The organism is Vibrio penaeicida (assembly GCF_019977755.1).
GTDB classification, from domain to species: domain Bacteria; phylum Pseudomonadota; class Gammaproteobacteria; order Enterobacterales; family Vibrionaceae; genus Vibrio; species Vibrio penaeicida.
Genome location: NZ_AP025145.1, coordinates 2,133,847 through 2,191,517 on the forward strand (window position 1 = coordinate 2,133,847; position 57,671 = coordinate 2,191,517).

The 57,671-nt window shown below is 43.6% G+C and carries 54 protein-coding genes and 1 pseudogene (2 of these 55 only partly in view); 39 read left to right on the forward strand and 16 right to left on the reverse strand.

The window, feature by feature from the left end:
- The 4 genes from LDO37_RS27750 to LDO37_RS27765 all read left to right on the forward strand — a co-directional run.
- Positions 1-322 carry the 3' portion of a xylulokinase gene (locus LDO37_RS27750; RefSeq protein ID WP_126606526.1) on the forward strand. The gene continues 1,214 nt to the left of window position 1, outside the view, so only the last 322 of its 1,536 coding nucleotides appear in the window; its start codon lies off the left edge, out of view; the stop codon is at positions 320-322.
- A 222-nt stretch (positions 323-544) separates the two neighbouring features.
- Complete coding sequence (locus tag LDO37_RS27755; RefSeq protein ID WP_126606527.1) at positions 545-1,207, forward strand: HAD family hydrolase; 663 nt, start codon at positions 545-547, stop codon at positions 1,205-1,207.
- A 212-nt stretch (positions 1,208-1,419) separates the two neighbouring features.
- Positions 1,420-1,839 carry a GNAT family N-acetyltransferase gene (locus LDO37_RS27760; RefSeq protein ID WP_126606528.1) on the forward strand — a complete coding sequence of 140 codons (420 nt, stop codon included), beginning with the start codon at positions 1,420-1,422 and terminating at the stop codon, positions 1,837-1,839.
- A gap of 81 nt (positions 1,840-1,920) precedes the next feature.
- Positions 1,921-2,679, forward strand: coding sequence for a DeoR/GlpR family transcriptional regulator (locus LDO37_RS27765; protein WP_101111686.1), 759 nt, complete (start codon positions 1,921-1,923; stop codon positions 2,677-2,679).
- A gap of 28 nt (positions 2,680-2,707) precedes the next feature.
- Here LDO37_RS27765 and rbsK read toward each other — a convergent pair whose 3' ends face one another.
- Together rbsK and LDO37_RS27775 are read right to left on the reverse strand one after the other, a co-directional pair.
- Positions 2,708-3,631 carry a ribokinase gene (gene rbsK / locus LDO37_RS27770; RefSeq protein WP_126606529.1) on the reverse strand — a complete coding sequence of 308 codons (924 nt, stop codon included), beginning with the start codon at positions 3,629-3,631 and terminating at the stop codon, positions 2,708-2,710.
- On the reverse strand, positions 3,628-4,470 hold the full coding sequence (locus LDO37_RS27775) for an AraC family transcriptional regulator (RefSeq protein WP_126606530.1): 843 nt from the start codon (positions 4,468-4,470) through the stop codon (positions 3,628-3,630). The genes rbsK and LDO37_RS27775 overlap by 4 nt, the downstream gene beginning before the upstream one ends.
- A 201-nt stretch (positions 4,471-4,671) precedes the next feature.
- Here LDO37_RS27775 and LDO37_RS27780 point away from each other — a divergent pair, with 201 nt between their 5' ends.
- The 6 genes from LDO37_RS27780 to LDO37_RS27805 all read left to right on the forward strand — a co-directional run bounded on the left by LDO37_RS27780 (position 4,672) and on the right by LDO37_RS27805 (position 10,300).
- Positions 4,672-5,094: a YHS domain-containing (seleno)protein gene (locus LDO37_RS27780; protein WP_224055947.1), complete on the forward strand. Its 423-nt coding sequence runs from the start codon at positions 4,672-4,674 to the stop codon at positions 5,092-5,094.
- Positions 5,095-5,389: 295 nt separating this feature from the next.
- On the forward strand, positions 5,390-6,721 hold the full coding sequence (locus LDO37_RS27785) for an MFS transporter (RefSeq protein ID WP_126606532.1): 1,332 nt from the start codon (positions 5,390-5,392) through the stop codon (positions 6,719-6,721).
- A 245-nt stretch (positions 6,722-6,966) separates the two neighbouring features.
- Complete coding sequence (locus tag LDO37_RS27790) at positions 6,967-8,028, forward strand: hypothetical protein (protein ID WP_126606533.1); 1,062 nt, start codon at positions 6,967-6,969, stop codon at positions 8,026-8,028.
- Positions 8,028-9,155 (forward strand): hypothetical protein, encoded by a 1,128-nt coding sequence (locus LDO37_RS27795; protein ID WP_126606534.1) that lies wholly within the window; start codon positions 8,028-8,030, stop codon positions 9,153-9,155. Before LDO37_RS27790 ends, LDO37_RS27795 begins: the two co-directional genes overlap by 1 nt.
- Positions 9,115-9,807 carry a hypothetical protein gene (locus LDO37_RS27800; protein ID WP_224055645.1) on the forward strand — a complete coding sequence of 231 codons (693 nt, stop codon included), beginning with the start codon at positions 9,115-9,117 and terminating at the stop codon, positions 9,805-9,807. Before LDO37_RS27795 ends, LDO37_RS27800 begins: the two co-directional genes overlap by 41 nt.
- Positions 9,808-9,862: 55 nt before the next feature.
- A complete protein-coding gene (locus tag LDO37_RS27805) occupies positions 9,863-10,300 on the forward strand; it encodes a GNAT family N-acetyltransferase (protein ID WP_126610149.1) in 438 nt (145 codons plus the stop codon).
- 614 nt (positions 10,301-10,914) lie between these two features.
- On the opposite strand, the gene LDO37_RS27810 is transcribed toward LDO37_RS27805, so the two are convergent.
- Complete coding sequence (locus LDO37_RS27810) at positions 10,915-11,997, reverse strand: acyltransferase family protein (RefSeq protein WP_126610150.1); 1,083 nt, start codon at positions 11,995-11,997, stop codon at positions 10,915-10,917.
- Between the two features lie 515 nt (positions 11,998-12,512).
- On the opposite strand from LDO37_RS27810, the pseudogene LDO37_RS27815 reads away from it, so the two are divergent.
- Together LDO37_RS27815 and LDO37_RS27820 are read left to right on the forward strand one after the other, a co-directional pair.
- Positions 12,513-12,779 (forward strand): annotated as a pseudogene (locus tag LDO37_RS27815) (DapH/DapD/GlmU-related protein); the annotation flags it as partial.
- 805 nt (positions 12,780-13,584) lie between these two features.
- Complete coding sequence (locus LDO37_RS27820) at positions 13,585-15,309, forward strand: glycosyl hydrolase family 18 protein (RefSeq protein WP_185829957.1); 1,725 nt, start codon at positions 13,585-13,587, stop codon at positions 15,307-15,309.
- Positions 15,310-15,450: 141 nt separating this feature from the next.
- Here LDO37_RS27820 and LDO37_RS27825 read toward each other — a convergent pair whose 3' ends face one another.
- The 9 genes from LDO37_RS27825 to LDO37_RS27860 all read right to left on the reverse strand — a co-directional run bounded on the left by LDO37_RS27825 (position 15,451) and on the right by LDO37_RS27860 (position 24,313).
- On the reverse strand, positions 15,451-16,452 hold the full coding sequence (locus LDO37_RS27825; RefSeq protein ID WP_126610229.1) for a metal-dependent hydrolase: 1,002 nt from the start codon (positions 16,450-16,452) through the stop codon (positions 15,451-15,453).
- A 229-nt stretch (positions 16,453-16,681) separates the two neighbouring features.
- Positions 16,682-16,813, reverse strand: coding sequence for a hypothetical protein (locus LDO37_RS30255; RefSeq protein WP_263422461.1), 132 nt, complete (start codon positions 16,811-16,813; stop codon positions 16,682-16,684).
- A 451-nt stretch (positions 16,814-17,264) separates the two neighbouring features.
- Positions 17,265-17,867, reverse strand: coding sequence for a LysE family translocator (locus tag LDO37_RS27830; protein ID WP_126607685.1), 603 nt, complete (start codon positions 17,865-17,867; stop codon positions 17,265-17,267).
- 49 nt (positions 17,868-17,916) lie between these two features.
- Positions 17,917-18,747 carry an AraC family transcriptional regulator gene (locus LDO37_RS27835; RefSeq protein ID WP_126607686.1) on the reverse strand — a complete coding sequence of 277 codons (831 nt, stop codon included), beginning with the start codon at positions 18,745-18,747 and terminating at the stop codon, positions 17,917-17,919.
- Between the two features lie 88 nt (positions 18,748-18,835).
- Entirely contained in the window at positions 18,836-19,126 is a 291-nt protein-coding gene (locus LDO37_RS27840; protein ID WP_126607687.1) for a hypothetical protein, read from the reverse strand.
- 177 nt (positions 19,127-19,303) lie between these two features.
- On the reverse strand, positions 19,304-20,752 hold the full coding sequence (gene gnd / locus LDO37_RS27845; RefSeq protein WP_126607688.1) for a decarboxylating NADP(+)-dependent phosphogluconate dehydrogenase: 1,449 nt from the start codon (positions 20,750-20,752) through the stop codon (positions 19,304-19,306).
- Positions 20,753-20,772: 20 nt separating this feature from the next.
- Complete coding sequence (gene pgl / locus LDO37_RS27850) at positions 20,773-21,489, reverse strand: 6-phosphogluconolactonase (protein ID WP_126607689.1); 717 nt, start codon at positions 21,487-21,489, stop codon at positions 20,773-20,775.
- Positions 21,486-22,988, reverse strand: coding sequence for a glucose-6-phosphate dehydrogenase (gene zwf / locus LDO37_RS27855; RefSeq protein WP_185829793.1), 1,503 nt, complete (start codon positions 22,986-22,988; stop codon positions 21,486-21,488). The genes pgl and zwf overlap by 4 nt, the downstream gene beginning before the upstream one ends.
- 428 nt (positions 22,989-23,416) lie before the next feature.
- Complete coding sequence (locus LDO37_RS27860; protein ID WP_126607675.1) at positions 23,417-24,313, reverse strand: phosphotransferase; 897 nt, start codon at positions 24,311-24,313, stop codon at positions 23,417-23,419.
- 365 nt (positions 24,314-24,678) lie between these two features.
- On the opposite strand from LDO37_RS27860, the gene LDO37_RS27865 reads away from it, so the two are divergent.
- A complete protein-coding gene (locus LDO37_RS27865; protein WP_126607674.1) occupies positions 24,679-25,422 on the forward strand; it encodes a flagellar brake protein in 744 nt (247 codons plus the stop codon).
- A 251-nt stretch (positions 25,423-25,673) separates the two neighbouring features.
- Here LDO37_RS27865 and cspE read toward each other — a convergent pair whose 3' ends face one another.
- Complete coding sequence (gene cspE, locus LDO37_RS27870) at positions 25,674-25,883, reverse strand: transcription antiterminator/RNA stability regulator CspE (RefSeq protein ID WP_004402847.1); 210 nt, start codon at positions 25,881-25,883, stop codon at positions 25,674-25,676.
- Between the two features lie 611 nt (positions 25,884-26,494).
- Here cspE and LDO37_RS27875 point away from each other — a divergent pair.
- The 4 genes from LDO37_RS27875 (at position 26,495) to LDO37_RS27890 (ending at position 31,058) form a co-directional block, all read left to right on the forward strand.
- Positions 26,495-28,567: a protein-disulfide reductase DsbD family protein gene (locus LDO37_RS27875; RefSeq protein WP_224055646.1), complete on the forward strand. Its 2,073-nt coding sequence runs from the start codon at positions 26,495-26,497 to the stop codon at positions 28,565-28,567.
- Positions 28,568-28,571: 4 nt separating this feature from the next.
- Positions 28,572-29,057, forward strand: a complete 486-nt coding sequence (locus tag LDO37_RS27880; protein WP_224055647.1) for a protein disulfide oxidoreductase — start codon at positions 28,572-28,574, stop codon at positions 29,055-29,057.
- A gap of 11 nt (positions 29,058-29,068) precedes the next feature.
- Positions 29,069-29,818, forward strand: a complete 750-nt coding sequence (locus LDO37_RS27885) for a DsbA family protein (RefSeq protein WP_224055648.1) — start codon at positions 29,069-29,071, stop codon at positions 29,816-29,818.
- Between the two features lie 304 nt (positions 29,819-30,122).
- Complete coding sequence (locus tag LDO37_RS27890) at positions 30,123-31,058, forward strand: DMT family transporter (RefSeq protein WP_224055649.1); 936 nt, start codon at positions 30,123-30,125, stop codon at positions 31,056-31,058.
- Here the strand turns inward: LDO37_RS27890 and LDO37_RS27895 are convergent.
- A complete protein-coding gene (locus LDO37_RS27895; protein ID WP_224055650.1) occupies positions 31,015-31,803 on the reverse strand; it encodes an EAL domain-containing protein in 789 nt (262 codons plus the stop codon). The genes LDO37_RS27890 and LDO37_RS27895 overlap by 44 nt on opposite strands.
- A gap of 515 nt (positions 31,804-32,318) precedes the next feature.
- Here LDO37_RS27895 and LDO37_RS27900 point away from each other — a divergent pair.
- The 8 genes from LDO37_RS27900 (at position 32,319) to LDO37_RS27935 (ending at position 40,365) form a co-directional block, all read left to right on the forward strand.
- On the forward strand, positions 32,319-33,260 hold the full coding sequence (locus tag LDO37_RS27900; protein ID WP_224055651.1) for a porin: 942 nt from the start codon (positions 32,319-32,321) through the stop codon (positions 33,258-33,260).
- Positions 33,261-33,663: 403 nt separating this feature from the next.
- Positions 33,664-33,897, forward strand: coding sequence for a microviridin/marinostatin family tricyclic proteinase inhibitor (locus LDO37_RS27905; RefSeq protein WP_224055652.1), 234 nt, complete (start codon positions 33,664-33,666; stop codon positions 33,895-33,897).
- Complete coding sequence (locus LDO37_RS27910; protein ID WP_101111713.1) at positions 33,869-34,150, forward strand: microviridin/marinostatin family tricyclic proteinase inhibitor; 282 nt, start codon at positions 33,869-33,871, stop codon at positions 34,148-34,150. The genes LDO37_RS27905 and LDO37_RS27910 overlap by 29 nt, the downstream gene beginning before the upstream one ends.
- Positions 34,151-34,542: 392 nt before the next feature.
- Positions 34,543-34,800 carry a microviridin/marinostatin family tricyclic proteinase inhibitor gene (locus LDO37_RS27915; protein ID WP_101111714.1) on the forward strand — a complete coding sequence of 86 codons (258 nt, stop codon included), beginning with the start codon at positions 34,543-34,545 and terminating at the stop codon, positions 34,798-34,800.
- 109 nt (positions 34,801-34,909) lie between these two features.
- Positions 34,910-35,944 (forward strand): MvdC/MvdD family ATP grasp protein, encoded by a 1,035-nt coding sequence (locus LDO37_RS27920; RefSeq protein ID WP_224055653.1) that lies wholly within the window; start codon positions 34,910-34,912, stop codon positions 35,942-35,944.
- Between the two features lie 21 nt (positions 35,945-35,965).
- Positions 35,966-36,952, forward strand: coding sequence for an MvdC/MvdD family ATP grasp protein (locus LDO37_RS27925; protein ID WP_224055654.1), 987 nt, complete (start codon positions 35,966-35,968; stop codon positions 36,950-36,952).
- A 67-nt stretch (positions 36,953-37,019) separates the two neighbouring features.
- Positions 37,020-38,258 carry an HlyD family secretion protein gene (locus LDO37_RS27930; protein WP_224055655.1) on the forward strand — a complete coding sequence of 413 codons (1,239 nt, stop codon included), beginning with the start codon at positions 37,020-37,022 and terminating at the stop codon, positions 38,256-38,258.
- Between the two features lies 1 nt (position 38,259).
- Positions 38,260-40,365: a peptidase domain-containing ABC transporter gene (locus LDO37_RS27935; RefSeq protein WP_224055656.1), complete on the forward strand. Its 2,106-nt coding sequence runs from the start codon at positions 38,260-38,262 to the stop codon at positions 40,363-40,365.
- Positions 40,366-40,390: 25 nt separating this feature from the next.
- Here the strand turns inward: LDO37_RS27935 and LDO37_RS27940 are convergent, their stop codons facing one another.
- A complete protein-coding gene (locus LDO37_RS27940; protein ID WP_224055657.1) occupies positions 40,391-41,275 on the reverse strand; it encodes a DMT family transporter in 885 nt (294 codons plus the stop codon).
- Between the two features lie 216 nt (positions 41,276-41,491).
- Between LDO37_RS27940 and LDO37_RS27945 the strand changes: the two genes are divergently transcribed.
- The 3 genes from LDO37_RS27945 to secF all read left to right on the forward strand — a co-directional run bounded on the left by LDO37_RS27945 (position 41,492) and on the right by secF (position 44,835).
- The gene (locus tag LDO37_RS27945) at positions 41,492-41,953 is read left to right on the forward strand and encodes a hypothetical protein (protein WP_224055658.1); all 462 of its coding nucleotides are present in this window, start codon (positions 41,492-41,494) and stop codon (positions 41,951-41,953) included.
- Between the two features lie 155 nt (positions 41,954-42,108).
- Positions 42,109-43,932: a protein translocase subunit SecD gene (gene secD, locus LDO37_RS27950; protein ID WP_224055659.1), complete on the forward strand. Its 1,824-nt coding sequence runs from the start codon at positions 42,109-42,111 to the stop codon at positions 43,930-43,932.
- 9 nt (positions 43,933-43,941) lie between these two features.
- The gene (gene secF / locus LDO37_RS27955) at positions 43,942-44,835 is read left to right on the forward strand and encodes a protein translocase subunit SecF (protein ID WP_224055660.1); all 894 of its coding nucleotides are present in this window, start codon (positions 43,942-43,944) and stop codon (positions 44,833-44,835) included.
- A 135-nt stretch (positions 44,836-44,970) separates the two neighbouring features.
- Here the strand turns inward: secF and LDO37_RS27960 are convergent, their stop codons facing one another.
- Positions 44,971-46,482, reverse strand: a complete 1,512-nt coding sequence (locus tag LDO37_RS27960; protein ID WP_167404695.1) for a PTS transporter subunit EIIC — start codon at positions 46,480-46,482, stop codon at positions 44,971-44,973.
- 222 nt (positions 46,483-46,704) lie between these two features.
- Between LDO37_RS27960 and LDO37_RS27965 the strand changes: the two genes are divergently transcribed.
- From LDO37_RS27965 to LDO37_RS28015, 11 genes are all read left to right on the forward strand, one after another.
- Positions 46,705-47,640 carry a LysR family transcriptional regulator gene (locus tag LDO37_RS27965; protein WP_224055661.1) on the forward strand — a complete coding sequence of 312 codons (936 nt, stop codon included), beginning with the start codon at positions 46,705-46,707 and terminating at the stop codon, positions 47,638-47,640.
- A gap of 96 nt (positions 47,641-47,736) precedes the next feature.
- A complete protein-coding gene (locus LDO37_RS27970; protein WP_101111724.1) occupies positions 47,737-48,558 on the forward strand; it encodes a putative hydro-lyase in 822 nt (273 codons plus the stop codon).
- Positions 48,559-48,613: 55 nt separating this feature from the next.
- Positions 48,614-49,585, forward strand: a complete 972-nt coding sequence (locus tag LDO37_RS27975) for a TRAP transporter substrate-binding protein (protein WP_224055662.1) — start codon at positions 48,614-48,616, stop codon at positions 49,583-49,585.
- Between the two features lie 117 nt (positions 49,586-49,702).
- On the forward strand, positions 49,703-50,182 hold the full coding sequence (locus tag LDO37_RS27980) for a TRAP transporter small permease (protein WP_104398663.1): 480 nt from the start codon (positions 49,703-49,705) through the stop codon (positions 50,180-50,182).
- Positions 50,183-50,194: 12 nt separating this feature from the next.
- Positions 50,195-51,502, forward strand: a complete 1,308-nt coding sequence (locus LDO37_RS27985) for a TRAP transporter large permease (protein WP_101111727.1) — start codon at positions 50,195-50,197, stop codon at positions 51,500-51,502.
- 42 nt (positions 51,503-51,544) lie between these two features.
- Positions 51,545-52,279 carry a 5-oxoprolinase subunit PxpA gene (locus LDO37_RS27990; RefSeq protein WP_101111728.1) on the forward strand — a complete coding sequence of 245 codons (735 nt, stop codon included), beginning with the start codon at positions 51,545-51,547 and terminating at the stop codon, positions 52,277-52,279.
- Positions 52,279-52,971 carry a 5-oxoprolinase subunit PxpB gene (gene pxpB, locus LDO37_RS27995; RefSeq protein WP_224055663.1) on the forward strand — a complete coding sequence of 231 codons (693 nt, stop codon included), beginning with the start codon at positions 52,279-52,281 and terminating at the stop codon, positions 52,969-52,971. The genes LDO37_RS27990 and pxpB overlap by 1 nt, the downstream gene beginning before the upstream one ends.
- Complete coding sequence (locus LDO37_RS28000; RefSeq protein WP_224055664.1) at positions 52,961-53,881, forward strand: 5-oxoprolinase subunit C family protein; 921 nt, start codon at positions 52,961-52,963, stop codon at positions 53,879-53,881. Before pxpB ends, LDO37_RS28000 begins: the two co-directional genes overlap by 11 nt.
- A gap of 271 nt (positions 53,882-54,152) precedes the next feature.
- Positions 54,153-54,620, forward strand: a complete 468-nt coding sequence (locus LDO37_RS28005) for a hypothetical protein (RefSeq protein ID WP_224055665.1) — start codon at positions 54,153-54,155, stop codon at positions 54,618-54,620.
- A gap of 37 nt (positions 54,621-54,657) precedes the next feature.
- Entirely contained in the window at positions 54,658-54,936 is a 279-nt protein-coding gene (locus tag LDO37_RS28010; protein WP_224055666.1) for a hypothetical protein, read from the forward strand.
- A gap of 102 nt (positions 54,937-55,038) precedes the next feature.
- On the forward strand, positions 55,039-57,671 hold the 5' portion of the coding sequence (locus LDO37_RS28015) for a hypothetical protein (RefSeq protein ID WP_224056074.1). Its footprint extends 703 nt past the window's final position; the window shows 2,633 of its 3,336 coding nt (coding positions 1-2,633); it begins with the start codon at positions 55,039-55,041; its stop codon lies beyond the right edge, outside the window.

Sequence of the window (57,671 nt, forward strand, 5' to 3'; positions counted from 1 at the left end):
TGAACGCATCATTGCGGCCAGCGGCGGCGCGAAATCTCTACTCTGGCTGCAAATCAAAGCCAGCATGTACAACACTCCCATACTGGTTCCTAAAGAAGCGGAATGCGGTGTGATTGGCGCGACAGCCATAGCTGCAACTGCGACGGGTCATTTCAATTCATTGTCTGATGCTACACGACATCTTGTTCAGTACGAAAAAGAGATCCAACCGAACCCAGAATGGAAAGACACGTACGATCGTATGTACCCAATGTTCAATAAAATCAAGGCTGCAACAAGCGATCTCTACAGCGAACTCGATAAGCTAGAAGAAACTCTTTAACGCTTCTAATGCAGTGTTCTCTCGCCTGTATTTTATTTGATCATAAGCAAAGTTAAGACGCTGAGCCCTAAAATTGAAACATATTTGAGTATATATTGGACAACACTTACTCATTTAGATCTTGGTTCACTTGACGCTTTTTCGTTTAAAACGGGAATGAAGCTCCTATTCCAACCAAGGTTCTAGTCTTCAAATATTCGGTCGGCTCAGAAAGGTATATTCATGTTAAAGATTGATAAAGAACAGCTAAAGTTTGATGGTGTACTCTGGGATATGGACGGCACCATTGCCGATAGCGAACCGATTCACGAACGAGCCATTCGCCATACACTTAACAAGTATGGGGTAGACCCAACACACGACGACATGCAAAGCGTACTTGGAACAGAAGGGAGCAAAACCTTTGAATACTTTCAAACAACGTACGACCTCACCGTATCGTTTGACGATTATCAAGCCTCCAATTACCAGTACTTCTGTGCTCACAGTAACGAAGTGACCCCACTCTATGGGTGTGAGGTTTTCAAATCACTCCGTGCACTCGGTGTGCCGCAAGCTATTGTCACGAATTCCGACCGTATATTAGTCAATGCCAGCCTCGCCGCTCTCCAACTTGAAATACCGGGTTTGACGGTTGTTGCCCGAAACGACGTTAAACTGGGAAAGCCTTCACCTGAAGGATACTTGCGTGCTGCTTACCTTATTGATGTTGAGCCGAGTAAGCTTGCGGTGATTGAAGACAGCGTATTAGGCGCAAAAGCGGGGCTGCTTGCAGGAATGCAAGTCATTGGTGTTCCCATAGAGGAAAATCGTCACAAATTCTCCAGCGACGTCACCCTTGTTAAAAACGCACATTCGCTCATTGACGCCCTTTCAAAAAGCTAATGGGTAAGCCTTGCTTCTTCGGTCGAGCGTACACTCAAATTGCGATAGTGTTTATTTAACTCTTTCAATATGCATCAAAAAATTTGGTTTCGAGCACAGCATCTTCTATGAGCTGGTATATACTTTTTAAAAACCCTAATAACTCAAGTTGATACGGTTATACCCAAGTAACCTCACCTTGAGATCACCGTTTTTATATTCAGGTAGGCTACATGATCATCGAAGTGACTTATCATCCAAGCAAGCACGATTTGGAATCGATTTATCAGGCTTTAAAAGAGTTTAATGAACCCTTTTTCCCTGGGTTGGATGAAAAAGTATTGGCTCTTTTTATTCGGGACCAACACCATCAAATCATTGGTGGTATTGCGGCACACCTATTCTATGATTCTCTCCACATTCATCGTATTTGGGTTAACGAGACCTATCGCCGTAAAGGGGTAGGCACTAAGTTGCTAAAAACGGCTGAAAAAGAAGCTCGAAAAATGCAAGTTAAGAAAGTATTTTTGGATACTTACAATTTTCAAGCACCAGATTTTTACCTAAAGCATGGCTTTCACGAAGTGGGTCGCTATGTAGGTTACCCTCAAGATGGCACAGATAAAATATTTTATCGGAAGACTTTGATATGATGGACGGAAACCCAAGGTGATCTACCCTAGTACCCTGAGGAGATCGCCTGAAGTAACCTCTATGAACATCTGGAGTTAACCGTGAAACAAACGCAACGTCATCATGAAATACTCGCTTTATTGGACGAGCAAGGATTCCTTTCCACTGAAGCTTTTGTTGATACGTTTAACGTCAGCCCCCAAACGATTCGACGCGACCTAAATGAACTTGCTCAGCAAGGGCTTATCAGCCGACATCATGGTGGAGCATCCCTCTACTCTAGTACGGAAAATGAGGCCTATTCCACCCGAAAAATCAGCCATCAGGAAGAAAAAGCCCGAATCGCGACCGAGCTGGTCAAAAAAATCCCTAATGGCGCATCCATGTTTATTGATATTGGGACAACGACAGAAGCCGTAGCGACCGCGCTGTTGAATCATAAAGATCTTAAGGTTGTCACCAATAACATCAACGTTGCCAGTATTTTGATGCCGAAAGAGGATTTTACCGTCATCATCGCGGGCGGTCAGATCCGCAATAAAGACGGCGGTATTATTGGGGAAGCCACACGAGAGTTTATCGAACAGTTTCGAATGGATTTCGGCATCATAGGCATCTCGGGCATTGATTCCGATGGCAGCATGCTCGATTTTGATTATTCTGAAGTGAAGATTGCGCAAGCCATCATTGCCAGTTCACGCCAAACACTACTGGCTGCGGACAGCAGTAAATTCAACCGTGGTGCCATGGTGAACCTTGGTCATATTTCTCAGGTAGATTCGCTGTTTACCGATGAAGTACCAGCATCGAACTTAGTTGATGTTATCAAGCAACACGACGTTGAATTAGTGGTGTGCTGACCACCTTGAGGGAAACCTTAGCCCTCACTTATTTTCCCTGATTCTTTAGGAAGGCTTCCACTTCAGCAATAAAAGGAATGGACGTTTGCGCGCCAAAGCGTGTCACTGAAATGGCGGCAGCAGCGTGTGCAAACACCACCGCCTCTTCAAGAGATTTTCCTTTGGTCAGCCCCGCAATCAGCGCACCATTAAATGTATCGCCAGCGGCCGTTGTATCCACGGCTTCTACTGTAAAAGCCGGAATCAAATAGCCTATCCCATCCTGACTGACCCATACCCCTTTTGAACCCAAAGTAATTAGCACCATAAGCACACCTTTCTGATGAAGATATTGTGCTGCTTTCGATGCCGATAAATGGTCCGTCACTTCGATTCCCGTTAGAATCTGCGCTTCCGTTTCATTAGGGGTGAGTATGTCAACTTTTGAAAGTAGGCTATCTGGAAGCACACTGGCTGGCGCAGGGTTAAGCACAACTTTTTTGTTAGCGCTGTACGCAATATCAATCGCCTTCTCAACCCCTGAAATGGGGGTTTCCAGCTGAACCAGCAGATAGTCGCCCTGTTCTATAATATCCGCAAAACCCGACACCACTTTCGCCGTGAGATGATCATTTGCCTCGGCTGAAATGCAAATGTTGTTTTCACCACTTTCTGCCACTTGAATCATCGCAATACCCGTTGCGCAATCGGGCTCTACCTTGATCCCAGAGACATCAATCCCGTCCGACTGATACTGCTTTCGAATGCCTAGCCCAAAGGGGTCGTCCCCAACACACCCAATAAAATGAGTCTCTGCACCCAGCCGTGTAGACGCCACCGCTTGATTCGCCCCTTTTCCACCAGCAATGACCCGATAATTTCGACCTTTTAAAGTTTCACCAGGGCGTGGAAACGTAGGAACTTGTAACACGTGATCAGCGTTGATGCTCCCTAACACGACAATTCCGTTCATAACTCTCTTTCGTCAGCCTCTTTTTTTAATGCCATCCATTGGCGTGGAGACACGCCTGTAATTTTCCGAAACACCTTACTGAATCCGGAGTAACTCTCGTACCCCACGTGATCCAGCACCCAATGCATCGGCTTTCCTTGTAAAATGAGCGATTGCGCAGCCCCAATACGCCAATGTGCAACGTAATTGCCGGGGGTCATTCCTACCACTTTTTTAAAGGTATCGATGAATACCGTTCTCGACATCGCCCCTTTCTCTGCCATGTCTTCCATGGTGAAAGCTTTATACGGAAGTTGGTGAATCATATTCAGTACTTCCGATAATCTAGGGTGCGACAACCCAGCCAACACACCTTGTTTTACTAAATTGCTATCAACTATGTGGCGAAAAAGCATGATCATCATGACATCACTCAACTTGTCGAGGATCACCTGCTGCCCTAGCTCTGCACTTTCCGCTTCCAGAAACAATCCTTCCATTATCGGCGACAACGCAGGCAATGTTCTGAACGGAATCACAATTTTGTCTGGAAGTGCGGAAAAAAGCAGCTCCCACTTCCCTTCACTGTATTCAATTGTAGAACACACCAACTGAGCCCCATCCGATAGCCCTTCAATAACATGAGGGACCGTTTGCGGAAAATACACAATAGAAGGCTCATCGACCTTCATTTCCTTCCCTTTGTGATCTCGCAGTATCAACTTGCCGTCACGCACAATGTGAAGGTGACCTTGATTCTTTTCATCATCCCCAAATGACGAGGTCCCGCAGAGCTGCCCCGTATAGAAAACTTCAGACCGCATTGAGAGTTGTTGTATCAGTTTAGATAAAGCATCCATGAAAACCTCGGACTATTGGCACACTTTTACGCATTTCTGTACCCAAATAGACCGGGCATCTGCCTTAAATTACTTCACACACGGTCAGGGCAAGCCGCAGAAATTACGGAAACCTGACATTAAGAAGATAATAAAAGGAGTTTTCCTATGTCTGTTTCAAATAAATCTCTTAAGCGTCTTATTAGTTTAGGCGGTATTGCGATGCTTCCTTTCTCTGTGATGGCTGCCGACATCGACGTAAGCGCTGATGCCAACGACCTGGCAATTAAGGGTTACGACCCAGTAGCGTACTTTACGGCCAGTGAACCAACTGTCGGTAATCCAGAATTTTCAGCGACTTACAAAAATGCGATTTACCATTTCGCTTCAGCTGAAAACCGCGATACGTTCCGTGCAGATCCAGCGGCATACGCACCACAATACGGTGGTTACTGTGCATTTGGTGTTGCCATGGGTAAGAAGTTTGATACCGACCCACTCGCGTGGAAGGTAGATGAAGGCAAGCTTTACCTAAACCTTGATAAATCAGTGCAGCAACGCTGGTTAGAAGATGTGACCGGGTTTGTTAAAACCGCGAACGGAAACTGGCCTGAAATCAAAAGCGTAAGCGCTGATAAATTATAAGTTTCCCCTCCCTTGCTTTGAGTTCTCTCCCTCTATCCAATTCTCTGCAAGGGATCTTTTTATTCCCTGTCTTGGGTTAGCGCCCAATCAAAAGCCTCTTATGAGGCTTTTTTCTTTGAAACCACAAGAAATAACACCACGAACATGCTTTTTTATCTCATGGTGAAACAGATGTGTTGAACAAGAAATGGATAGATTTTTGCAACCACCCCATCATTTCAATAGTGCTACCTAGCATCTAGAGCTTACTTGGGTGTATACCTAATGTAATGTTGCTCAACGTGCAGAAAACCTCATGACACTCAAAGAAATCTTAGATATCCGTAACGTACGCTACTTCTTAGTGTTTCGAATCAGCTACTTTGCACGCTTTTACTACCCAGTATTCACCCTACTCTATTTAGATTACGGCTTAACACTCTCTCAATTCGCAATACTGAACGTGATTTGGGCAGCGACCATTGTTATTTCTGAGGTCCCATCGGGTGCGTTTGCCGATACCTTAGGACGCAAAAAACTCGTCGTCTTGTCTTCTGTGGTGATGTTCGTTGAAATTGCCATGATCGCCCTTGTGCCCACGGGCAATCCCACGTTGGTCTTTGTTGTGTTTATGATCAACCGAGTATTGAGTGGTTTAGCCATGTCTTTGGCGAGTGGTGCGGATGAAGCTCTGGCTTACGACACCTTAAAAGCGCAAGGCAAAGAAGAAGTGTGGCCACAGGTGTTACAAATCCAGCTTCGTATCTCATCTGGTGTGGGTATTTTTGTCACCTTGCTGGGCGCCGCCATGTACGATGTGAATTTTATGGCGACCGTTTACCAATTTCTTGGAATCGCCGCGCCAGAGAATACCCAAGACATCATGCGTATTCCCGTATTTGCCACTTTATTTGTCGCGATCATCGCCATTTATGCCGCGATAAACATGGAAGAAGACAACAACGCATTACCATCCCACAGCAGTAAATGGGCAACGACAGTCGCCAGCCTTAAACTGACAATCGATACCGGTAAGTGGGTCATTGCCACTCCCTACGTGCTGTTTATATTGCTCTATTACAGCTTGTTCGAGCATATCTCGCGCATGTTTTTAACCATGAACAGCCAATACTATCGCGCCATCGATATCCCGATTATCTATTTCGGGTTTATAGGTGCAGGGATAAGTTTGCTGCAAATTCTGCTGGCAGGGCAAAGCCGACGTTTAGCAGAAAGCATAGCGCCGAGAACCTTTCTATTGGTGATGGGGATCGCCACCGCCATCACTTATTATTTGATCAGTCTTGGGTGGTCGATTTACGGAGTCATCCCCGTTCTGGTGCTGATTTTCATCAACATGACGATAAACATTTTCATTAGCTACCACCTCAACAAAAAGACCGAATCGCACAACCGAGCCACGGTTCTGAGTTTTAAAGGATTGATGTTTAACCTAGGATACGGGTCGATCGGTATTCTTTACGCTTACTATTACAAACTCGTCTCGCAAAGCTACACGGAGCAAGAGATTGAACAACACCTCGATTTCTTAGCGTCACTCTCTTCATTCTGTTACTACTTCGCATTTTGGTTTGTCGTAATTAGCGGGTGGTTTTACTTTAAGAGTAGGAGGGTTGGGATTTTTTGAGGTCTGGAAAAGTGTTTAATCTTCCTAGCGTGTTTACGGACAGAAACAAGGTGGGCTTGCCCACAAACATGCTAGCAACTTATAAACCCATTTATCAAAGGCTCCCAATCTGACTGTTATGCTCCTAGGTTTTTGTTGGGGTAAAACATGCGAATGAAAATTTGATATGCTCAAATGCAATATGCATTAGGCTGATATACAATGTGCCTCTTATAACTTCCACTGCTTGGAGCTGGACACGTACAATGGGCGAAACCTCAAACATCGCAAAGATGGCGGAAAAGATATCAGAAGACATATTTAAATGGTTCAAGTGGGAGCATGTGCCGATCAAAGATTTGAACTTCACCTGTCACAAAGGAAGGGAGCATTCAAGCAGCTCCCAAGACAAGAAAACACATCCTGTAGATACAATTTTTAAATATAAAGATCCTTACAAAGGGCGAGAAGTAATTTTTAACACTGACCTTAAAAGCTATAAAAAAGGGTCAATCACCTCTTCAGCTCTGCGAGATGCTATTTGGTCATTGGCTCGAACTATAGACTGTGCTGATGGCAGTGATGAATGGCGAAAACGTTACGCCTTGAGTTCTCAAAACTACGACATTCGCGGACTCCTTTTCGTTTATAACCATGATGGTGAGTACCAGAATAATTTTCTTGATCTTTTTAAGCCTAAAATAGGAAAAGAAGGAAAGTTAACTGGTGGAATAAATATAGGTAATGTTCCTTTAAGAGAAGGACAGCAGTTACACATAATAGAGCCTTTGCTGATTCAATACATGAGAACCATAATTTCAGATATGGATAAGTTACATAGAGAAGGATCGTTTCCAGAAAAAAGTTATTCTTTTTATTATCCTGATCTTTTACTGCATAAGCTAAAAGGGGATACCCAAAACCATCCAGCTACAATTGAACTCATCTCTGGACCTTATATGATTATTAAGCATGATGATATTGTTAAATGGTGTGAGAGTACTAATGCTCCTGTTGTTCGATATGGGAAAGGCTATGTTATTTATTACAACCAAACAGGGGATACATATTTAGAGTTTATCTACCTATTTGATATGTTGTCTAACCTTCAGATCCTAAGAACTAAGGAAAATAAAATTAGAATTCGAGTTGCTCATAGACAACCTTTTAATGATATAAGAAGTAGCTTTCAGACAGCAGTTGAAATATATTCCCATAGTCTTGGAGGTGATGAGTTTAAAGCTGAGGTCTTGAAATCAATCGAGTTAGAAATCGTGGAACAAACTAAAGATATCTTTAGCACAAATGATATTGGGTGGGATCGATAATGGTTCAATCATCGCTGCATGCAGCAACAGATAAAGCCGTATTTGATGCTGTTAATCAGCATAAAATAACAAAAGAAGAAATACTGAATATGTTCTTTTCTAGGGGAGTTATTGTTTCAAAGAAAACTGATAAAGATGAGTTGGCAAAAGAGTTTTCTTCGTTCTTTCATAGTTACCATGACTACGACAGCTTATCTTCTATTTTAGGTGTTAACAATAGAAAAGAAAAGTTAACCTCCTATACGTTAGATACGTCCTTAAAAGTATCTGATGTTGAAAGCTCTATAAAAAAAATCAAAGAGAAGATCGTAGAACAAGGAGCAACTGTAGAGCATAAGGTAAAAAGAGAAGGAAAGAAAATTGAGCTAGCTATAACTTATCAAGTTTTAAATTTGTCGAAGAATGACTTTCAACAAGTCAGTGTAAGAGATGCTGTCTTGACAATTGAAGAAACTGATAGTGGCTTAGATATTCAACATCCACAAAATAAAAAATTATCCGACATTAGCGATGAGTTAATTGACGTACTTGAAAGTAAAGATAAGTCATTAGAAAAAGATGAAATAGAATTGTCTGCTTTTGAAAAGCCCGAAGATAGATGTCAATTTTTTGATTATCTAACAAAAGGAGTTGAAGGTTTTACTTGTAAAGATGTAACGGATACTTACGTATTTAACCCTAGTAAAAAGGTTACCTCAGGACAAAAAAACGAGGTTCATATTACGAGTGCGTCTTTGAAAGGTACTGGTGTGAACTTATCAGATGAACTGAAAAGCTTGCATGAGCAAGGCTTCTATACTTGGAGGGTTATTTGGAAAGCAGTGAAGGAAAATAAAGATTCATCTGATTTGTATGTCTTCGAGGCTCAGTTTAGCGATGCTGAGGAGTGCAAAGACTTCTCCTTCATTGTAAAAGGCTCATATAAGAGAAAAGATGAGGGTATAGTCGGGGACGTTTCAGGTCATAATGTTAATAGGACTCCTATATCACTAATTGAAGAAGATCAGCTAAATAAACTCATTAACAAATCAGCATGGAGTGCTATTGAGAAGCTATCTTCCTCATGTGCTACTGAAGGTGATGAAAATGACAATACAGCGAAGCAAGTGGTATCAGTTAAAAACTAAGCTCTCTATTTCGGGCATTTCCGATAAGATCAGAGCTTACACATATGAACAATCAGACTCTTTTGGATTTGACTTGGTTAGCATTCGTGAAACAAGTATCTTAGTTAGATATTCTGAAAAGTTCATACATATAGATAGCTTTCTAAATGCTTATGGTGAAGATGTTACATCTGAGACAGTTAGATATAAACTTGTAAACTTCTCTATATCAATAATTGATGATAGCAAGTATCTAATACATATCGAAAACTCACCACGATCTACTTTGGATCTATTTTATAATTTAGAGAAGGTTATCCAGTCTGATTTATCACTGAGTCTAATATCTATTAATATTTTAGATTTTCTGGAATCTCTTAAATATAGAGACGAAGTTAAACAATTTAAAATTAAGAAGGCTGTATTTTCAGGAATAACAATTACGCCAAAGTCTAGAGCGAAGATTGAAATCACCTCAAGCCAAAATGCATTGTTAGACTTTAAGGAAAAATATAACAATAGTAGCTTTATTATCGATACAATAAATTGCCATTTTAGGTTTAATGGCGAGGAGGTAAGTTTAGAATTGAGAAAAACAGGAACCATTTCTCATTCTAAAAGACTTCTTAATTTTTTGAATGATGAACTGTTAAAAAAAGCTATAAATATGTGAACTTTTATGTAGGCTCTCGTCTCCCATTTCTGAGACGAGAACTATAAGGGAAAATATGAAGATCGAGCCAGAGAATTTTCTGAATAAAATTTTTGATGTCGAGAGTAAAAGAATCTTAAATGATATTAAAGATTATACTCCTCTAAAACCCGTGATTGAGGGATTTAATGAAGAACAAAATGTAGCAGCTTTAAGCTACATTGTTGATGTTTTCAAGGAATGCTTTGAAGTTGGAGATCTAAAGGTTCATATTGAAGTTGAAAGTTCGAAATTGAAAGCTTATGCGATGTACTTTATTTTTCATCAAACAAAAACAATATATTTGCACTTTTTATGGGTAAACAGTGAGTTTAGAAAAAAAGGGTTAGGTAAGAGTATTGTTAGTAAGTTTAAAACCATGAGCTTGATACGTGCCTTCTATGCGACTTTACTAAAGTTGGTTATTATGAAAGTTGTGGTTTTAGGTTTATGTCTAAAGCAAATACCCCGCTAGGTGATAACTTTAAAATGTCAAAATATCTGTATCATAGTTTGTCGATCATGACCAATTCGAAATCTTCCACGCAGGCTCCAATTTTCTACTTGAACGATAATGACTTAAGAGCTATTTCAGGTGTTAGTGAAATTGAGTTTCAAAAGCTGGCAAGTCTTGAGCCAAAAATATAATAAGTATTTAAGAATGATTACCAGCGCTTGGAATTTTTCATCTGCGTTGGGTTTTGTCAGTCATTCACTTTTTCGACAGATTAGAACCTGACGCTACACATAATCATGCACTCATGAAGACTTGAAATAGGAAAGTAATTTTACATACTTTTGGTAGATTTTGAATATCACCGCTCGGTAGCCTCCTATTAGGAAGTGTACGTCAAAACTCAGCGTCATGATTCGTGCTGAGTTATTGCTCCATCACATTTTTTGGGAAAAAACATGTTACGGCTCCTACACACGAAAAGCCTAAGTCGCCAACATAGATTGTATGTTAGTTTCTGAGGAAAGCTTGCTAGGAATAGCAAGCAGCAACAAACATCATGATAGCAAACCACTAATTAGTGGCTTACTACCAAATACCCTCTCACAGTTGAAAACCAGCCTAGCCCCCCCTTGCTACGCTGTCTTCGCCTCTTTTCTACTTTGACCTTCCTCTGGAATGCGCAAAATTTTTAGCATTGCCATTTTAAATACTGGAGCCAGCCTGCGTTCTACTTGTGTATGAATGACATAGGCTGCCACAAACATGAGAGCAATGGTCGAAGTGACCAGAACAACAGGATCAACGGAATCACCAAAATGATTGAAAATGATGTAGCCGATGTTTTGGTGTACTAGGTAAATCGGGTAAGTTAGCACGCCTAGGTAGTACAGCCACTTTTGTCTGAGTATGTTTTCTTTACAGAAGGCGGTAACGCAGAACAGCATAAAGAAGGCGATGTTGAGAGTGGCAATGACCGTGGTGTTGAATGTGATAGAGAACCAGCCAGACATTAACTCACCAAACAATGTCGATTGCTTAACCATATAAACAAGCGACAGTGCCAGAAGTAGCATTTTAAAGGTAGACGCGCCATCACGGCGAATGTAGTAAAAGATGCCTCCAGCGGCAAAATACCCGCTCCAATGAGGAAAAATAGACACCCACATGTTCATTTCTTTAGCCCAGGGGTGGAATAGTGTGGCGGTTGATACAATGAGCACTAAGGCAATCACATGCAGGAAATACTTCATCATTCTAAAAAGCAGCATAACAAAGACGAGTAAGTAAAATTTCACTTCAAGAAACAGAGTCCAATATGCCCCATCGACAGGCATATGCCCGAACCAGTAATTCACCATAGTTAAGTTCGCTAGGAACTGTGCACCGTCGACCGTGAATTTGGGTGCACCAAAATACACAGTAACAATACTGGTCAGAACTAATGCGACCCAGTAGGCAGGAAAAAGGCGAGAAAAACGGGATGCCACAAACTTGCGTGCACTGCCCCCTTCTACGCTCATAAAAATAACAAAGCCACTAATCACAAAAAAGAAATTGATGCCCATATAGGCGTAACGGCTCCAAGTACGAGTATTTTCTAGATCAATAATAGGGGCATGACCCGCCATATGCGCAGAATAGGTATAGTGAAAAATCACAACAAAAATGGCTGACAAAAACCTGAGTAAATCTATTTCGTAAAACCTTGTCTTCATATTTAATTATCCATAAAGTCAAATAAAAACCTTTCGATTCCAACGTAATATAAGCCGTTCATAGCTTATAACTAGGGGGCAAACTTCAGATAGGAAAAGTAATATCAAGCAGCACACCAACACCACTTAACATACTGTTATAATTAATTTTTACTATTTAAAACACGAACCACAATCTTACATGGCTTTTTGTATTCTATATCTCAGTCGCTATTCATTATGTGCTAACACTCATAAAACAAAGTATTTTTATAAGGTATCTCACTCAATATTTAGTGATAATAAATTGAAACTAAATAATCCTTAATAAAACTTAAACTAAAAATTGAACATCGCTTTATATTGATATTTTTTCACAAACGTCATTGTAATAATTTAATGAATGAGAATTCGAGTATTTAAAAAATCTGGATAGCTTTCAAAACGGAATTCGAACAATGGAATGTTTCCCGCTACTGGCAAAGCAATGAATATATAGCACTGCCAGTGATACACTATTGCCTTGTAAACCGATAAATACGCAGCTTTACTGTGCTAGCCATGACCTGAATTACCTTGCGCGTCGTAACTGGGAAACCTCCTGTGCTCCCATAAACATTGAAGACAACGTATGGATTGGCGGTAATGTTGTGATCAACCAAGGTGTGACAATAGGTGCGCGATCTGTAATAGCAGCCAATTCAGTCGTGAATAGCGATGTACCGCCAGATTCACTGTATGGTGGAACACCTGCCAAGTTAATCAGAAAAATTCATGAAAATGGTGAAGATATAAGCCGTTAATAGACGTTAGAAGAGGAGGATTTTCTAACATTCTAGCGATGCTCCTCAAAGCTACACCGCCGAATACACGAGAACAGCCTATCGCAATACTGTATCTCGCATTTCAAATACTCAGCCACCAACTGCTTTCAACTGCTACCCTACCTCGACAACGTGTACCGCGTCCCCGCAATATATCATTCTATTTGAGAGAATAATGGCTTTAACAGTTTGTCATCTCATATCGAAATGAATTGCGTATTTATAGCGCTCTCTAATATTCTGAATCACGATCAAAAATAATATTCTCGGATGAAAGAAAATACAGTATTACACTCCAAATAATAACAGTGCTAAATACGGAATAATATTTAACCTAAAGGGTATTTTTTCCTTAAATAAATATTCAACAAATTATTTAAAATCGATAATTTACTATCAAAAATCTCGCTATGTTCATTAAAAATCTTCATCCTTGTTGAATTTTTATTCTTTTAAACATTTAAAAAATAAATCAGTCTTTTTATTGAGACAGTATTTTTTCAACAAAAAATAACTCGAATAAAAATCACAAAATAAACATTAATAATGGAACATTATAATAACAATAAATTGACATACAAAAATAACTAATTGATTTTAAATGATTTAATATCTTACTCATTACAAATAATATTCTTTGAAAAAGAATAATGAATTCTGTTGCATATGGATCGTATTTTATAAAAAACATAACGTAATTATCAGCAACAACAAACATAATGTTGGTAAAACAAAAACATTAATAACTTGAATATTATTGAAGGTAGATTAAATGAAACCATCTATGAAAATAGTTAGTTTAGCTATATTAGCGGCGTGCAGTGCCACGGCACACAGTGCTCCAAAATGGACCCAAGCTGAACAAGTATTTAATACTTATGAAGACAACGCATCACTACTACCAGTAGCGGGATATGTTTCTAACTGGGGAGGGTATGAGCGTAGTTTTAATATCAATGACATTGACGGAAAATACGACAAGTTAGTTTATTCTTTCATGGCGCTTTGTGGGACAGAAATAGGGGACCCAACGATTACTTCTGCGGTTAAATCCGCGAAGAAAATCTGTGCCGATGGTGGATACCCAGACTTCACGATTGTCTTTACCGACCTATACGCAGATCTTCAGAAAGATCTTGGTGCTGGTAACGGTAATTGGCACAACGACCTCAACGGTCCTGCTACTTTTGAGTCCGGTCAGAAATACGCGGGTGGTTTAGTTGCTGTTCTGCGTGAAATGAAGAAGCGCGACCCAGGCTTGGAGCTTGCTTTCAGTGTGGGTGGCTGGTCTCTGTCTGAACCATTCTCTCGTATGGCAAGTACGTTTGAATCTCGTAAAGTGTTTATCGACAGTGCTGTTAAGTGGTTCACCTTGTACCCTATGTTTGATCAGCTCGATATTGACTGGGAATACCCAGGTGGTGCGGGTGCGAGCGAAAACTCATGGTCACCAGACGATGGTAAAAACTACGCACTTCTTATCAAAGAGCTTCGTACTGCACTAGATGCTGCGGGCATGCAAAACAAGAAAATTGCTATCGCTGCGGGCGCTCCTGCGACAAAACTGGACGCATCAAACATCAAAGCTTTGATAGACAACGGTTTGGATTACGTCCACTTAATGACATACGACTTCATGGGTGAATGGCAGGATAAGCTTGCGCATCACACAAACTTGTCGGGCGAGTTGTTAAAAACTGACGACACTTTCCACTCCGCTGAAAAATCAATCGACTACATGATTGACGTGCTTGGCATTCCATCAACAGCGATTCAGATTGGTTACGCAAACTACAGCCGTAACGCAGGTCAGGTGAACCTTCAAAGCGTTTCTCCTCTGGTTGGCTCATTTACACCGGGTAATTCAACAAACAAATCTTATGATACTGGCTCTTCAGAGCTTTTTGATTACGCGAATAAACTTGTGAGCTTTAAGAGCACGGGTGCCGCTGGCATGCAAGGCTATGAGATTTATACCGACATAGACGCAAATGCAGACTTCCTGTTCAACAAGAGCACAAAACAATACGTCAGTATCGATACACCTCGAACTGTTTACGCAAAAGCCGCGTACGCGAAAAAACGTAATCTGGGTGGTATCTTTAACTGGATGGTCGATCACGATCCTGGTTACCACATCAATGCGGCACGTGAAGGCTTAGGCTACAAAGTTACTCAAACTAAATTGGACATGACTAACGTAGTGAATACGTGTGGGCTTATTGATGTAAACGGCAATAAACTGTCTGATGAAGACTGTAAGATATTGACTGGCGTTAAAGATGGTTCTATCGGTCCGATTGAACCGCCTACAAAGCCAACTGAGCCACCAACAAAGCCAACAGAGCCGCCTGCTGACCTATGGGACGCGACAAAAACTTACCAAACTGGCGATATCGTCACGTTCGAAAATGAAAAATGGAGAGCGCGATACTGGACTCAAGGTGGTGAAAACCCGAAAGCGTCATATCAAAAAGATAAGTGGGGTAACTGGGAACCAGCAAACTAAAACCTGATTTTTAACACTCTCTCATTCGCCCCTGCTCTGGCTAGTTCAGAACAGGGGTTTTCCTTATCAAAACTCTCGCTGTTAAGTAGATAAATACCACCCCAACCTAGTTGAATCTAGTGATGCTTTCTCAAGACCCAATCAATAATCAAAAAGCATATTAAAATACTTGTCTCTTGAAGCTGGGGAGTTGTCTCGGTGTGTGGCGTACTCTACGTGAGCCTCCACGGGCGCGTTTGGTGATAGTTTGATACTCCAAAGTGCGTTAAGTTGGTTTGGTACCACGGAATAACGTACATCAATAATGCGCAGCTCATCGGTAGGGTCTTGAGCGATATACCCATTAGAAAACCAGCGAAAACGTTCGATGTCTTTGGCTTGCTGCGAATCGGAGGCGAGCCAAGGAAAATCTCGGCTTACATTTAACTTTTTAGTGAATTCGCCGGGATAGGCTTTCACCGATGCTCCCACCCTTACAGCATCCACGTAGAAATGGTCCTCGGTCTCATAGACCACTTTCCAAAGTAAAAGATTCGCGAAGCTCGGTTTGGCTTCCAGCTTAATCGGCGAATGCTGCCTCTCTTTCGCCAATTGCCACCCGGCTTCTTCAGCTCTGTCTCTTTGAATCATTCCTAATGTGAGATAGGTAAGCGCCCAAAGAAACGCGATACGAGCGAACAATGGGTTTCGTTTCAGCACGGCAAATACAAGTAACACCAATATTGGAAGAGTGAAGGCAGGATCAATAATGGATACCGTATTCCACGCAAAACGTGCATTGCTGAGCGGCCAAAACAGCTGAGTACCATAACTGGTACAGGAATCCAGCAGCGCATGAGTGCCATAACCCAGCGCACAAAAAAGCCAACTTTGTTTAAATGAAAGCCCGCGCCTTTTTGAGATAAGCGGATGCAAAACCAAGGCACAGATTAAGCTTCCAATTGGGATAAACAGGAGGGAATGAGTGAACTGCCGATGAAATTCCAAATACAACAGTGGGTCGGTCGATGAACGAATGAGCACATCCAAATCGGGAGCCATTCCTGCAAGCAGCCCTAAAACCCCAGCGACAACCACATTGTGTTTTTTGCTCACCGACTGAGGCAAGGAAGCGCCTAGTAAGCCCTGTGTTAATGGATCCATCAAATACTCTCAAATTAGGTTTTGCCGAACACAGTTATACTGTATTACGTAATGCAGAGATCATCAAAAGTGCTTTGATTTCAGTGTAAAAGGAAAGATCCCTGTTCGCTAATCTAAGTCATCAAAACGCATCGTGGACACAAAAAAAAGCCTCGAAGATCGATATGGTCTTCGAGGCTTTTTAAATAAATGTGTCGCAATGGATTAGCGAGTCTAAAACCGTATCGGGTTAGATCGCTTCTTCTTGAGCTTGCTTCACTAATGCCTGACGTTGAGCTTCTTTTTCGCATGACGCGTTATTATTGTTTTTGCTTTCATTTTCCAATTCACTTGGAACGAATACATAGTACTTATTGAACATCTTGAACCTCAAACTGCATGAATCATTACGCTCGAAATTATTCACCTAGCGTAATCAAGCCGCAGATATTAATGACTTTATGCTCAATATTCAATCAAATTTATGTAATCCTTTGTCAGAAATCGCGTTCGAGAAGAGCTTCAGGAAGTAGAACCCAAAATGGGGGATATACCCAAGTAACCTCAAGGTGCAGGATTCAGAGCCTCATATTCTGTTTCAATTCAAGCCTTTCTACTTCAAAATCAGGAACGCAGCGGAATGACGAGTCCTTTCCAAGTTCTTAGACGATGAAGTGGGGCAGAATATGGGCTCCCAAGGGCGAGTTTAACTGGCTTTCATACTGCGTTATCGATTCTTGATTTAGAACCACTAGATCTACCAATCGATGCCTTGCCTGAAAGCCAGTTCCCTATTCTTTGGTAAGGAAACCGCTGAACCTAGCATCTTGAGGTCACTTGGGTATACAGATAGTTTCAAACCCTAAACTGATAGCCACGGCAACAAGCAACCAAGCCAAGATTCGGTTGAACGCTGAAAAAACATTAGGGTTCTTGAGCTTGTGACCTAACACTTCTCCGAGTATGGAATAAGATGTTGGGGCTCCGAATGCTAAAACAGCGAAAATCCCCGACCAGAGCACCGCATCCATGCCTACAATACCACTTGCCGGAAACTGCACCGCCGCAACAGGCAAGACGACTGCTGGCGCTTTGGGGTTGAGCAGTTGAATGAGTACCCCATCCTTAAAGCTCAGTATCTTCTCGGTTTTATCGCCGACATTGAGTGAGCTAACATCGCTGGTGTGCAGTTTCCACGCAATGTATAGAATATAGCTGCACCCTATCAAAGCAACGTAGGGCAACCATTGAGTAGGAATGAGCGTTTTTCCAGCCCAGCTGATTGATACAAATAAGATAAACATAGCCGTTCCGACTCCGGCAAAAAAGCCAAGGTACCGCTTCGTATTGCTTTGCAGACCACCGTTTAACCCCAGTAAGTTAACAGGTCCAGGCGTGTACATAACCCCTATGGCGTAGGCGAAGATTTCTAGCATTGATTTATACTCTTGAATGCTTTTATTGATTAAAAGCGAAAGCGTTTAATTAGGAGAGGCGCTGCTTTTGGTACTGTGCAGGGGTCATCCCATAGACACGTTTGAAGCGCCGATTGAAATGGCTGCTGTCGGCAAATCCGGCTATTTGTGCAATGTCAGTTGCGGTTTTCCCTGACTCCAGAAATCCTTTAGCCAGATTCAATCGACAGTTGAGCACGTATTGATGAGGGGTTATACCGTATTGCGCTTTAAAGACCCGAATCAGATGGTATTTCGACATATTACACGCATGGCTGATGTCATCGATCGAGATATCCTCTCTGGCATGCGCATGAATAAAGGCTTTGGCTTTCTGAAGTAATGTTTCACGACGGGTGTTTTTCACCAGCTCCTCGGGTGCCTGCCCACTCATTCGAATAATCGAATGAGCAACTTCAAGCATTGCAGCATCGTATTCCACTGCAGATACGCTGTCTTCAGACATCCAGTGTGACAGGGTCAAAATTTGCTGACGAAGTATCGAGTCGTTCGATAGCGTTTCTTGGACTCTTACCTGATTGGTGGTTCCGACTCCTAAAGCCTGAAAGTGCGAAGTAAATTCGTCGGGATGAACATAGAGCATGACGTACACGAGATCTTCAGTACCACCGGATTGCCCGTCGTGCACATCTTCTGGGTTGAATACCATTACCCCGCCCGCTGGGCTTTGGTGAAACTGGTTACGGCAAAAGAAGTCTTGCCGACCTTTTAAGGTCACGCCAAAGGAATATTCTTCATGAGCGTGTTTGTTGTATATAAAGTCACTCATGCTGGCACTCAGCAGCATCAGCCCATCAATGCTCTGATTTCCTTGGTAGTGAAATTGATTTTTGTCCTGCATGGTCAATTTCCGGTTCGTCCTGAATGAGTTAAGAATAGGGCATCAATGAGCACTGAGATTGAACAAAATTGCTCGTTTTAGAAAATAGTTAAAACAGTAGAAGTAAGCTTATGAAGGTTACCGTTATTCCAGCAAAGCCCAGAGCCTGTAAAACGCTTTCATGGTATTCCTGTTGCCAGCTTGGGAATAGAATTACCATGTATGAAGCAGAGGGGACTCCAATAGCAAAGCTCCCTATTCGATGATGTTCAGGCAGTTCGACAAAGAAAGTGAGATAGATGGCGTAAACCAAGAAGTAGAATGTTCCTATCCATTCCGTACGATGCAAATCTCTCCATACAAAAAACAGAGAAACGAAAGGAATGAAGATTAAAGCCATTACTACCTCGAACAATTAATTTATCTATTAGCACATAACCATACTTCAAAGAATAGGTAGAAAGGGGGCTATTTTTCATATATGAGTCTGCAATTGTGAACTATTTTCAGGATATAGGAGCTTTAAAAAGTAAAAAGGGTGCCAATTGGCACCCTTTGTATTTGGATTACGAGGTAATTACACGTCGTAAGTTGTAGAAGCAGTGTCACCGCCTGTACCAGTCCAGTTCGTGTGGAAGAATTCACCACGCTCACGGTCGATACGCTCGTAAGTGTGAGCACCGAAGTAGTCACGCTGAGCTTGAAGCAGGTTAGCTGGTAGACGTGCGGTTGTATAACCGTCTAGGAAAGATAGCGCAGAAATCGTACATGGCATTGGGATACCAGACTCAAGAGATTTCGCTGCTACTTTACGCCATGCTGCTAGGCTGTTTTGTAGGATGTTTTTGAAGTACTCGTCAGAACCTAGGAATGCGATGTCTGGGTTTGCTTCGTACGCATCACGGATGTTGCCTAGGAATGCAGAGCGGATGATACAACCACCACGCCACATTAGTGCTACGTTGCCGTAGTTTAGGTCCCAGCCGTTTTCGTTCGACGCTTCACGCATTAGCATGAAACCTTGAGCGTAAGAGATGATCTTTGAAGCCAGTAGAGCCTGACGAAGTGCGTCAACCCACTCTTTCTTGTCGCCTTCAACTGGAGTAATCGTCTTACCGAACAGTTTTTCAGCTTCAACACGTTGGTCTTTGAGTGCAGACAGGCAACGAGAGAATACAGACTCAGAGATAAGCGTTAGAGGAATACCTAGGTCTAGTGCGTTGATACCCGTCCACTTACCAGTACCTTTCTGACCGGCTGTGTCTAGGATCTTCTCAACAAGAGCTTCACCGTCTTCATCTTTGTAACCAAGGATGTCAGCTGTGATTTCAACTAGGTAGCTGTCTAGCTCAGTCTTGTTCCAATCAGCAAATACAGCTTGCATTTCGTCAGCTGAAAGACCAAGACCGTCTTTCATGAACTGGTATGCTTCAGTGATAAGCTGCATGTCACCGTATTCGATGCCGTTGTGTACCATCTTAACGAAGTGACCCGCACCGTCGTTACCAACCCAGTCACAGCAAGGCTCACCAGCGTCAGTTTTTGCAGAGATACCTTGGAAGATTGGCTTAACCGCTTCCCAAGCTTCAGGCGCACCGCCTGGCATGATTGAAGGACCAAAGCGTGCACCTTCTTCACCACCTGATACGCCAGTACCGATGAAGTGAATGCCTTTCTCACGACAATGCGCTACACGACGGTTTGTATCTGGGTAGTTAGTGTTACCACCATCAATGATGATGTCGCCTTCGTCTAGAAGTGGGATTAGGTTGTCGATGAACGTGTCTACAACGTCACCAGCACGAACCATCAGCATCACTTTACGTGGTGCTTCTAGCTTTTCTACTAGCTCTTCTAGAGAGTACGCGCCAACAATGTTTGTGCCTTTCGCCGGGCCTTCTAGGAACTCGTCTACCTTCGCAGCAGTACGGTTGTGAGCAACCACTTTAAAACCGTGGTCGTTCATGTTTAGGATAAGGTTCTGGCCCATTACTGCTAGGCCAATAACACCGATATCACCTTTCATTATTCATCTCCATTAATCGATCAGGCAATTTTACTTGCTGCGTCTGAATCTAAGTACCACTCCGTTTCGCCCGTTTTGGACTGGATTTTCGCTGCCGGATAAGGCAATGCTTCCGCTGGAGTAGTGTGAATTTCGTGTACAATCTCGATCTTGCCAGCGCCCAATACTAGGTAGCTGATGCGTTTTGCCGCTTCCAGCACTTTGGCTGTCTTCGACACGCGGATTTGACCGGATTCTGGATGAGAAGCCAAAACAGATAGGTTCTCATCGTTGTAATTTGTTTGCTCTGGGAACAACGAGGCCGTATGGCCATCAGCGCCCACACCAAGCAGGATCCAATCAAAAACTGGCGTGCTGTTTTCAGTTGGGATCACTTCAGCCATTTCATTGGCAAAGCGCTCAGCTTCTGCTTTTGGTTCGTTTTCACCGCGGATACGGTGAATATTTTCTGCTGGAATTTCAATTTGGCTAAACAATAACGTGTTCGCTTCACCGTAATTGCTTTCCGCATCTTCAGGAGCAACACAACGCTCATCGCCCCACCAAAAATGCAGGTTTTTCCATTGAATAGCGGTTGCGTAAGCCTCTGTAGCCAAAAGCTTGAACAACATTTTTGGGGTGCTACCACCAGACAAAGAAATGTGAATAGGCTTGCCTTGCTCGCTGAACGTTTTCAAGTCGTTAGCTAGGCTTTCTACTACCTGATCCGCAGTTTGAAAGATCTTATGATTGATCATAGTTCGCAGTAATCCGTGTCAGTAAGGTTCTTACAAGGGAAACGCCATGCGCGTCCGTCACGCTGAAGCAGCTTGTCAGACTCAATAGGTCCCCATGTTCCACAAGCGTAACCATACAGTGATTGAGGATCTTGTTTAAAGTCCAGAATCGGCTGTACGTACTTCCAACACGCTTCTACTGCATCACTACGAGCAAATAGCGTCGCGTCGCCATTTAGCGAGTCCAGAAGTAAACGTTCATACGCAGTTAGCATCTGAGTTTCTTCAAGGGAAGCGTAGTGGAAGTTCATTTTCACTTCTTTCGCATGGAAGCCAGCGCCCGGCTCTTTTAGACCGAAGCTCATTTGAATGCCTTCATCAGGCTGAATACGAATGATCAGCTTGTTTTCTGGGGCATCCAAACCAAATACCGGGTGCGGTGTGCGTTTGAAGTGAATAACCACTTCGGTTACACGTGTTGGCAAGCGCTTACCTGTACGGACATAAAACGGCACACCATTCCAACGCCAGTTGTTGATGTATGCTTTCAATCCTACGTATGTTTCAGTACGTGAATCTTCTGCAACACCTGTCTCGTCACGATACCCAGGAAGGAATTCACCACGCACATCAGAACCCGTGTACTGACCCAATACCAGATTGTTGCGAAGGTCATTTTCTTCTAACGGCTTCAAGCACTGAAGAACTTTCACTACTTCATCACGCATTGAATCGGCATTGATCTGAGCGGGTGGTTCCATACCAACCATTGCTAATACTTGCAGCAAGTGGTTTTGGAACATATCACGCACAGCACCTGATCCGTCGTAGTAGCCACCACGTTCTTCTACACCTAAGAATTCAGCACCTGTGATTTCCACGTAATCAATAAAGTTACGGTTCCACAATGGCTCAAACATGGCGTTAGAAAAGCGGAACACTAACAAGTTTTGTACCGTTTCTTTACCTAAGTAATGGTCGATACGGTAAATCTGATGTTCCTGAAAATGCTCATGAATTTCTTTATCTAACTTTTGCGCAGATTCTAAATCATAACCAAATGGCTTTTCGATGATCAGACGTTTCCAGCCTTCGCTTTCATCGTTCAAGCCATGTGCCGCTAGGCTGGCTGGAATCACGCTGTAAAGGCTTGGTGGCGTTGCTAAATAGAAGAGTGTGTTGCTTTGTTCAAACTGATAGCTTTCAGAGAGTTCATCTAAGCGGGTAACCAGTTTGGCGTAATCGGCGGTGTCGGAAGTGTTTATCGCTTGGTAATGTAAGTAGTTAATAAACGCATCTAACGTTTCAGGTTCCGTTTTTTCCATTTCCTGAAGAGAGCGTTTCAACTTGTCGCGATAAGATTCATCACTGTATTCAGTGCGGCTGACGCCTAAAATCGCAAAGGATTCTGGAAGCTGTTTGCTCGCGTATAAATGGTATAGCGCGGGGATCAGCTTGCGGTAAGTCAAATCGCCAGAGGCACCGAAGATAACGATGCAGCTGTTTTCAGGTATTACCATCATCTTTCCTTAAAGAGGGGTTTTCATTGAGACATAACTAGAGTTAACAGACCCTATCAATGTCTCAGGTAAATTAACAATAGGTGTTAACTATCAGTCCGAGAGGTAAGAGCTATGGGCTACTTAGTGTTCAACTGAGCTAAAACAGCGTGCTACTTTACATCAGCTAACTAAGATGCGCATCCCAAAAACTTACCTATTTCAAATTTGTTGAGAAAAACTACAAAATTTCTGTAACGTTTACAACATCACAAACAATAATAATTATCATTAACAACAAAAACAGAGGGATCGATTAGAAATAAGGTATTCCTTAATATTCGTTACTTCACGATGTATTCAAGCCCTTTTGTAGCACATGAAAGTGAATATTCATTGATCTTCCAGTGTTCTGGACTCCAACCATAGAGAAACCTTAGAAAATCTGCTCAAGCCACATAATAAAAGGGTTTCCAGCTTTCAATGATCAGCTTTGCATTTTGTTCTGGACGATAAAACGACATGGCATCTTCGAATTGGGAAAAGTAGTAATCTAACAACAGCTTTTCAACATTTTTGGCTTCTTCAATAGGCACACAACTACTAATGAAAAGCATGACATCTTTCATCGCACACCCTTCCCCTACATATTGAAAATCCACGGCACCAACAGAATCCATATTGGCTGAAAAACAGAAGTTCGCCAGCTTGGCATCACCATGAACCAATGTCGGAAAGGGTACCGATTTCAATGCCGAGTCTAATGCTTTCGCGTATGTTTTAAATTCACTTGTCGCCATTGTTTGAAATTCATCAGGGCGGGTGTCCAAATGCCAGTAGGTCCCTTGCGTCCATAAGGCTTCGTCTGGACCGAAATTGAGGTGGCTTACGCTCAAATGCTTTGCATGAAAATTCGCTAGCCACTTGAGGCAAAGCTTCCAGTGCCTAACATCTGACTGTTTCACAACCTCTGTTAGCCCGTAATCACGCAAGTCGGACATAACAATCACGTATTGTGTGGGAGTAGGATTAACTTCCAGCCCAATAGGCATGAGGCATCTTGGATCTTGTAGAGTGGAGAACTTCAAATACCAATTGGCTTCTACAATATAAGATTTTAGCTTTCTATCGGTCGATCGTTCGGTATTCCAGCCTTTTGGATGCGCGAGCGTTTCAGGCAACTCTATCCATTTAGCAATAACACTTTTAGCATTTTCACTCTGCCCAACATCATCACTGTTGTTATTTGGGCTCAAAACCCAGCGTTCAAGTCGTCCGAAATCACCCCAAAGTTTCTGAATAAGCTGCTTTTTTGAGGGTTTGTGTGCCAAATACCCTTTACTCATTTTCTGATTCCCAACATTAAGTTCACTCAATGCATGTAATGTTCTTATTATTGTCTCTTAAATACGCTTAATTCGCCAATTGAAAAAGTCATTACTAAACTAGACTCATATTCTATGGTTTGTTTAATACAATTTATTGAGCCATGCATCAATGTATGCTCCAATCACGCGAATATTTATTCGCACAGCTCACATTCAGAAACGTCGATTACAATCGATTTATAAAAGTTAATTTATAATGTCAGAGCAATAATCACGACTTTAAATGCATCAAAGCACATAAAAACTAAATGACTGTCGTGTGTATATATATCATCGCCTTACAATGACTTAGTACGAGGCAAATGAAGGTCAAAAGGACTACCATGGCGGAAAACTCGGCGGCAGCAAACCTACAAGTTAATACCAATTCGGAAAATTTCAAAGGTGCTGAAACAACGCTTAAAAGCTCAGATGCTTTAGCAATGATCGAACACAGCAGTGATGTGACCATTAACATCTCTACTCCCGTAGGGATTAACTATAAAGGCATTACACCTTTCATAGGAACCATTGGAACAGATTATATATTGCTGGGCGCGCCTGATATCTCGGACGAAGATTACGAATACTTTTTTCAGGAAGGTTTCTGGGTAAATGTTCGCGCTATTTCACCACGTGGTGAAGGCGCACTTATTTCTTTCCGATGCCAAATCATGCACATGGTTAACGAACCCGTTCGCATGATCATGTTGTCCATTCCAGCCAATATGAAAGTACTTCAACTTCGTAAAGAACCCAGATACGACGTATCGCTCGCCGCCGTTGTTTTTTATAACGGTCAGCGCTTGGAATGTGAAGTAAGGGATATTTCTAAAGGAGGATGCCGTATCATCACAAGCCCTTTGATACGCACATTCCAGATAGAAGAACCTGTACAAATCAGCATAGTGGAACGGACGCGTGGGAAAGTAGACCTTCCTCAGCTTACTGGCAAGATATGTAACATGCAGAAGTCCCATCATTACGCGCGCTACGGAATGATGTTTGATGACAAAGGTAAGAAGAGTGTGCAGCTTTTGCTAAGCCATTTGAAGTTTGATGGCTCAAAGCTTGCTCTGAAAGCTTAGTTTTTTAGAACGTGTACACATACACGTTGATGGCAAAAATAGCGTTAGTGCTTGGTTTTTAGCGTTCAGTTGTTAACCGTATTTTCCAACCAATCTCTACTGATTAAAAAAACAGAAAAAGCTTAGGTTCTAGCTAGACCCTAAGCCTGTATTACGAACAATTCTACGAATTATTACTAGCGATAAAACGAATTCGCCCCGCTACCTCGGGTGAGAGAGCGGGGCGATGCATTCTATCAATCTAAACTCAATTAGATTTTTTCAACGTTTGCAGCTTGAGGACCTTTTTGGCCTTGCTCAACTTCAAACGATACTTTTTGGCCTTCAGCAAGTGTTTTGAATCCGTCACCAGTGATAGCACGGAAGTGAACAAATACGTCTGCACCACCGTCTTCTTGAGTAATAAAGCCAAAACCTTTTTCTTCGTTAAACCACTTAACTGTGCCAGTTGTCTTAGACATGGGTATTTCCTAAATTGTATCTTTGTATCTCACAGCGCGACCTTCGCGCCATAATTGTTAGTCAGCCAGATAGAGTTACTTATAAGAGTCTAAACATCGAAAAGAAAACACTTCAACAACAGACTGTCAGACAGTAGGTTTAAGAAGACTTCTTGAGTCAGGAACAACAAATAAATAGGTCTGCATACAGGCCAACTACCAAGTTACGCGAGTTTCCTGCTGGTGTATACGATTTTCTTCCGATAGCAGGAAAAAATCGCCTTGATTGTGATATGTGTAAGCAAAAATGACAAGATTCACACATGATTCATAAAAATATTGTTGCAGGATCTCAATTCTCATTCTACCGAACTAACTGTTTACTCAAATTTTTTTCTTATTTTTGGGAATATTTTTGACAACAAGTAGGTCTTATATCTGAATAGCCCACTTAGCTGACTGTGTTTTCTCGCCACAAAACGTCGGCAATAGAACAGCTGCTGTAGGTTTCGAATCGACATTGCAGTTATCTCGCATTGGGTAAACGGGTTAAACCTGTTTATATTTTAACTGGGTATAGAATCTCAATGACTTATAGATTCTCAACTACTATGAGCCCCAAAAGGCATGCTTTGAAAATACTACCTGTACTCCGATACGTTTTTGCTTTCATTATTTGTATTGTGTCGCTTTCTTCATATGGCGAGGCACATACAACATCTTGGCTTCAAAATGACAGGCACCCACCCGTATCGGTAAAATTATCACTAACTGGTACGCAAGACGTAAACGCAAAGACAGTTCATGCATTGTTGGAAGTGAGGTTGGCTGATAGTTGGAAAACTTACTGGCGTACTCCCGGCGAAGGTGGTGTTTCTCCCTCACTCGATTACTCGACGACCTCCAATATTGAAAACATCCAATGGCATTGGCCAATCCCAAATTACTACCAGCAGTTTGGTTTAACTGTTTTGGGTTATCAAGACTACGTGGCATTTCCTTTAGATATCGTTTTGAGTAATCCACAAACTGCTACAGATATTAACGCTACGCTTACTTTACCCAGTTGCACCGACATTTGCGTTCTCACCGACTACCCTATTCAGTTGTCTTTTGATCCCGAATTGCTGCAGCCAAACAGCGATAGCATGATGCTTCACAATCAAGCAATGTCGTTAATTCCGCTTACTGATGGCAGCGCGAAGGTGTCATGCATCATTTGGGATGAAGCCAATCAGCTACTCAATGTGACTTTGGAAAACGAAACGAGCTGGAATAATCCAAATCTATTTATAGAGACATTGAAATCAGGAGATAACCATTTTCAAGCGCCCACTATTTCAATCCGCGACAACCTGTTAACCGCCATTTTTCCTGTCTCGAACACGCTTGGGAAGCCTGATTTAAACAATCAAAAACTACGCATTACGGTAAAAGACGACTTACTTCTGCAAGAATTAACCGCACCATATTCAATCGGGCATGTTAAGGCTGAAAATCCGAACACAGTACTGATGCTATGGTTCGCTTTCCTAGGTGGGCTGATATTAAATGTTATGCCATGTGTGCTCCCCGTCCTTGGAATCAAGGTCAATAGCGTGTTGCTTTCTGGCGACAAACCAGCGTCGCACAGAGCACACTTTCTCGCCTCAGCCGCCGGCATCATTTCTTCATTTTGGGTACTTGCGGTCGCTCTTATCGCCCTTAAATGGACAGGTAATACCATTGGCTGGGGAATCCAATTCCAGCAGCCTTGGTTTTTGGTCTTTCTAGTTGTTGTCACCTTAGGTTTTAGCTTAAATTTGTTCGGCGTTTTTGAGTTCAAGCTCCCTAGCCGTTGGTCCAATACTTTGGCTAGTGACAGGGGGAAAGGGCTGTCAAAGCCATTTTTCCAAGGTGCTTTCGCTACATTGCTTGCCACACCTTGTAGTGCTCCGTTTCTCGGAACCGCCGTCGCTTTCGCGTTAGGAAGCCATATTTTTGACATTCTGCTCATATTTACATTTTTGGGTATCGGCTTAGCCTTTCCTTGGTTTATGTTCGCTTTATTCCCAAAAACCATTGGGTTACTGCCAAAACCCGGTGCTTGGATGAGTCGTGTAAAAATCCTTTTTGCTCTAATGATGTCTTTAACATCCTTCTGGCTAATTTCGCTGCTTTCTACGCACCTAGGTCAATTTGCAACCATAATGGTCAGTGTCGTTACATTTGTGTTTTTGCTGATCGTATTAATTTCAAAATATGGTGCCAGAAGCGTCACGATTTACGGTAGCTCCGCATTGCTGGTTGCCGGATTGGGCATGGCGATAGCGGGGTCACTTTCATCGCATTGGGCAACACCCGTTATCGATGACTTGCAATGGCAAGAATTAGATACGCAAGCCATCGCGCAACATGTGGCGGAAGGTAAGCTTGTATTTGTAGATGTCACCGCAGATTGGTGTATTACCTGCAAAGCCAACAAGATTGGAACAATACTGCAACCCCCAGCGTATGAGCTGATGCAAGCATCTGACGTCGTTTTAATGCGAGGGGATTGGACAACACCAAGTAATGCTATTACTGAATTTTTGATGAGTCACGGCCGATATGGCGTACCACTTAATGTGGTATACGGACCAAACGCACCTCTGGGGAATGCCCTTCCGGTGCTGCTGACTCAAGATTCCATTTCACAATCTCTCGATCAGGCAAGAGGAAAATAAACTGATGCTCAAAATAGTAAGAAACCTCACAGGCTATCTCTTGCTTATTATTCTGATTACTGGACTACTCGATTGGTGGCGAACCAAGCATGTTGATTTCCACGACATGCCGATGACTCAAGGAAACGCCATTGATGGTGCTTTCGTTAATGTAACTGAGTTAAGCCGCGATAAGCCTGTCTTGGTCTATTTCTGGGCGACTTGGTGTGGCGTATGCAGCCTAACAACACCGAGTATTGATATTTTGTCCAATCACTACGAAGTGGTTTCTATTGCTTTGGCATCTGGCGAAGATGATCGCTTGCTCGAATACATTAAGAACAACGACTACAGCTTCACAGTAATTAATGATTTGGAGGGCAGTATTAATCAGTACTGGCGAGCCCAAGTCACTCCTACAATCGCCATTGTCAAAGATGGTGAAATTCAGTCTATGACCACAGGGTTTTCTACTCCTTGGGGGTTATGGCTACGTTTACTGCTGGCATAAGGATCCAGAAAATGACATACGTTACAAAATGGCTTGGTGGATTAGGGCTAGCGTTTGGCTTGGTGATGCCAAGCTATGCAGAAGAAGGCAAAGCGGCGGTTTCATTAACTCCAGAGCAAACGACTCAATTGGCAAAAATTAACGCCATATTGAAAGGGCACCCTCAAATCATTGGTGATTTAAGCAAAAGCTTAGAAGCCTATGTTGCCCAGTTAAAGCAAGTCGAAGTCGCCCTGAAAGAACAAAGAAGTTGGTTGACGCAGGCACCAGAACACAGCAAATCTGGTGCAGAAAACCCCGCTCTGACCATCATTAACTTTACCGACTACAACTGCCCATACTGTAAGCGCTTGGAAATTGGCTTGGCTAAGTTGCTCATAGAGATAGACAACGTAAAAGTTGTTAACATCTATGTGCCTTTACAACAGCAGATTGCCAGTGGCACCAACACAAACTCTGCGTTTTATGCGTTAAAAGTTTGGGAGAAAGAGCCCGAGAAGTTTGCAGAAGTTCACAGGCTTTTAGTCGCGCATCCGACACGTCACGATGCAGAATCACTCAACCGTATTGCTAAAGAAACGGGTACTGAAAAGTACTTAGAAACGGGTGAGCGAGAAGAATCCATTGTATCTCGAAATATGCAAGCATTTGGTCAGTTGGGTTTACGTGGGACCCCTGCACTTATCATTAATGATGAGATTGTCCCAGGGTTCCTACCTTACGGTGAACTCAAAAAAGCCGTCCAAAAAGAATTGAACTAGGACTGAAAAGCCTGAATTTACTTCTTTAGTGGTTATTTCTATATAACTTCAGCTCTACATAAATTCAGTTCTGTATAAACTCGGTTCTGTTTAAACTCAGCTCTTTATAGAAAAGTGGGTACACATGATTTGCAGCCCACTCTTTCTAACTAATATCTAACCAACTGAGCAGTTTACTCTTTTTATTCGTATATCCAAGTGATCTAAAGCTCACTTACAAAAGTTATCTTCACATAAAGATACTTTACACTGAGTTATAATTGGAGTACATTGCCCACATTATCTTCACATAGACATAGTTAGCATGAATATATTTCTCGCCATGATCCCTGCTTTTTTTTGGGGAACCACATATGCTGTAACGCAGTTTACTCTGTCTGAATGGCCGCCATTACTACTGGGCTTTATTCGTGCTCTTCCCGCTGGCCTTCTTTTATTGGCACTTCGTCCCATCATGCCTAAAAGAGATCAGTGGCAACCTTTAATCATTCTTTCCTTAGTGAACATAAGCGCATTTTTCGCCATGATCTTTCTTATGGCAGCCACATTACCAGCAGCAATATCCGGCGTAGGAATGGTTTCCGTCCCCATTTTCGCCATGATTTTTCAATGGTTGTGGTTTAAGAATAAGCCTTCCGGCATTCAAATCGTTTCTGGTTTTACTTTGGTGGGTTTCGCATGGTTTCTTTTCGATCCAAGCCAGATCGAACTTGGTACAACCGGCTTGATTGCTATGTTTTGTGCAATTTGGTGCATTATTATTGGCAGTACACTGACTCAAAAACTATCAAAAGATATGCACTGGTGGGGAGTGTTAAGTTGGCAGCTTATTATAGGTGGCGCAGCACTCGGAGTTGTAGCAGGCGCTCAGTGGCTGTTTGAACCTTCTGCTTTTGAAGCGGTTACCAATCAAGACATTAGCGCAACCAATTGGTTTGGAATCGCTTGGATAATTATTCTGAATACGGCTGTCGCTTACGGGATGTATGTGTGGTTAATCCGAAAAATGACCATAGTCGAGTTCACATTTAGTGGTATCGCCAACCCTATTGCTGGCATTACTGGTGGTGTTTTATTGATGAATGAAACCTATAGCCATACACAAATAGGCTTAATGCTCGGGATGATACTGGCTTCGCTTCTTCCGAACTTCCTGAATTTATGGCGCACCAAAAGACGCGCTAACAAACAGGAAACTAGAACAGAGAATACTCAGGATAGTGTGCCTGTATCGGATTGAATAGGTAGCCTTGATAACCCCAAAAAGCAAAAGGTAGAAGATGATTGAGTGAATTCTGATCTTCTACTCTTTCCACAATCCATTTCGCATCGCTAGAGGATTTTTGCTGAAGGATGATGTCTAGTTTTTTGCAAGAATGGTTCATGCCCGATTTGAGATCGAAAAATGGATTGTCGACCTTCACGTAGTCATAAAGACCCGCACTCAACTCATCATCTCTAAAATCTTCTCCAACTTGATAGTCATCCAAGGCGATTTTCACCCCGACGTCTTTCAGTTTGGCCACACCTTTGAGGTAGTCTTTACCTTCTATCGAATATTGGCGCTCGGTTGTTTCAACAACTAACGATTTTCCATAGCACTTTAAATGAGAGTGAACGGCGATAAGAAGGTTAATGGTTTTTCTATTACTTAAGGCGTGTCTTTCCACATTCAGGAACAAACACTCAAACGGAAAGGAAGCAGGGTTAACAGAAATCAGAAAATGAAGCTGTTGCTCAAGAATATCTTTAGCAAGACGTTTGCCTAGCTCACCTTTCATGAAGGTGGTGTGGATAGCGGCATCTTCCTGAGAAAGAAGCAACTCACTGGCCAGTAACTTCTTGCTTTCACTAACAATGATTTCATTTTTGAATTGAAAACGAGGTGTGTCTGGTTCAACAAAGTCTTGCGGTAGCGGGGTCGCAGAACTTTTTCCATTCTGAAAACGCATTTCAATAGCAGATTGTTTTACATCTATGCCCATTTAGCGACTACCCTATAGCTTGGACTACCACATCTTTAAAGAGCTACTGCTCTGATGAGTTCACCCTAGAACTCTTGCTTATTAACATAAGCAGTGTGGAGTCGCGAAGCAAACCGTTTTGCCTCAAATCCATTTTATATGCGGCCTAACAAACGTAATTCGCACTTTTGAGACAATATTAATTGTAAAAACATACATTTCCAACATCATCTCTAACGTTAACTTCACATTTCACCTCAATTCATATGGTATATGGATGTATTTTTTACTGCGTACATTAGCATTTTCTGTTTTTCACCATCAAAAATCACACTATCTACAAAAAACTCATTGCACTTTCATTCTTTATTCACGCAATCAATATGTAGAGACCCTTCAAAATATTCCAGATGCAGCCAAGCAATATTAGGCACAGCACGAACGGTAGCAACTTATTGGAAACTTCCTTTGACTGTTCACAAGGGAAAGTGAGCTTACCCATTACCTCTTATAGAAGAGATTAAAAGGACTAGGACATGAACAAAGCTATTCTAGCAACAGCAATTCTTTCGGCTATGACTCTATCTTCTGCTTCCGCGGTAACGATTTATGAAAAAGATGGGACCGTATTAGATTTAGGTGGACGCGCTGAAGGGCGTTTCAATGTGTCGGACGCCAATAAAACAGGTAATAAAGGCGCGTTTAAAGACATCAGCCGCGCACGGATATCTCTATCCGGTGAGTCAGCTGTTACCGATCAATTTTCAGGTTTTGGAAAATACGAAGCCGAACTCTCTGGTGAAGAAGACTTAACGAATCGCTACTACTTTGCTGGTGTTAAAGGCGAGTTTGGTTCTGTGTCTTACGGAAAACAAGATTCATCTCAAGTCATGTTAAGTAACTTCACCGATACCTTAGCCACATTTGGAGCAAAAGCAGCCGACATTGTGGATGGTAATAAAGACAAGAGAGAAAATGCGCTAGTCTACAAAACCACGTTCGATCAGCTTACTGTATCTGGTGACTACATATTCGCGGATAAAGATAATAACGACAACACAAACAGTTATGGTATCTCTGGGGTTTACAGTTTGGAACGATTTAGAATCGGTGCCGGTTATGTAAACCAAAAGCAAGGCGATGAAACCGAAAATCAATTCAACTTTGTTGGTGAAGTTCAGTTCGACAATCTTAGTTTTTCGGGTCTTTACACAATGGGTAAAAGTGTTGTTGGCAGCCAGCTTAATGACATTATTGGTTATGAACTGATGGCTAAATACGAACTCGAGAAAGTTGCCTTTGTAGGCGCGTACAATGCCCAGAAAAATGACTCCTCAAAAACCGACACTGTGGATGAATTTGCTTTGGAATCGGTTTATACCTTTAACGAACACCTGAGGACTTATGTCGGTTATCGTATCAACCAGATAAAAGATGCAGATAACGAACTTCAAATGGGTTTACGTTACGATTTCTAAAGATTATAGAGTCAGCCACTCTTGGCTGACTCTATACCGCACTTAACTGCTACCTCTACAAATAAAAAACTAGTTGCATATTTTAAATTCACACAATGATACGCCCCATTTTTCACGTGAATTTTTATGCACTCTATGCATTTTATTATTTATTTTCTTTAAAACGGTCAATCCTCCCTCACTTCAGGTTCACAAATCGAACCATCGGTCTTAGATCTTGAACCCAAACTTATTCTTTGATTTATCAGTGTTGATCGTGAAATGACTCGTATTCTCACTGATATTCCTCATCAACTCTTGTTAAATGTTTGTTTTAAAAAACTCACCTTGATACTTATATCAACGATTATCTCATTGATAATTAAAACTTAAATTGTAAACAAACTTTAACAAGGATTGAAAAGTGAATAAGAACACACCTTTTTTCAGCAACTTTATTGAATCTCAAATCGAAGTGCTAAGCGCTCAAGAAACTAAGCAATGTGCAGGTGGTTTCATTGGCGATTTTGAAGTCGTAACAATGAAAGCACCATCTGATGACGATGAAGGTCTAGAGTTCGTTCTTAAGCCAGGCGACCTAGTAACAATGAAACACCCATCAGACAGCGATGAAGGCAACGATTTCCCATCGTTCTAATAAGCTAAAGGAAGAGAATATGAGTAAGAACACTCCTTTCTTTAACCATTTTATCGAGTCACAAATTGAAGAATTAAACGACACTGAAACAACTCAGTGCTCGGGTGGTTTTGCAGGTATCAATATTTCAATGAAGCACCCTTCTGATAACGATGAAGGGCAGCCAATTGATATCGGTATTCGACCAATTGATGTGACGATGAAATACCCTTCTGATGATGATGAGGGTGTCGAAATCAAACTCGACCGTTAAATTAGGCTATTTTTATAATCAATATTCACCTTGCGTTATGTAAGGTGAATATTTTAGCAAACGGTAATTTACAATAAAACAGTGTATAAATAATAATCATACGGATTAAAAATAGATCTTAATTCAAATTAAATCAGTTATTACACGAAATAAAATAAGTTTAATCACGGTCAAAATTTAGGGGTGAAATATAATTTTAATTCCAGTTAATTTCAGTCTCACTATTGAGAAATTATCTAACTAATAAAAATATTATTATTTTATAAGTAATTGCTTTTATGTATGTTTTAAAAGGTGAACAGCAGATACTGCTAATTCGTCGACGTAATAGTGTTCACATAAAAACGCCAATTAACGGCACTAAATTAAATTAAATTAAAAGGAACATACAAATGAGTAAGAACACTCCATTTTTTAATAATTTTATCGAAGCAGACACACTAACTGAAGAAGAAGCAAACCAAATTTCTGGTGGTATTGTTAACTTTGGTGGTATTTCAACAAGAAAAGCACCATCTGATGATGACGAAGGTTTTGCAATTGCAACTCGTAAAGCCCCTTCAGATGACGATGAAGGATTTGAAATCGCAACTCGTAAAGCGCCATCTGATGATGACGAAGGTACAGCGATTGTATTTCCGACTTGGTAAATACCAAATCGGGTTTAGGTAATACTCGATAGAACATCTATCCAGTTCCTAGACATGACCTCTAAGCTCTCACCCCCAAAAATTTGGGGGTGATATTGAAAGAACGATTATGCAGAAAACAAACAAAAGTATCCTATGCATCACTCATTCTGAGGACACCTTTCCCGTAGATTGGGTAACAGAACACCTAATGACAGCGGGTGTAGAGGCTGTTCGCTTAAACAGCGATCAATTCCCCTTGAATATTCAAATCGGTGGGAGCTTACAAACCCTCCCTTTTGACTCTCCGAGTTCAGAAGAGCAGCATTTGGAAAAGGCACACGTTGATACACTGATTTCAACGGAAGGCTGGTCTATCAACGAGTCAAATATTGGCGCGATATGGCATAGAAAAAACAGAGTCAGCGATTTATCTTCCGCGCTAGAAGGAGATGTATTAGCCCAAGCAACTCGTGAGTCTGAGTGCATTAAGCAGTCTTTACTTTACAGTTTCGAAGATGTTTTCTGGCTTGATCACCCAAACACACAACTGGCTGGAGAAAATAAATGGCTACAGCTTAGAATGGCAAAAAAAGCGGGGCTCGACGTTCCTGCAACGCTATTTACCAATATTCCAGACCAAGTAAAAGCATTCTATAAACAGTGCAATGGCGACATTGTCGCAAAAATGCACACGCCATTAACCGTTTCCATGGGTAAACCCCCTGCGTTTGTATACACATCGAAAGTAACCGAAGCTCACTTAGCGGATCTCGACTCGCTGCGCTTTTCTCCCATGATTTTTCAGCAACAAGTGAAAAAACAAGTGGAGTTACGCATAGCCTATGTCGATGGACATTGCTTCCCAGCTAAAGTGAATTTGAGCAGTAATGATGAAAAAGAACTGCTCGACTGGCGAAAAGCGACGCCAACGCAATCCAATTGGCAACACACTGATATCCCTGAATCTCTCGTACAAAAGTTGCGCGTTTTCATGGACTCTATGAATCTAAAATTTGGCGCTATTGACATCATATTAGATACGGCTCGCAAATATCAGTTCTTAGAAGTGAACCCTGCGGGTGAATGGGGAATGTTAGAGGCAGAATTAGACCTGCCTATTTCTAAACAGATCGCCCAAACACTTATTAAATACAGTCAATAGCAAGGAACAGCTGGTACAAGTATGACTAAAAATAAAGTTCTCATCATTACGCATTCAAAAGACAATCAAAGTATTGATACCGTTTCCGAACTGCTGAAACAAGCTGGTGTAGTACCAGTTCGTTTTAACACGGATCTCTTTCCAACTAAGGTGCAAATTGCCACCCATCAGAATAATAACGGTAATGAGAGTACGCTCATTACGGAAAATGGCGATGTCGTCAAAGGTGACGAGATATTGGCCGTTTGGTATCGCCGATTCTATCCTGCAAAAGGTTTACCTGCCGACATGGACATACAGCTCAAGCAACCTTCTGCCGAAGAAAGCAAGCGAACCATTTTGGGTTACCTCGATAGTCTAGAGTGCTACAAACTTGACGATTACTGGGATATACGCCACGCATCCAATAAAGAATATCAATTGATGCTGGCAAGAAAAGTGGGGTTAAACCTACCCAATACACTCACCAGTAACTCGCCAGAAGCAGTGCGTGATTTCTTCGCTGATAACAACGGTAAAATTATAACGAAGATGCAAACCGCCTTTTCAGTTTGGAATGATGATGTTGAGCAAGTGGTTTTTACCAACAAGGTAGAAGAAGAACACTTAGAAAAACTGGAAGAGTTAAACCTGTGCCCAATGGTGTTCCAAGAACATGTCATTAAAGATGTTGAGTTGCGTGCGACCGTTGTTGGAAATCAGGTTTACTGCGCATCCATTGACCCAGATATTATGAAGGGGATGGAAACCGATTGGCGTAAGCGCGGTGTCTACACACTCGATAAATGGCAGCCATTTGAGTTGCCGCAAGAAGAAGCCGATAAGCTGATCCGTCTCGCGACAGAGCTCAAGCTAAACTATGGCGCGGCAGATCTTATTTTAACGCCAGATGGCCAATACAAATTCCTAGAAATCAACCCATGCGGTGAATTCTACTGGATGGATATATACCAAAAGCTAGGTATTTGTGAAGCCATTGCTCAAAACTTGGTAGCCGGTGGCCGATAACCATAATTTTGCCTTATTCTGCCCGAACATCACCGTGCTCGGGCATTCTTAATACCGGAGAGATTTTTTGAGCCAGCTGTATCGTCAATCTGTCATTGACGCCCAAAAACAACGACTCCACGGCGATGTATTGCTCGCGCAGCCATTGTCCATTTATCTTATTGTGACCATTCTTTTCGTTTCCGTCACCTTGCTGGGCTTATATCTGAATTATGCCGAATACAGTCGAAAAGAGACGGTTCAAGGCTATATCTTGCCAGATAAAGGCATTATCAAGTCCTTTTCGCAACGTGAAGGCATCGTCGAAACGGTTCATATCCAAGAGGGTCAGCAAGTTGAGAAAGGCGAACCTCTGATCACCATTAGCTCCAAAAACAAACTGGCCAACGGGCTCGACCTTAACCAAACCGTAGTGCAAGAGTTTGAAAAGCAATATCAGTACATCAATCAAGAAATTCAGTATCAAAACAACCTTCATGCTCAACAAATCAATAAGCAGAAAGTGCTTGTTACGGACATAGACCGCCAACTTGCCGCCATTGAAACCCAAAAAGCACTCATACGAGAGAAATACCAACTTCAAACTGAGCGTGAAAAGCAGCACCAAAAACTGTTCCGAGAAGGGCACCTTTCAGCTCTGGATCTTCAATCACAAAAAGAAGCGCTGATAGAGATCAAAGCCCAGCAAGAGCGAGTGTTCGCCAATGAACTGGATTTGCGAAAGACTCGAAATACCTTGCAGTCAGACTTGGCGATTCTGCCCAAACAACACGAACTGAACGTATTGGATTTAGAACAACAAAAATCCTCGATTCGGCAACAACTCAGCCAAGCACAAGGTAACGCCATTCACGTATTGGCAGCCAATGAAAAAGGCAAAGCAACAGGCATAAACGTAGTAACGGGTGAAACCGTCCACGACAACCAATTAATGCTGAGCCTTATTCCTGAAAACGCGAAATTAGTCGCGGAGCTTTTTCTTCCCACGCGGTCGGCTGGATTCGTAAAGAAAGGCGACGCGGTCAAACTGCGGTTAGACGCCTTCCCCTATCAGCGATTTGGCTACCTTGGTGGCGAGGTTTCACATATAGACACAGTACTCTTGCAAAGTGGGGAGACCCCTTTACCCATCAGCGAGCCTGTTTACCGAATTCGAGTCGCACTTGAAAAAGAGCACGTCGATTTTGAAGGTACATCCATTCCCCTCAAAAACGGGATGCTTTTGGAAGCGGATATTTTATTGGAAAGCCGCAGCATCATGGGTTGGATACTTGAACCTGTCTACGGATTATTAGGAAAGATTTAATATGGATCACGCCGAGAAAGAGCCTCATATTACTGAGCTACTGGAGTATTCCGGCAACCGAAAAGTCGCCATGATTTCGCAAACTGAAGCCGCGGAATGTGGCTTAGCTTGCCTAGCGATGGTCTCTTCCTATTATGGGTATAAACTTGATATGCCTGCCGCGCGCCGATTTTATTCGCCCGGAATGAAAGGGATCAACGTTCAACAGCTTATTCAAACTGCCGACAAAATGCAGTTAGCCGCTAGAGCACTAAAATGCCCACTGGAGCACGTCGGAAAGCTGACTTTACCGTGCGTTGTGCATTGGGATCTCAACCACTTCGTAGTAATCACGGGCGTTAAAAAGAACACCGTTACCATTAATGATCCAGCGTCGGGTACACGTGTTTTATCTCTAACGGAATTCAGCGAACATTACACGGGCATCGCCATTGAGCTGATCCCAACAAAAGAGTTTGAGAAGAAAGACGCACGCCAAAAAATGGGCATCAGCCAATTATGGACAAGGGTTTCAGGGCTCGGAAAAGCGTTATCCACGCTGGTATTTCTGTCGATTCTTCTCCAGTTTTTAATGTTGCTTAGCCCCTATTACATTCAGCTGGTTGTGGACGAAGTGCTGGTCAGTTTCGACGAAACGCTGCTGATCGTTCTGGCGGCGGGATTTAGCTTACTCTTGCTATTTAACATCATCACCAAAGCAATTCGAAGTTGGTTGATCCTTCGATTATCCAGCCAGTTAAACTTACAAATGGGTGCCAACCTACTTCGCCATTTGTTGCGTTTACCCATGAGCTACTTTGAAACTCGCCACATTGGCGACTTGGTTTCTCGCTTTGGTTCCCTCAATCAAGTGCGTGAGAGGATGACAACTGGCTTAGTCGAAACCATTGTTGATGGCATCATGTCTATCGCTATTCTGGCAGTCATGCTCGCCTATAGCCCATTTCTGACCGCTGTTGTCTTGTGTGTGGTTCTTGCCTACCTCACGGTTCGCCTCGCGCTGTACAGTAAACTGCAACAGGCGACGGAAACATCCATTGAAGCGAAAGCCAAAGAGCAAAGCCAATTTTTGGAAACGGCGCGTGGCATTCAAACCATCCGCCTTTTCAATGCCGAATCCATGCGTCAAAGTACTTGGCAGAATCGCTATAGCTCTGTCATTAATGCAGACATCAAACTGGGCAAGCTGAGTATTGGCTTTGAATCCGTAAACCAATTGCTGTTTGGCTTAGAAAATATCTTCATCATTTTCCTTGCAGCGATGGCGGTAATGAGTGGCGACATGACCATAGGTATGGTGTTTGCGTTCTTGGCGTACAAAGAGCAATTAACCTCTCGTATGTCGATGCTGATAGAACAAGTCATTCAGTTTAAAATGCTTCGCTTGCACCTCGACCGTATTGCCGATATTGCTCTGCATGAACAAGAGCCTCACCGCGAGAAAGGGCGTAATCTAACTCAAATGCGTGGCAATGTTGAACTGGTCGATCTATCGTTCAAGTATTCTGAAAATGACGACTATATTTTCCAAAACCTGAATCTAACGATACCTGCCGGTGAATCCATCGCTTTGGTGGGCCCTTCTGGGTGCGGTAAATCAACATTAATGAAGTTAATGCTTGGATTGCTTCAGCCCACATCAGGGAAAATACTGGTTGATGGGGAAGATATCCGAGATTTAGGGCTTTCTAGTTACCGAGACAGGATTGCCTCGGTAATGCAAGACGACACATTGCTTACCGGATCGGTAGAGGAAAACATTACCTTTTTTACACCTGAACCCAACCACCAAATGATGATGCAATGCGCTCATATGGCTGGCATCCATGAAGACATCATCAAGCTGCCAATGAACTACCAAAGTTTAGTGTCGGATATGGGCTCCAATTTTTCTGGAGGTCAAACTCAGCGGCTATTACTGGCTAGGGCGCTTTACCATCGCCCATCGATTTTGTTTTTAGATGAAGCCACCAGCCATTTGGATGTTGAAAACGAAGGTCGAATCAATGAGCACATCAAAGGGCTGCCGTTTACTCGCGTGATGATCGCCCACCGCCCTGAAACCATCAAAAGTGCAGACAGAGTAGTCAACATCAGTGAGCTTTAGATCTATTAAACCTCTTTAGAATTATCTAACCTCTTTGACGACGTAACAGGCTTTTCGGTGAGAAGCCTGTTACCAACATCGTGCCGCTGACCACCAGTATGGTGCCAATCACTGTATTAAACCCGATTGGCTCACCCAGCACCAAATATCCCCATAAGATACCGAAAAACGGAATCAAAAAAGTCACAGAAAGTGTAGAAGCGGGTCCAATATCCGTCACCAAACGAAAGTACAGCAGATACGCCAATCCTGTACACAACACCCCTAGTACCGCGACCGACGACCATTCAAATACCGTAGGTGTCTCAGGCATTGGCAGCCAAGGCAATAAAGGCAGCACCAATATCACGGCACCCCACATACTTCCGTGCGCATTATCGAACGATGAAATCTTAGGCGCATTCTTGGCGTAGTTAGTCGCTACCCCATAACAAGATGCGGCCATTACTCCAGCAATAATCGGCAACGTCGCTTCCTCGCCAATATTGACGGCATCCCACCCTACCAACACAGCAACGCCCAACACGCCTAAAACTAAGCCAAATCCCCCCTTAAGTGACAAAGGCGTTTTGTGCCAAAAATACGCAATTACCGCGCCCCAAATAACCGCTGTAGAATTTAAAATAGACAAGGTAGATGCATTCAATGTTTGGGCTGCGTAGGCGAAAAGCATAAACGGCATAGCCGTATTAAAAGAAGCAATGATCAGAAAGTGCTTAGGGTATTGAAACAGTATCAACCGACGTTTAAGAAAGACAGACACCAGCAGCAAGCTCATCGCGGCAAACAGCACTCTAAATTCAATTAAATAAGCAGGGCCAAAGCTATTTGCGGCAATTCTCATGAAAAGAAAAGACGCCCCCCAAACTGCGGCAAGGCATAGTAATCGTAAAAAGCTGGCTGCGGTCATTTCTGTATCCTTCTTCTGATGAAATACCACTGTGTATTGGGTTGATAAAAAACACAATTACAAATCAAATTGCGGTTCCGATAATGGCGATCGCGCACCACCCCACTGATCCTTGGTTTCATACTGATCAGCGATTAAATTTAGATCTTTTTAGTTGTGACATTCGCTAAACAGGCATACTATCGGCGAATTGAATCAATAGAGTGATAATCATCAATGAGAACCTGGGCAATCTTGCTGTTTTCTCTGCTGGTTACTTTCAGCCATACCGTGTTTGCTCAAACGGAAAACGGTGGCTGGCTATCGCAAAACGCTGAATATGCGGCGCAATCCTCTGTTGAGACTCCATCTCACCCTTCTACTGATTTTCAAACCGAAGCCAACTTGCAAATCGAGTTGGAAAAAGGCGCAGCTGATTCTCATACTCAGCATATTCCCGATGGACTTTTGACATCGTCTCGATTTGTTTCGTGGATTCAGGAAAGAGTATTCCCAACCCCAGATTACGAACTTCTGGTACAACTCGGTGGTGAGGATCTACCGCCAAGTTATCTGTATTTCTCTCCCTTAATTCCTTCTGTACTCTGGTCGGAAAAAGCATCAGGCTCGAACTCGCACAGAATATCAGGCTGGAAAGATTCAAACCTCCTGTATGTCCGGTTAAGCCGCGACAGCTAACCTCAATACTGTTCACACAAAGTCTCGACGTTTCTACGTCGCACACCGCTATTTTAGTTTTACGCCAACCATAGATGTTTAAATCTATTGGCGTTGCTGATCGATCTTTTCGCTCAGCATTCATGAACCTGAACTCAGGTTATTGAGGAATCGCTATGTCATCTTCACGTACTCGCGCAAAAGCGCCAGAGCGTTTAAACCACTATTCCATTTGGAAATACGTGGTGCTTTTCACTGCCATTGTCTTACTTGCGTTAAGCGCACTCCCATCATGGTACGGCGAAAAGCCTGCTCTATTGATTGAACAAACCCATAACGAGCTGTCTCTTGATGCAGTTGCTCGGCATCTTAAGCAGCACAACATTGATGTAAGAGAAGTCACGCAACGTGACACTCAGTTAACTCTTTTATTTGAAAACGAACATGACCAAACCCAAGCAAAGAATGTATTAAAGCCCTTATTGAGTAAAGAATCTCAACTCACACTGGCGTACCAGTCGGTTGCACCTGCTTGGCTTTCTGAACTTGGATTTGCTCCCGTCGACCTTGGATTAGATCTGCGAGGTGGTGTTCAATTTTTGCTGAAAGTCGATGTTGATACTGCCCTAGCTGAAAAGCAGCAAGCGCTGGTTGATGAAATAAAAACCACGGCAAGAAAGCTGCACATTCGAGGTATTCAAGTTCACGCGTCCAGTGAAAAAGGCGTCACATTCAAAACTCGTAACGATAACGCGACAACCCAGCTAAGTGAGCAGCTTCGCGATGCGTTCCCTCAGTGGCAGCAAAACCATAACTTAAACAGTGTCACCTTATCTCTCCCAAAAAAAGAATGGCTCGATTTCAAAGAGATAACCCTAAAACAGAACTTGACGATTCTACGTTCACGTATCGAAGAATTGGGTATAACGGAAGCGTCGGTTCAACGCCAAGGGGACAATTATATTCGAATTGAACTGCCTGGAATTCAAGATCCTTCCCAAGCCAAAAGCGTGATTGGCGCAACGGCGAGTTTGGCATTCCACGAAGTGCAGTCCGAAACGTCCGTTGGAAGAATCATTAATGCTCAGGAAGAAAATGGGAACAACGTAAGGCTGGTCGCGAAGCCAGTTGTGCAAGGGGAACACATCACGGATGCACGCGCAGGGCTCGATGAAATGGGTCGCTCAGTAGTGAACATTTCGCTCGATCTTGCTGGCGGGAGCCAAATCAGCGATTTTTCTGCCACTCACGTAGGTCAACCGATGGCAACGCTGTTTAGCGAATACATCACCGACAAACAGGGCAATCTAACCAAGAAAGATACCGTCATCAGCATCGCGACGATTCAGAGCCAGCTTGGCACGCGTTTTCAAATAACCGGTGCTGGCACCACACAAGAGGCGCAGGAATTAGCCTTGCTTTTGAGGGCAGGGTCTTTAACCGCGCCTGTCACAATTGTGGAAGAGCAATCCATTGGCGCAACATTGGGTGCTGAAAATATCGAGAACGGGTTTTCCGCTCTTGCACTGGGTATGAGTTTAACCTTGGCATTCATGGCGTTATGGTACCGGCGGCTAGGCTGGGTAGCCAACGTTGCGTTGCTCTGCAATATGGTGTGTTTGCTTGGTCTGATTGCTCTGATTCCAGGTGCCGCTTTAACCTTACCGGGCATTGCTGGGCTAGTGTTAACAGTCGGTATGGCAGTAGATACAAACGTACTAATCTTCGAACGCATCAAAGACAAACTCAGTGAAGGAAGAAGCTTTGCTCAATCTATCCACCTTGGGTTCAACAGTGCCGTTAGCACGATAATGGATGCCAACATTACCACGTTGATCACAGCAGCCGTTTTGTACTCAATAGGTAATGGTCCGGTTCAAGGTTTCGCGTTAACACTTGGTTTAGGCATTCTAACCAGTATGTTTACAGGCATCTTTTTGTCTCGATCCATCATCAATATGATTTGGGGGCAAGATGCCCGCCGAAACGTCAGAGTTTAGGAGCGCATCATGAATCTGAATAAAAACATGACTAACATTCGTCGCTGGACGGGGCTATTTTCATTGGTATTGGTCATTCTATCGGTGGGGATCATTGCCGCTCGCGGTTTGAACTTAGGTTTGGATTTTACTGGCGGTATGGTGAGCGAGTTTAGAGTATCCCCTACCCTTAGCCAACAAGACTTAAACAACGCACTTAGCCCTGTGGTGGGCGACACGCTCTCGATGGTCAAAAGTGGAGAAGAAGGTCGATGGACGTTGCGCTACTCGGCAGAAAGTCAAGCGTCTATTGAGCAAGTGAATCAATCGCTTGCTCAACTCGACAACCACGCTGAGATCATCAGCAGTAGCATGATAGGTGCACAGGTTGGAGATGAATTGTTCGATCAAGGTGGCATGGCGATTTTCATCAGCATGCTATGCATTATGGCGTATCTGTGTTTTCGATTTGAATGGCGTTTAGCCAGCGGGGCGCTCTTCGCTCTGTTTCACGATGTGATTGTGGTTTTAGGCTTCTTTGCCCTGACACAGCAGGAATTCAACCTCACGGTTTTCGCAGCAATTTTAGCGATTTTGGGGTATTCATTGAATGATTCGATCATCATCGCCGACCGCATTCGCGAACAAATACTCGTGAAAACAAATTGGTCCACCAGCGACGTTATCAACTCCGCCGTAGCCAGCACCTTCTCGCGTACTATGGTGACGTCTGGCACAACGCTTGTGACGGTGGGGTCACTTTGGCTGATGGGCGGTTCCCCACTTCAAGGATTCGCCAGCGCCATGTTCATCGGTATTGTATCGGGCACTTGGTCGTCCATTTCAATCGCCACTGTGTTTCCGGAAATGTGCGAGTTAAAAGCCAAGCATTACATTCCAGCAGAGATGGATACCAACCCTTAAGAGTCTGTTTAATTTGCTCTTTATGGTAAACGCTTTTTAATAAAAGGGTTCTAAAGAATAAAGGCTTTCTAACAAAAAATGCCCCGTGGCAAACGGGGCACTGAACAATTTAAAGGGAGGGGGAGAGTGACTGGCTCAATTCACTCGATTGATTCGTTCAGCAATAAACTGGGCTTTTGCCCCAAATATAACTTGTACACCATTGGAACCAACGTTAATCACACCCATTGCACCAATGTCTTCCAAGCCTTTGGCGTTTACAAGTTTGGTATCCACCACTTCAAGACGAAGACGGGTAATACACGCACTTACAGACGTCAGGTTTTCTTTGCCACCAAGGAAGTCCAATGTCAGCTTAGTCAGCTGTTCGTCAGTTAAATCTAATTCTTCTTTCGCCTCTTCGCTTCTGCCCGGAGTTTGCAGATTGAATTTGCGAATAGTGAATCGGAACACCACGTAATAAAGCGCGGCCATTGGCACACCAACCAGCACTGCCGCAAAATAGTTCGTCTCGAACCCGTTCATGGCAGGCATAATGCCAAGTGTAATGTAATCAATAAACCCAGCCGAGAAAGACTTGGCTAAGTGAGCATCCAGCAAGTACATAAACATGTACGCGAAGCCGGTACAAAGTGCGTTGAACAAATACAGCAACGGCGAAATAAAGATAAACGCAAACTCAACCGGCTCTGTAATTCCGGTTAGGAAACAAGTAAGGGCTGCCGAAAATAGGATACCTGCAGCGTATTTTCTCTGGCTGGTTTTGGCTTCGTGGTACATGGCTAAACAGGCAGCGGGTAATGCAAAAAGCATAAGTGGGAATTCACCCTGCATGAATTTGCCTGCGCCTTGATACGTGGCGGAATCAAAATCCTTCACTCCATCCGCCAACATTTTAAACCAAATAGCCTGATCACCATTGACGATTTGACCAGCTTCCGTCGTGAACTCACCAAACGTGAACCAGAAAGACGGATACCAAATGTGGTGTAAGCCTAATGGGATCAGCGCACGCTCTGTGAATCCAAAAATGAAGGTAGAAAGCGCTTGGTTATCACCGTTAACAACACCCGACAAACCGTCAATCCCACTTTGAACATGCATCCACACGTTAGGCAGCAATAGCCCAAGTACAAACGCTGCCAAAGCCGTCACAATAGGGACAAATCGCTTACCAGAAAAGAAGCCTAAAAATGCGGGTAATTGAATTGCGTGGAATCGGTTATACATGGACGCGGCGAGAATACCCGCTATTAAACCGCCGAATACCCCCATTTGTAAGCTAGGGATGCCCAATACCAGAGCGTACGCTCCGCCTTCGAGTGCCATTTCTTGTGTCACGCCCGCACTCACACCAATAGTCATGTTCATCACCAGCATCGCGACAACTGCCGCTAGACCCGCAATACCCGACTCTTTTGAAAGCCCAACCGCGGCCCCAACGGCAAACAACAATGGTAAGTTGCTGAAGATGACATCCCCAGCGCCAACCATGAGTGGAATGCCAAGCTTGTCACCAAATGCAAGCAATAAACCTGCGGCTGGCAAAATAGAAATTGGGAGCATCAACGCGCGCCCAACAGTTGAAAGTTTTGATACACCCTTCATGAGATACGCAAAGGGGGATGAGCCTTTATTAGGCTTCATCGCAGCTTCAGTTGTCATGGTTGTTCCTTATAGTTCTGACCGATAAAACGGGTTATCGATAGATATTGGTTATTGGTTATTGGTTATTGGAGATAATGTTCAAAAGCTACTTTACGAATCTGAAGAATTATTGAAGTAGAGAATTGTTAGTGCTTTGTAAATAGACACTTACAAATAACGCTCACCAACCTTGCATCTCTGGGTCACTAGGGATATATCTTAATGGCATTAATGCAGCAAAAAACGGGCAAGGAACGCGTAATGAATTTCAAGCGCATTGAGACATTTGTGCTAGTGGCAACTCTCGGTAGTTTTCGTAAAGCAGCGGAGCAACAGTTCACCACCCAACCAGCAATTTCGACCCGAATTGCAGGATTGGAAGAAGAGTTGGGCGTAAAGCTGTTCGACAGAGACGCTTCTCCCGTTGTTCTCACAGCCCAAGGTAAAGACCTATTACCTTATGCTGAAAAAATGCTCTATATGGCTGAACAAATGCACAAACGTGCCGACATCAGCCGGTTACTTTCAGGAACTCTGCGTTTGGGAGTTTCTGAAACCATTGCACATACTTGGCTAACCGATTTTCTCAAAGTACTTCATCATGAGCTGCCTAACCTTGATGTGGATATGACGGTTGATGTCACGGGAAACTTGAAGAATAGCTTGCTTGATCGGTCACTGGATTTGGCTTTTTTAATGGGGCCGGTTCCCGAACCTGGGATTACCAATCACGACCTTTGCCAATTTCCATTGGTATGGGTCGCGAGCACCGACCTGCCTTTGCCAGAAAAAACTTTGTCGCTAGAAGAAATGGTTCAATACCCGATCATTACATACGCTCGCAACACGCAACCCTTTTCCGAGATCAGTGAAAAATTCATGCAGATAGATGGGCTCCCCGCGCGTTTTTTCTCGTCCAGTTCACTGTCTGCCTGCCTTAAGCTCACCCAAGATCAAATTGGCATTTCCACTTTGCCACTGGCGACAGTCTCTTCCGATATTAAACGCGGGATACTCAAAAAATTGGATGCTCACTGGGAACCCTCTGCTTTAGCCTTTACCGCTTCGTATCCTTCGGTTGCATTTAACAGTGCGGCTGAACTTGCCGCAGAGATTGCGGTGAAAGTGGCAGAGAAATTTGAACAGGGTGATAAATAAAATTTATACCAGTAAGTAAAAAACCATAATTGGACTTTATGCACTTACAAAGCAACACTTGCGTTACATTTCTTTAACAATGGACTGCTTTGCGAAATGCCAAATACACACTCTAAGCCTTCAGCCTATAAGACTCAGTTACTTGCTCAAGCGTCTGAAGTAAGAAAAAAAATCCGACTTGGAAAATTCAACCAGCCAACCAGTGGTGTCGCCTCTGGGCTGGTTCAAGGCAATATCGTGATACTACCGCAAGAGTGGGCAAACGACTTTTTACGGTTTTGCCAAAACAATCCTGCCGCTTGCCCGCTAATTGCCGTTTCTCAGCCCGGGCATCCTCTGTTGTCCGATCTTGGTGAAGACATCGACATAAGAACGGATGTGCCAGAGTTCAAGGTATTTCGACACGGGGAACACGCAGAAACCGTTACCGACATTAACAGCCTTTGGCAGTCAGATTTTGTCACGTTTGTACTCGGATGCTCATTTTCATTCGAAGATGCACTTGAGCGCGCAGGGCTTACCGTGAGAAACATCGAATCCCAAACCAATGTTTCTATGTACAAAACCAATATTCAAACCACGCCAAGTGGCCGGTTTCACGGCAATATGGTGGTGTCCATGCGCCCATTTGTGGCATCAGATGCAATCCGCGCCATCCAAGTCACCTCCCGCTTGCCTAAAGCACACGGCGCCCCCGTCCACATTGGCGACCCAGCCCTGATAGGGATCGATGATCTATCACAGCCTGACTTTGGTGATGCCGTCGACGTACACCAACACGAACTTCCTATTTTTTGGGCTTGTGGCGTAACACCGCAAGTGGCGATCGCCAATGCAAAACCCCCCATTGCGATCACCCATGTACCCGGAAAAATGCTCATCACAGATTGCCTAAACGATGAACTGGCAGTGCTGTAGCTGATCAGCTATTACTTAAGCTACTAATTAAGCGATATAAATGGAGATTAACATCATGAAATGGATAGCAAAAACCGCAGCCACGTTACTTATCAGTGGATTAGCCGCTCACAATGCGATTGCCGCTAAGTGGCACATGCCAACACCTTACGGGGATGGTCACTTACCTACTCAAATCGCTTATCAGTTCGCGAAAGACATCAAAAGCTATACCGATGGTGATGTCGATATCACAGTATATTCTGGTGCATCTTTGATGAAACACCCTGAGATTCCACGCGCAGTGCGCACTGGCCAAGTTCAGCTTGGGGAAGTGTTCATCGGAATCATGGGAAACACGCACCCAATCTTTAAACACGACAACATTCCTTTCCTTGCGACCAATTACGACCAAGCCAAGAAGTTATGGTTAGCCGCTAAACCAGAAGTTGAAAAGCAACTCAGCAAAGAAGGGTTGATGCTTCTGTACACTGTGCCGTGGCCAGCACAAAGCCTTTACACGAAGAAACCCGTTCAATCGTTAGCTGATCTACAAGGCAGTAAGATGCGCGCCTACAGCCCATCCACATCGCGCCTTGCTGATTTGATGAATACCACCCCGACGACTGTTCAGTTACCGGACATTCCGCAAGCATTCAGCACCGGCATTATTGATGCAATGATCACCTCTCCATCAACAGGCGCAAATGGGCAAGCATGGGATTACCTAAGCCACTTCACAGAAGTAAAAGCTTGGATTCCTAAAAACTTCGTTGTTGTAAACAAGCGCGCGTTCAAACGCCTAGATAAAGACACTCAGAAGAGCATTCTTACGGCGGCTGAAAAAGCAGAAACATCGGCGTGGGATCTCGTTGTAGAGCGTGAAGCTCGTGATACTGCCATCCTTGCAGACAACGGCATCAAAGTAACGCAGCCATCAGAGAAATTGCTGTCTGAGCTGAAAGAGATTGGCGTCACCATGACGAAAGAATGGGAACAAGAAGCCCCTTCAGAAGTAAAAACGGTGCTAGACAGATATAACCAATAATACATTACCTTAAGGCTCTGTTTTCAGGGCCTTTCTTTGAACTAGGGTCTGTAGACCTAATACTTCGAAGTATTGCTGTGGGGTTTTTCAGTGAATACGTTTAAACACACTCTTTATATGCTGTCTGGCTACTCATCTGGGTTGTGCATCGTTCTGATGATGCTGATCATTTTGGCACAGGTAGTGGGTCGCTTTTTTGGGTTTATTGTGCCGTCAGCCGAAGATTTTTCCGGCTACGCTTTGGCGGCATCCACTTTTTTTGGGCTTGCATACGCATTTCGGGAAGGTGGACACATTCGCGTTACGTTGGTGATTCAACGTTTACCTGAACGCGTTCAACACTATCAAGAAACGTTCATCCTTATTTTTGCTTTTCTCTTGGTGACTTTTATGAGCTTTTACTGCGCCCATATGGTGTGGGAATCCTACGATTTTGAAGAAGTCACCCATGGCTACATTCCGATTCCGTTGTGGATACCGCAAGTGCCTGTTGCACTTGGCATGTTTGGTCTTAATTTGGCTGTTCTCGATAACCTCATTTTGACATTGAAAGGGCAAGCGCCAACTTACAAAGCCCACGAAGGCGAGACGGAGTAAGGAAAAGCACTCATGGATATTTCTGTTATTTCTATTATCTTAGCGCTCACCATGATCCTAATGCTCGCGGCTGGGATATGGGTGTCGCTTGCCTTAATTGGCGTTGGTGTTCTCGGTTTGTACATGACGGGGAATGAACAAATCGGTTTGTTGTTCGCTACCTCAAGTTGGGGTGGAAGCACCAGTTGGTCACTCACGGCTTTGCCGATGTTTATTTGGATGGGGGAGCTGCTGTTTAGAACTCGCCTGTCTGAAGATCTCTTTAAAGGGCTTGCCCCGTGGTTAAGTGGTTTTCCGGGTAAGCTCTTACACGTTAACGTACTGAGCTGTGGTATTTTCGCTGCGGTATCGGGGTCATCAGCCGCGACAGCGGCAACCATTGGTCGCATGACACTGCCCGAACTCAAAGCCCAAGGTTACAGCGAAAAAATGGCCATTGGCACGCTTGCGGGTTCTGGCACTTTGGGCTTACTGATCCCACCTTCTATCATTTTGATCGTTTATGGTGTGGCCGCAGAAGTGTCCATTGGTCGGCTTTTCATCGCAGGAGCCCTACCCGGACTTATGCTGGTGTTAATGTTTATGGGCTACACCGCAGTATGGGCACTACTCAATAAAGACGGGCTTCCTGCTCACAGTAAAGAGAGCGTGTCTTTCACCGTTAAATTGGCGGCGCTGAAAAAGCTCCTGCCTATCGTAAGCCTTATCTTGTTCGTACTCGGCTCAATATACGGTGGACTAACGACACCAACCGAAGCGGCTGCGCTGGGTGTCTTTGGCGCACTCATTCTGGCGTGGACGACGGGTTCTTTATCGCTGAACAACTTTCTTGATAGCTTGCTCGGCGCGGTAAAAAGTTCCTGTATGATTGGGCTGATTCTGGTTGGCGCGCACTTTCTGACACTGGCAATGGGCTTTTTGGGTATTCCTCGCGCATTGGCTGAATGGATCGCGACGTTTACTCTGTCTCCGTTTGAATTACTTATCTACCTAACGGTGCTGTTCGTTATTCTAGGGTGTTTTTTGGATGGCATCTCAGTTGTTGTGTTAACCGTCGCAGTTGTCATGCCGATGGTGCAACAAGCTGGCATCGACTTGTTGTGGTTTGGTATATTCATTGTATTGGTTGTCGAAATGTCACAAATTACCCCGCCAGTTGGGTTTAACTTATTTGTCATTCAGGCACTCACAGGTAAAGACATACTCTATGTGGCTCGCGCTGCGCTGCCCTTTTTCCTATTGATTTTAGTTGGTTTGGTAATGATCACCGTATTCCCAGAAATCGTGACTTACTTACCCACCACCATGACACAAAGATAATCGAATCTGCGTTTTTAAAAGACATCGTTTAAGAGACAAAACATGAAACTGAATTGCGATATGGGTGAGTCCTTTGGCGGTTGGGCCAAAGGACAGGATTCTCACGTCATGCCTTTTATCGACATGGCAAACATTGCGTGTGGTTTTCACGCTTCAGACCCACTGACCATGGACAAAACTGTTCGCATGGCCGTCGAGAACAACGTAAAAATTGGTGCGCACCCTGGCTACCCCGATCTGATTGGGTTTGGGCGTCGCAACATGGATATTGCACCTCAAGAGCTTGAAGCCATATTGATTTACCAAATTGGCGCTCTGGATGCGATTTGCCAAAAGCACGGCACTGAAGTCAGCTACATCAAACCTCACGGTGCAATGTACAACCAGATGATGAAAGACAAAACCATTCTGTCGACTATCATGAAAACGGTTCGTAAAGTTCGTCCCCTTTGCCCGCTAGTAGTGATGGCAACCCCAAATAACGACATTATTCGAGCCATGGCTCAAGAACACGGTATTGAGGTGTGGTTTGAAGCATTTTCTGATCGGGCATACGACGATCAAGGCTACCTCGTTTCGCGCAATGAAGCGGGCTCGGTTTACACCGATTTCACCAGCATCAAAAATCAAATCTGCCAAATCATCGAAGAAGGCTGCGTGACGACGATTACCGGCAAAAAGCTCTCTATAGATGTAGATACCATCTGTATTCACGGAGACGGCGAGCACGCTGCCAGCGTGAGTGAAGCGGCGGCAGTAATGAGGAGAGCCAACTGATGCGCATAGAGCCGGTCAATGAAATGACCTGTATCGTGTATTTTGGCGACCAAATTAACGAACAAATCGCACAACAAATAAGCTGGGCGATCAACCGAATACACGAAAGTCTTGGCGACATTGTGATCGACATTATTCCGTCTTACACCTCCATTTTGGTGTGTTATGACGTCAATAAAACCGATCGATTCAACATCATTGCCAATCTAAAGAGTGCGCTTCGTGGATCGAGTTCTACCAATACAAAAACTCAGTCTTCACACGTTGTAGACCTACCCGTTTACTATGGCGATGAGGTCGCTCTGGATTTACAAGATATTTGCGATCACCATAAGCTGAGTAAAAGTGAAGTCATCCAAATCCATAGCGATAAGATCTATCAAGTTTATGCCATTGGATTTAGCCCCGGCTTTGCCTATTTGGGAACAACAGATGAACGCATCACCATGCCACGCAAATCCACACCTCGTTTAAAAGTCCCCACGGGCAGCGTTGGTGTGGCGGATAACCAAACAGCAATTTACCCAAGCTCCACACCCGGTGGTTGGCAAATAGTGGGTCGAACACCGCTCAAGATGATTGATTGGGAAAGTGACTCTCTGGCTCGTGTTGCAGTCGGCAATCAAGTGCGATTTCGCCCCATAACTCGCGAAGAATTTTTAGACTTAGGAGGGCAGTTCGATGAGCTTTGAAGTCATTAATCCGGGGCTGCTTGCATTGATTCAAGATCTCGGCCGCTTCGGGTACCAACACATGGGTATTACCACGGGCGGCCCTATGGACGAACATGCTTTTTGTTGGGCAAATCGAATACTTGATAACCCTCAAAATGCGCCGCAGCTTGAAATAACATTTGGCAAGCTTACTTTAAAGGCACTCGCAGATACTTGTATTGCGATAACAGGCGCAGACTTAAACGCCAGAATCGGCGATAAAAAAATTCAGCCTTGGAATACGTATCGAATTCAAAAAGGCGATACCCTAAATTTTGATTCTCCTAAAAACGGCTTACGCGCTTATTTAGCGGTTAAGGGTGGTTTTATAATCGACCTGCAACTCGATAGCGCATCAACGGTATCACGAGAGAAAATCGGCGGTATTGAAAATGGACGCGCGTTAAAACAAGGGGATGTTCTCCGGTTTACCCCGTGTAAAGACGACATCAAAATTCGGACACCAAAATGGGCGATCCCCGACTATACAGCACCACTGGAATTGGGCGTGATGCTCGGATACCAGTACAGAGATTTTCCCAATAACGACATCATGACTCTGTTTTCCACCGCTTATGAAGTCTCGTCCAACATTGATCGAATGGGCTACCGGCTTTCTGGTCAAGCCATTCGCTGCAATCGAGATGGCATTATTTCAGAAGGCATTGCCTACGGTGCAATACAGATTCCTAAAGATGGGCAACCCATCGTGCTCATGAGAGACAGGCAAACTATCGGGGGCTACCCCAAAATAGGGTGTTTAAGCGCATTAGGGGCTGGTCAGCTCGCGCAGCGCGCCCCTGGTAGCCAAATTAGTTTTTACCAAATGGACGTTGGAGAAGCAGAGGCGCAGCGCGTCATCTTCAATCGAGTCATGCAAACTAAATAGCAGTCTGATAAAAGCCCCGAGCTAGGATTAAAACGGGAAAGGCGCCACCATCTACTCCTCGGTCTTTGACAGCGTTACCTCAAAGACCGCGGGTTGGTCATATGGGGCGTGGTAGATTTCATCGCCAGAATTGACTTCCTAGACCTGCAAGGCAACCCGCAAACATCAAAAGTTTTGACTGAATATATTTCCATTTTTATTTAAATTTTCGCGTGTAAAACAGAGTAAATGATCTAAAATGCAGAGGCCCAACATTGCCTTGTGAACCATTATGACAAAATCTATCTTGCCTCTATTGCTCGTTCTCCCTTTTGCTTCTGCGACGCATGCCACAGACCTTTGCCCCGACGATCAACTTCTCATAGAAGGGTGCAGTTTTGGTAAAAAAAGTGTCTCGGTTTGTACCGCCAGTGAAAACACCATTTTGTATCGATATGGCACCGATGAAAAAATTGAAATGGAAATTGAGTCGCCAGTAAAAATGGCTCGCTCAAGCTACAGTGGTGGTGGCGCGGGTTTTGTCCTATTTGAAAACGGACGCTACAACTACATTGTTTTCAGTCGAATAATGCGTGGCGAACGCCAAGAAGACGGTAGCTTTGAGCACATCAGTGAAGCTGGAATCATCGTTGAAAAAGACGAGTCCGAAATCGCAACCCTCATGTGCAAAGCAGAGATGGTATGGGGTGAAGGTGATTTTCCTGAACACGAAGAACTCGTTGATTTTCGTTACTACTAGAATCTGTTGACCTAATACCTGTTGATCAAAAGAGCTCATGAAAACGGTAAACTACTTAGTTCGCGTTCACGCGTTACCAGAAGACTTAAAAGAAGCTTCTAGGGATACAAACCACGATTTGCATAAAACATCGGTGATCTACTCTAAGCTCATCAATACCGATCATTTATGGGAGGTTGATTCCATAGATGAATATAAGCAGATTTGGGTTGCTGTAAATTTTATAAACGACGCAGGGCAAGCTGAATTCCACACAATCAAAATAGATTCAGGCACTTACGAATCCATCGAATACGACGACTACATTATTAACTAAGATGAACATACTTACATTCTCATAGACGATACGATTATTTTTTAACCACCTTGCTACCGTGATATTTATAAAATATTAACTAATAATGTCAGGTATAAAGGTATGAGAGACCCAATCTTTACCTTCTCGGCGCCGAGAACAGTTCAATCCATCAGCCATGAAGACGAACACGACTTTGCCATTCGTCTTTCACAAAGTGCATTAGCATCAACGCATTATTTATCTCAGCTCCCACAGCAACTCAGTGCGCGCCGAATGCGGGCAGCGGCAAGAACCCTTTCTGAAACATTCCGAGGCCGGTTGTCCATTAGCCAGTTGCAAAGCCAGCATGAGAGTTTGCTGCGTTTTCATCGTCATATTACCAGTGAAGAACATCGGAAAACGTTTGAAGGTATCAATGAATTTATCGAGAGTTTCAGCCCAGCAATGCTCTCGCCAGACGATAGAACATCGCTTTGGGACAACCTGATTCATCACCTCTGGGTGGAATACAACCAAACAACCATTGAGCACATCGTTGAGATTCTAGTGACGGATCATTTCTTAAGGATCCACCGAGTCGTAGAAGCAGACGACGAACTTGAACAAGCTCAAAAAGATACCCGCCTTAAAATGGCATTGCAGGCGCGAGTGGTTATTTCAGCCAGAGTGGATAACCGAACCGAACCTGAAACCACCTTTGGATTAACCGCCAGACAGCATCAATTGCTCGAGAACATTCACCAAAGAAACATTCGAGCGCAAAAACTGAGCCGTATTCGAGAATTAAAAGACAAAGTAAACAATGAAATTCGACGCTTGGAGCATCAAGCAATAACCAGCCCTTCTCAACCTACAGCAACTGCCGCTGCAACCACCGCTTTCACGACTGTAGCCACCACCCAACGTATTGCGTCCACCATTAGCTTGGATGCATTGAATCTCGATTTATCGGATGACACAAACCGCACTTTCGAACGCATCAGAAAAGGGGTATTCGACGCCCGTGAATTGCTGAGTTTGGCGCAAGAGGAGTTCGAGAGTGTGGAGTTGGATCAAGACGACAGCCTTGATGACGATATCGAAGAAGAAAGTACATTATTGGTCATGGGCAGTGAAATTTCCGTGGAAGAGAAAATCCCTGGAATGTCCCTGTTAGCGGGGCTAAATGAAGAGGAAGAGCAGCAGTATGTGGATGTGACGTATTTCCGTGAACATGCCGAACCCATTCTCGCTGGCGCTGACGCCAGTATTAATGGTCGCCGAATGTCTGGTGAATTACTTCCAGAACGAGTAAAAGGGTTTCAAACTTTTCGATTTCCATTGCCCGAACCCACTCAGAATCCCGTTAGCCTGCAACTTCATTTATCCATTAACGCCAATCAAGTCATAGAGCCTGAAACCATGGTGGTCACTCATCTTCAAACGGCAAGCGCTATTCTGCCGTGGCAACCGGAAGATTTAGATGAAATAGGCACGCCTCCACCGCCACTATTTGGCGTAAACAAAATCGGCATGGTTGATTTCTATCAGGTTGAACAGGAATTAGCCTGTTTCGAAGCAGGCGAGCCTTCACGCACCGAAAACCTGCTTGCGCGTGAGTACAAAGAGCGCACAACTCGCAGGCTAGATGTGACCGAAAGTGAAACCGAACAGGTGAACGAATCGGCGTTTGAGCAAAAATCGGATTTGGAAACCACCACGCGCAACGAAATCCAAGCGGCGGTTGAGGAAGTTCTACAGCAAGATTCATCGCGTAATATTAATGTGAATGCGGGGGTTTCTGGCGGTCCGAGTTTCATGAAGTTTTACGCCAACACGGCCATGACATTTTCAAATTCTCAATCGCGCCAAGAAAGCCGATCTAACGCCATTCAATACGCTAAAAGCGTGACAGAAAAAGTACAGCGGAAAATCACCAGTAAAACCAGTACCAAACGGCGAGAACGCCATCAGCAAGAATACGAAGAAATCACCAAACACGGATTGGACAATCGCGGCGGTGCTGAACATGTTTTCGGTATTTATCGATGGCTAGATAAGATCTACAACCATTATGTGGTTCACATGGGGCAACGAACGTTACTCGAATTCAGTATCCCAGAACCGGCTAGGCGTTTCATTCAAGCGCAAGAACTGGCCGTTCCCGAAGACGATTTTTCTAAAAGAGCCCCTAAGAAGCCAAAGCGATTTGGTGTCCGTGTCCCCAATGATGTGACTCGTAATAATTACCGTAAGCTTGCCGCCAAATATGGCGTAACCATTGAAGCGCCACCAGCGCATAGGATTGTTTTGGTACGGGGGTATTCTGAAAGCAAACCACCATTAGCAGAACCTATCGACCTCAATGACATACCGCATGAAGATGTGTTGTCCAGCACTTACGATATAGAAATACCCGAAAACTATACGGCGCATTTTGCCAAATTATCTTGTCGTGCAGCGCCTAGCTACCATGACGCAATCCGGCATGAACCTTCGGATCAAGAAGCCATTCCTTTGCAACCCGGTTTTTACGCCATTTTAGGCACAGAAGCCATCCCAGATCACCAAGCGCCCTTCAGCGAAATACAAGTCGAGCGACACTTGAATCCTTCTGTCAGTACTATCTTCCCAGTATCGATCATTGTGCCTTGGTATCACCGCACCTTCAGTTGCCAAGTGGAAATTCGATGTCGTCTCCGCGCGCGTATATTCCGCGAGTGGCAACTGCGCGCCTTTAATGATGTTATGGACGCCTACCGAGAGCAAAAAGC

Bases quoted from the DNA above. Each gene is read 5' to 3' on its own strand.
- LDO37_RS28000 (WP_224055664.1), top strand. From the start codon at position 52,961: ATGAGCTTTGAAGTCATTAATCCGGGGCTGCTTGCATTGATTCAAGAT.
- LDO37_RS27915 (WP_101111714.1), top strand. From the start codon at position 34,543: ATGAGTAAGAACACTCCATTTTTTAATAATTTTATCGAAGCAGACACA.
- LDO37_RS27785 (WP_126606532.1), top strand. From the start codon at position 5,390: ATGACACTCAAAGAAATCTTAGATATCCGTAACGTACGCTACTTCTTA.
- LDO37_RS27935 (WP_224055656.1), top strand. From the start codon at position 38,260: ATGGATCACGCCGAGAAAGAGCCTCATATTACTGAGCTACTGGAGTAT.
- LDO37_RS28010 (WP_224055666.1), top strand. From the start codon at position 54,658: ATGAAAACGGTAAACTACTTAGTTCGCGTTCACGCGTTACCAGAAGAC.
- LDO37_RS27795 (WP_126606534.1), top strand. From the start codon at position 8,028: ATGGTTCAATCATCGCTGCATGCAGCAACAGATAAAGCCGTATTTGAT.
- LDO37_RS28005 (WP_224055665.1), top strand. From the start codon at position 54,153: ATGACAAAATCTATCTTGCCTCTATTGCTCGTTCTCCCTTTTGCTTCT.
- LDO37_RS27780 (WP_224055947.1), top strand. From the start codon at position 4,672: ATGCTTCCTTTCTCTGTGATGGCTGCCGACATCGACGTAAGCGCTGAT.
- LDO37_RS27820 (WP_185829957.1), top strand. From the start codon at position 13,585: ATGAAAATAGTTAGTTTAGCTATATTAGCGGCGTGCAGTGCCACGGCA.
- LDO37_RS27890 (WP_224055649.1), top strand. From the start codon at position 30,123: ATGAATATATTTCTCGCCATGATCCCTGCTTTTTTTTGGGGAACCACA.
- LDO37_RS27800 (WP_224055645.1), top strand. From the start codon at position 9,115: ATGACAATACAGCGAAGCAAGTGGTATCAGTTAAAAACTAAGCTCTCT.
- LDO37_RS27830 (WP_126607685.1), bottom strand. From the start codon at position 17,867: ATGCTAGAAATCTTCGCCTACGCCATAGGGGTTATGTACACGCCTGGA.
- LDO37_RS27775 (WP_126606530.1), bottom strand. From the start codon at position 4,470: ATGGATGCTTTATCTAAACTGATACAACAACTCTCAATGCGGTCTGAA.
- LDO37_RS27885 (WP_224055648.1), top strand. From the start codon at position 29,069: ATGACATACGTTACAAAATGGCTTGGTGGATTAGGGCTAGCGTTTGGC.
- LDO37_RS27865 (WP_126607674.1), top strand. From the start codon at position 24,679: ATGGCGGAAAACTCGGCGGCAGCAAACCTACAAGTTAATACCAATTCG.
- LDO37_RS27835 (WP_126607686.1), bottom strand. From the start codon at position 18,747: ATGCAGGACAAAAATCAATTTCACTACCAAGGAAATCAGAGCATTGAT.
- LDO37_RS27980 (WP_104398663.1), top strand. From the start codon at position 49,703: ATGCTGTCTGGCTACTCATCTGGGTTGTGCATCGTTCTGATGATGCTG.
- LDO37_RS27755 (WP_126606527.1), top strand. From the start codon at position 545: ATGTTAAAGATTGATAAAGAACAGCTAAAGTTTGATGGTGTACTCTGG.
- LDO37_RS27990 (WP_101111728.1), top strand. From the start codon at position 51,545: ATGAAACTGAATTGCGATATGGGTGAGTCCTTTGGCGGTTGGGCCAAA.
- gnd (WP_126607688.1), bottom strand. From the start codon at position 20,752: ATGAAAGGTGATATCGGTGTTATTGGCCTAGCAGTAATGGGCCAGAAC.
- LDO37_RS27880 (WP_224055647.1), top strand. From the start codon at position 28,572: ATGCTCAAAATAGTAAGAAACCTCACAGGCTATCTCTTGCTTATTATT.
- secD (WP_224055659.1), top strand. From the start codon at position 42,109: ATGTCATCTTCACGTACTCGCGCAAAAGCGCCAGAGCGTTTAAACCAC.
- pgl (WP_126607689.1), bottom strand. From the start codon at position 21,489: ATGATCAATCATAAGATCTTTCAAACTGCGGATCAGGTAGTAGAAAGC.
- LDO37_RS27860 (WP_126607675.1), bottom strand. From the start codon at position 24,313: ATGAGTAAAGGGTATTTGGCACACAAACCCTCAAAAAAGCAGCTTATT.
- LDO37_RS27790 (WP_126606533.1), top strand. From the start codon at position 6,967: ATGGGCGAAACCTCAAACATCGCAAAGATGGCGGAAAAGATATCAGAA.
- LDO37_RS27840 (WP_126607687.1), bottom strand. From the start codon at position 19,126: ATGGCTTTAATCTTCATTCCTTTCGTTTCTCTGTTTTTTGTATGGAGA.
- LDO37_RS27810 (WP_126610150.1), bottom strand. From the start codon at position 11,997: ATGAAGACAAGGTTTTACGAAATAGATTTACTCAGGTTTTTGTCAGCC.
- LDO37_RS27975 (WP_224055662.1), top strand. From the start codon at position 48,614: ATGAAATGGATAGCAAAAACCGCAGCCACGTTACTTATCAGTGGATTA.
- LDO37_RS30255 (WP_263422461.1), bottom strand. From the start codon at position 16,813: ATGTTCAATAAGTACTATGTATTCGTTCCAAGTGAATTGGAAAATGAA.
- LDO37_RS27925 (WP_224055654.1), top strand. From the start codon at position 35,966: ATGACTAAAAATAAAGTTCTCATCATTACGCATTCAAAAGACAATCAA.
- LDO37_RS27920 (WP_224055653.1), top strand. From the start codon at position 34,910: ATGCAGAAAACAAACAAAAGTATCCTATGCATCACTCATTCTGAGGAC.
- LDO37_RS27985 (WP_101111727.1), top strand. From the start codon at position 50,195: ATGGATATTTCTGTTATTTCTATTATCTTAGCGCTCACCATGATCCTA.
- LDO37_RS27970 (WP_101111724.1), top strand. From the start codon at position 47,737: ATGCCAAATACACACTCTAAGCCTTCAGCCTATAAGACTCAGTTACTT.
- LDO37_RS27760 (WP_126606528.1), top strand. From the start codon at position 1,420: ATGATCATCGAAGTGACTTATCATCCAAGCAAGCACGATTTGGAATCG.
- LDO37_RS27805 (WP_126610149.1), top strand. From the start codon at position 9,863: ATGAAGATCGAGCCAGAGAATTTTCTGAATAAAATTTTTGATGTCGAG.
- pxpB (WP_224055663.1), top strand. From the start codon at position 52,279: ATGCGCATAGAGCCGGTCAATGAAATGACCTGTATCGTGTATTTTGGC.
- zwf (WP_185829793.1), bottom strand. From the start codon at position 22,988: ATGGTAATACCTGAAAACAGCTGCATCGTTATCTTCGGTGCCTCTGGC.
- LDO37_RS27910 (WP_101111713.1), top strand. From the start codon at position 33,869: ATGAAGGCAACGATTTCCCATCGTTCTAATAAGCTAAAGGAAGAGAAT.
- LDO37_RS27895 (WP_224055650.1), bottom strand. From the start codon at position 31,803: ATGGGCATAGATGTAAAACAATCTGCTATTGAAATGCGTTTTCAGAAT.
- LDO37_RS27825 (WP_126610229.1), bottom strand. From the start codon at position 16,452: ATGGATCCATTAACACAGGGCTTACTAGGCGCTTCCTTGCCTCAGTCG.
- LDO37_RS27960 (WP_167404695.1), bottom strand. From the start codon at position 46,482: ATGAAGCCTAATAAAGGCTCATCCCCCTTTGCGTATCTCATGAAGGGT.
- LDO37_RS27940 (WP_224055657.1), bottom strand. From the start codon at position 41,275: ATGACCGCAGCCAGCTTTTTACGATTACTATGCCTTGCCGCAGTTTGG.
- cspE (WP_004402847.1), bottom strand. From the start codon at position 25,883: ATGTCTAAGACAACTGGCACAGTTAAGTGGTTTAACGAAGAAAAAGGT.
- LDO37_RS27945 (WP_224055658.1), top strand. From the start codon at position 41,492: ATGAGAACCTGGGCAATCTTGCTGTTTTCTCTGCTGGTTACTTTCAGC.
- secF (WP_224055660.1), top strand. From the start codon at position 43,942: ATGAATCTGAATAAAAACATGACTAACATTCGTCGCTGGACGGGGCTA.
- LDO37_RS27965 (WP_224055661.1), top strand. From the start codon at position 46,705: ATGGCATTAATGCAGCAAAAAACGGGCAAGGAACGCGTAATGAATTTC.
- LDO37_RS27900 (WP_224055651.1), top strand. From the start codon at position 32,319: ATGAACAAAGCTATTCTAGCAACAGCAATTCTTTCGGCTATGACTCTA.
- rbsK (WP_126606529.1), bottom strand. From the start codon at position 3,631: ATGAACGGAATTGTCGTGTTAGGGAGCATCAACGCTGATCACGTGTTA.